This is a genomic window from Laspinema sp. D2d, assembly GCF_025370755.1.
Lineage (GTDB): Bacteria > Cyanobacteriota > Cyanobacteriia > Cyanobacteriales > Laspinemataceae > Laspinema.
Genome location: NZ_JAMXFC010000018.1, coordinates 71,218 through 127,148, shown reverse-complemented (window position 1 = coordinate 127,148; position 55,931 = coordinate 71,218). Strand labels below are relative to the sequence as shown.

At 48.3% G+C, this 55,931-nt stretch carries 39 protein-coding genes and 1 tRNA gene (1 of these 40 running past the window's edge); 15 read left to right on the top strand and 25 right to left on the bottom strand.

Annotation, left to right across the window (positions count from 1 at the left end):
• Positions 1 to 118 precede the first annotated feature (118 nt).
• On the top strand, positions 119 to 1,666 hold the full coding sequence (gene trpE, locus NG796_RS13980) for an anthranilate synthase component I (RefSeq protein ID WP_261207448.1): 1,548 nt from the start codon (positions 119 to 121) through the stop codon (positions 1,664 to 1,666).
• Between the two features lie 221 nt (positions 1,667 to 1,887).
• On the opposite strand, the gene NG796_RS13975 is transcribed toward trpE, so the two are convergent.
• Together NG796_RS13975 and NG796_RS13970 are read right to left on the bottom strand one after the other, a co-directional pair.
• Complete coding sequence (locus NG796_RS13975; protein ID WP_261207445.1) at positions 1,888 to 3,939, bottom strand: DICT sensory domain-containing protein; 2,052 nt, start codon at positions 3,937 to 3,939, stop codon at positions 1,888 to 1,890.
• Between the two features lie 757 nt (positions 3,940 to 4,696).
• On the bottom strand, positions 4,697 to 4,876 hold the full coding sequence (locus NG796_RS13970) for a ribbon-helix-helix domain-containing protein (RefSeq protein ID WP_261201220.1): 180 nt from the start codon (positions 4,874 to 4,876) through the stop codon (positions 4,697 to 4,699).
• A 380-nt stretch (positions 4,877 to 5,256) separates the two neighbouring features.
• Between NG796_RS13970 and NG796_RS13965 the strand changes: the two genes are divergently transcribed.
• The gene (locus NG796_RS13965) at positions 5,257 to 6,423 is read left to right on the top strand and encodes a hypothetical protein (protein ID WP_261207444.1); all 1,167 of its coding nucleotides are present in this window, start codon (positions 5,257 to 5,259) and stop codon (positions 6,421 to 6,423) included.
• Between the two features lie 114 nt (positions 6,424 to 6,537).
• Here NG796_RS13965 and NG796_RS13960 read toward each other — a convergent pair whose 3' ends face one another.
• The 3 genes from NG796_RS13960 to NG796_RS13950 form a co-directional block, all read right to left on the bottom strand.
• Positions 6,538 to 7,215 carry a HEAT repeat domain-containing protein gene (locus tag NG796_RS13960; protein ID WP_261207447.1) on the bottom strand — a complete coding sequence of 226 codons (678 nt, stop codon included), beginning with the start codon at positions 7,213 to 7,215 and terminating at the stop codon, positions 6,538 to 6,540.
• Between the two features lie 40 nt (positions 7,216 to 7,255).
• The gene (locus NG796_RS13955) at positions 7,256 to 7,426 is read right to left on the bottom strand and encodes a hypothetical protein (RefSeq protein WP_261207443.1); all 171 of its coding nucleotides are present in this window, start codon (positions 7,424 to 7,426) and stop codon (positions 7,256 to 7,258) included.
• 116 nt (positions 7,427 to 7,542) lie between these two features.
• Positions 7,543 to 8,976: an MFS transporter gene (locus NG796_RS13950; protein WP_261207442.1), complete on the bottom strand. Its 1,434-nt coding sequence runs from the start codon at positions 8,974 to 8,976 to the stop codon at positions 7,543 to 7,545.
• A gap of 198 nt (positions 8,977 to 9,174) precedes the next feature.
• Here NG796_RS13950 and NG796_RS13945 point away from each other — a divergent pair, with 198 nt between their 5' ends.
• Complete coding sequence (locus NG796_RS13945) at positions 9,175 to 9,696, top strand: phosphoribosyltransferase (RefSeq protein ID WP_261207441.1); 522 nt, start codon at positions 9,175 to 9,177, stop codon at positions 9,694 to 9,696.
• Positions 9,697 to 9,814: 118 nt separating this feature from the next.
• On the opposite strand, the gene NG796_RS13940 is transcribed toward NG796_RS13945, so the two are convergent.
• Positions 9,815 to 10,786 (bottom strand): AEC family transporter, encoded by a 972-nt coding sequence (locus NG796_RS13940; RefSeq protein ID WP_261207439.1) that lies wholly within the window; start codon positions 10,784 to 10,786, stop codon positions 9,815 to 9,817.
• Between the two features lie 475 nt (positions 10,787 to 11,261).
• Between NG796_RS13940 and NG796_RS13935 the strand changes: the two genes are divergently transcribed.
• The 3 genes from NG796_RS13935 (at position 11,262) to NG796_RS13925 (ending at position 13,508) form a co-directional block, all read left to right on the top strand.
• Positions 11,262 to 12,086, top strand: coding sequence for a D-alanyl-D-alanine carboxypeptidase family protein (locus tag NG796_RS13935; RefSeq protein WP_261207438.1), 825 nt, complete (start codon positions 11,262 to 11,264; stop codon positions 12,084 to 12,086).
• A gap of 63 nt (positions 12,087 to 12,149) precedes the next feature.
• Positions 12,150 to 12,857: an ATP-dependent Zn protease gene (locus NG796_RS13930; RefSeq protein ID WP_261207437.1), complete on the top strand. Its 708-nt coding sequence runs from the start codon at positions 12,150 to 12,152 to the stop codon at positions 12,855 to 12,857.
• A gap of 114 nt (positions 12,858 to 12,971) precedes the next feature.
• A complete protein-coding gene (locus tag NG796_RS13925; protein ID WP_261207436.1) occupies positions 12,972 to 13,508 on the top strand; it encodes a hypothetical protein in 537 nt (178 codons plus the stop codon).
• 94 nt (positions 13,509 to 13,602) lie between these two features.
• On the opposite strand, the gene NG796_RS13920 is transcribed toward NG796_RS13925, so the two are convergent.
• From NG796_RS13920 to psbA, 5 genes are all read right to left on the bottom strand, one after another.
• Entirely contained in the window at positions 13,603 to 15,618 is a 2,016-nt protein-coding gene (locus tag NG796_RS13920; RefSeq protein ID WP_261207435.1) for a M48 family metallopeptidase, read from the bottom strand.
• Between the two features lie 439 nt (positions 15,619 to 16,057).
• Positions 16,058 to 16,930: an MBL fold metallo-hydrolase gene (locus NG796_RS13915; RefSeq protein WP_261207434.1), complete on the bottom strand. Its 873-nt coding sequence runs from the start codon at positions 16,928 to 16,930 to the stop codon at positions 16,058 to 16,060.
• A gap of 130 nt (positions 16,931 to 17,060) precedes the next feature.
• Complete coding sequence (aroC, locus tag NG796_RS13910) at positions 17,061 to 18,173, bottom strand: chorismate synthase (protein WP_261207433.1); 1,113 nt, start codon at positions 18,171 to 18,173, stop codon at positions 17,061 to 17,063.
• Positions 18,174 to 18,394: 221 nt separating this feature from the next.
• A complete protein-coding gene (locus tag NG796_RS13905; protein ID WP_261207432.1) occupies positions 18,395 to 22,177 on the bottom strand; it encodes a PAS domain S-box protein in 3,783 nt (1,260 codons plus the stop codon).
• Between the two features lie 411 nt (positions 22,178 to 22,588).
• On the bottom strand, positions 22,589 to 23,671 hold the full coding sequence (gene psbA / locus NG796_RS13900; protein ID WP_015149763.1) for a photosystem II q(b) protein: 1,083 nt from the start codon (positions 23,669 to 23,671) through the stop codon (positions 22,589 to 22,591).
• 147 nt (positions 23,672 to 23,818) lie between these two features.
• Between psbA and cofG the strand changes: the two genes are divergently transcribed.
• On the top strand, positions 23,819 to 24,778 hold the full coding sequence (gene cofG / locus NG796_RS13895; RefSeq protein ID WP_261207431.1) for a 7,8-didemethyl-8-hydroxy-5-deazariboflavin synthase subunit CofG: 960 nt from the start codon (positions 23,819 to 23,821) through the stop codon (positions 24,776 to 24,778).
• A 355-nt stretch (positions 24,779 to 25,133) separates the two neighbouring features.
• On the opposite strand, the gene cpdA is transcribed toward cofG, so the two are convergent.
• Positions 25,134 to 25,931: a 3',5'-cyclic-AMP phosphodiesterase gene (cpdA, locus tag NG796_RS13890; RefSeq protein WP_261207430.1), complete on the bottom strand. Its 798-nt coding sequence runs from the start codon at positions 25,929 to 25,931 to the stop codon at positions 25,134 to 25,136.
• A 167-nt stretch (positions 25,932 to 26,098) separates the two neighbouring features.
• Between cpdA and NG796_RS13885 the strand changes: the two genes are divergently transcribed.
• Positions 26,099 to 26,169 (top strand) — tRNA-Cys (locus tag NG796_RS13885).
• Positions 26,170 to 26,257: 88 nt separating this feature from the next.
• Here NG796_RS13885 and NG796_RS13880 read toward each other — a convergent pair.
• Entirely contained in the window at positions 26,258 to 27,052 is a 795-nt protein-coding gene (locus tag NG796_RS13880; protein ID WP_261207429.1) for a hypothetical protein, read from the bottom strand.
• A gap of 2,021 nt (positions 27,053 to 29,073) precedes the next feature.
• On the opposite strand from NG796_RS13880, the gene NG796_RS13875 reads away from it, so the two are divergent.
• A complete protein-coding gene (locus NG796_RS13875; protein ID WP_261207428.1) occupies positions 29,074 to 29,613 on the top strand; it encodes a hypothetical protein in 540 nt (179 codons plus the stop codon).
• 373 nt (positions 29,614 to 29,986) lie between these two features.
• Here the strand turns inward: NG796_RS13875 and acsF are convergent, their stop codons facing one another.
• On the bottom strand, positions 29,987 to 31,063 hold the full coding sequence (acsF, locus tag NG796_RS13870) for a magnesium-protoporphyrin IX monomethyl ester (oxidative) cyclase (RefSeq protein WP_261207427.1): 1,077 nt from the start codon (positions 31,061 to 31,063) through the stop codon (positions 29,987 to 29,989).
• Positions 31,064 to 31,474: 411 nt separating this feature from the next.
• Here acsF and NG796_RS13865 point away from each other — a divergent pair, with 411 nt between their 5' ends.
• Entirely contained in the window at positions 31,475 to 32,923 is a 1,449-nt protein-coding gene (locus NG796_RS13865) for a protein kinase domain-containing protein (protein ID WP_261207426.1), read from the top strand.
• A 380-nt stretch (positions 32,924 to 33,303) separates the two neighbouring features.
• Here the strand turns inward: NG796_RS13865 and NG796_RS13860 are convergent, their stop codons facing one another.
• From NG796_RS13860 to NG796_RS13850, 3 genes are all read right to left on the bottom strand, one after another.
• Entirely contained in the window at positions 33,304 to 34,002 is a 699-nt protein-coding gene (locus NG796_RS13860; protein WP_261207425.1) for a DUF2996 domain-containing protein, read from the bottom strand.
• Between the two features lie 13 nt (positions 34,003 to 34,015).
• Positions 34,016 to 34,903 (bottom strand): hypothetical protein, encoded by an 888-nt coding sequence (locus NG796_RS13855; RefSeq protein ID WP_261207424.1) that lies wholly within the window; start codon positions 34,901 to 34,903, stop codon positions 34,016 to 34,018.
• A gap of 103 nt (positions 34,904 to 35,006) precedes the next feature.
• On the bottom strand, positions 35,007 to 35,516 hold the full coding sequence (locus NG796_RS13850; RefSeq protein ID WP_261207423.1) for a hypothetical protein: 510 nt from the start codon (positions 35,514 to 35,516) through the stop codon (positions 35,007 to 35,009).
• Between the two features lie 385 nt (positions 35,517 to 35,901).
• On the opposite strand from NG796_RS13850, the gene NG796_RS13845 reads away from it, so the two are divergent.
• Positions 35,902 to 36,435 carry a phycobiliprotein lyase gene (locus NG796_RS13845; RefSeq protein WP_261207422.1) on the top strand — a complete coding sequence of 178 codons (534 nt, stop codon included), beginning with the start codon at positions 35,902 to 35,904 and terminating at the stop codon, positions 36,433 to 36,435.
• A gap of 342 nt (positions 36,436 to 36,777) precedes the next feature.
• Here NG796_RS13845 and NG796_RS13840 read toward each other — a convergent pair whose 3' ends face one another.
• From NG796_RS13840 to NG796_RS13820, 5 genes are all read right to left on the bottom strand, one after another.
• Positions 36,778 to 37,701: a hypothetical protein gene (locus NG796_RS13840; RefSeq protein WP_261207421.1), complete on the bottom strand. Its 924-nt coding sequence runs from the start codon at positions 37,699 to 37,701 to the stop codon at positions 36,778 to 36,780.
• A gap of 251 nt (positions 37,702 to 37,952) precedes the next feature.
• Positions 37,953 to 41,108, bottom strand: a complete 3,156-nt coding sequence (locus tag NG796_RS13835; RefSeq protein ID WP_261207420.1) for a diguanylate cyclase — start codon at positions 41,106 to 41,108, stop codon at positions 37,953 to 37,955.
• 449 nt (positions 41,109 to 41,557) lie between these two features.
• Positions 41,558 to 44,002: a DUF3769 domain-containing protein gene (locus NG796_RS13830; RefSeq protein ID WP_261207419.1), complete on the bottom strand. Its 2,445-nt coding sequence runs from the start codon at positions 44,000 to 44,002 to the stop codon at positions 41,558 to 41,560.
• A 121-nt stretch (positions 44,003 to 44,123) separates the two neighbouring features.
• On the bottom strand, positions 44,124 to 44,240 hold the full coding sequence (locus NG796_RS13825) for a photosystem II reaction center protein I (protein ID WP_015151639.1): 117 nt from the start codon (positions 44,238 to 44,240) through the stop codon (positions 44,124 to 44,126).
• A 330-nt stretch (positions 44,241 to 44,570) separates the two neighbouring features.
• A complete protein-coding gene (locus NG796_RS13820) occupies positions 44,571 to 46,436 on the bottom strand; it encodes a hypothetical protein (protein WP_261207418.1) in 1,866 nt (621 codons plus the stop codon).
• A gap of 145 nt (positions 46,437 to 46,581) precedes the next feature.
• On the opposite strand from NG796_RS13820, the gene NG796_RS13815 reads away from it, so the two are divergent.
• Positions 46,582 to 49,698, top strand: coding sequence for an alpha-mannosidase (locus NG796_RS13815; protein ID WP_261207417.1), 3,117 nt, complete (start codon positions 46,582 to 46,584; stop codon positions 49,696 to 49,698).
• Positions 49,699 to 49,791: 93 nt separating this feature from the next.
• On the opposite strand, the gene NG796_RS13810 is transcribed toward NG796_RS13815, so the two are convergent.
• Both NG796_RS13810 and NG796_RS13805 read right to left on the bottom strand, forming a co-directional pair.
• Positions 49,792 to 50,340: a hypothetical protein gene (locus NG796_RS13810; protein WP_261207416.1), complete on the bottom strand. Its 549-nt coding sequence runs from the start codon at positions 50,338 to 50,340 to the stop codon at positions 49,792 to 49,794.
• Between the two features lie 266 nt (positions 50,341 to 50,606).
• Positions 50,607 to 51,206, bottom strand: a complete 600-nt coding sequence (locus tag NG796_RS13805) for a hypothetical protein (RefSeq protein ID WP_261207415.1) — start codon at positions 51,204 to 51,206, stop codon at positions 50,607 to 50,609.
• 252 nt (positions 51,207 to 51,458) lie between these two features.
• On the opposite strand from NG796_RS13805, the gene NG796_RS13800 reads away from it, so the two are divergent.
• The 3 genes from NG796_RS13800 (at position 51,459) to NG796_RS13790 (ending at position 54,752) form a co-directional block, all read left to right on the top strand.
• On the top strand, positions 51,459 to 52,430 hold the full coding sequence (locus NG796_RS13800) for a DUF2382 domain-containing protein (protein WP_261207414.1): 972 nt from the start codon (positions 51,459 to 51,461) through the stop codon (positions 52,428 to 52,430).
• Between the two features lie 317 nt (positions 52,431 to 52,747).
• Positions 52,748 to 53,740, top strand: coding sequence for an S-layer homology domain-containing protein (locus NG796_RS13795; protein ID WP_261207413.1), 993 nt, complete (start codon positions 52,748 to 52,750; stop codon positions 53,738 to 53,740).
• A 226-nt stretch (positions 53,741 to 53,966) separates the two neighbouring features.
• A complete protein-coding gene (locus NG796_RS13790; protein WP_261207412.1) occupies positions 53,967 to 54,752 on the top strand; it encodes a pentapeptide repeat-containing protein in 786 nt (261 codons plus the stop codon).
• Between the two features lie 279 nt (positions 54,753 to 55,031).
• On the opposite strand, the gene NG796_RS13785 is transcribed toward NG796_RS13790, so the two are convergent.
• A protein-coding gene (locus NG796_RS13785; protein ID WP_261207411.1) for a WD40 repeat domain-containing protein crosses the window boundary here: on the bottom strand, positions 55,032 to 55,931 show its end. 1,254 nt of this gene lie beyond the right edge of the window; the window shows 900 of its 2,154 coding nt (coding positions 1,255-2,154); the start codon falls outside the window, past its right edge — the gene reads right to left on this strand; it ends in the stop codon at positions 55,032 to 55,034.

Below are 55,931 nucleotides of genomic sequence, written 5' to 3'. Positions count from 1 at the left end.
CCCCCCCCCCCCCCCCCTCCTCCCCCTCCCCCCCATCCTCCCCATCCCCCCCATCCTCCCCATCTCCCCCATCTCCCCCATCCCCCCATCCCCCATCCTCCGGCAACATCAAGACCCTATGATATTTCCAGATTTTTCTCAATTTACTGAACTCGCCAAACAAGGTAATTTTGTCCCCGTCTACCAAGAATGGGTTGCGGATCTGGATACCCCTGTCTCAGCATGGTACAAAGTCTGCGCAGGACAACCCTATAGCTTTTTGTTGGAATCGGTCGAAGGGGGCGAAAACTTAGCCCGGTATAGTTTTCTGGGCTGTGACCCCCTGTGGATTTTGGAAGCCAAAGATAACCAAACCATTCAGAAACATCGCACGGGAGTGGTGGATGTGTTTGAGGGGGATCCGTTTGAGGCATTGGAAAACTGCCTGAAGTTGATTCAACCTGTGAAATTACCCGAATTGCCGCCGGGAGTGGGGGGTTTATTTGGGTTTTGGGGATATGAATTGATTCGGTGGATGGAACCCCGGGTGCCGATCCATCCTGCAACAGAAACCGATGTGCCAGATGGATTATGGATGCAGGCGGATAGTTTGCTGGTATTTGACCAAGTGAAGCGGAAGATTTGGGCGATCGCCTACGCAGATTTACGAACGTTGGATCCGCGATCGGCTTATGACCAAGCTTGCGATCGCGTGCGGGGTTTAGTCAAGCAACTCCAAGAACCCCTATTAAAAAAAGACACCCTCTTGGAATGGACCCCACCCTCCAGACCCTCAGATTCGTCTCCACGGAAAGAGTTGCACTATACGAGCAATACTTCCCCGGAAAAATACTGCAAAAACGTATTAAAGGCAAAAGACTATATCAAGGCGGGGGATATCTTTCAAGTTGTCATTTCCCAGCGCTTATCAGCGGAATATGAGGGCGACCCCTTTTCCCTCTATCGGTCCCTCCGCCTCATCAATCCCTCGCCTTATATGGCTTATTTCAATTTCGATGACTGGCAAATTATCGGATCCAGTCCGGAAGTGATGGTCAAGGCAGAACTGACTCCAGAAGGGTCCAGATTAGCCACCGTGCGCCCGATCGCCGGAACCCGACTACGCGGACAAACCCCCCAAGAAGATGCCGCCTTAGCCGAAGATTTACTCAATGACCCGAAAGAAGTGGCCGAGCACGTCATGTTAGTCGATTTGGGCCGCAATGACCTCGGGCGAGTTTGTGTGAAAGGAAGCGTCAGGGTGGATGAATTAATGGTGATTGAGCGCTATTCCCATGTGATGCATATCGTCAGTAATGTGCGGGGAGAATTGGACCCGGAAAAAACAGCATGGGATTTATTAAAAGCCTGTTTCCCCGCAGGAACCGTCAGCGGTGCCCCAAAAATTCGGGCGATGCAGATTGTGCACGAGTTAGAAGGCTGTCGCCGGGGTCCTTATTCTGGGGTGTATGGGTATTACGATTTTGAGGGCCAGTTAAATAGTGCGATCGCCATCAGAACAATGGTGGTCCGCAGCAATGGCAATGGCAAACATACGGTTTCTGTCCAAGCCGGTGCGGGTCTGGTGGCTGATTCGGTCCCTGAAAGTGAATATCAAGAGACCCTGAATAAAGCCCGAGGGTTACTAGAGGCGATCGGCTGTTTGGGAGGCTCTTCAGAAGGGTAAAGCTTGAGGAGATGGGGAGGATGGGGGAGATAGGGGAGATTTCTGGTGACTCGGTAGAGCCTCCAGCTTGCGTGACGTGCTTAAGCCATGTTATAAGGACCCCATCTTCCCCAATCCTTCCCCAATCCTTCCCCAATCCTTCCCCAATCCTTCCCCTATCCTCCCTATCCTCCCTATCCTCCCTATCTCCCCCATCCTCCCCATCTCCCCCATCCCCCTATCTACCGGATCGGTGTCCTGCGATTGCGGGAACTCCCGGAGGACCGATCGCCTTTTGATGATTTGCTTTTGCTGCGGGGACTCGGATTGGGGATGACTTCAGCGGCGTTGTCTATAGCAATGGGGATGGTGAAATGAAACTGACTGCCGCAATCTTTTCCGCCGGATTTGGCCCAAATTTGCCCTCCCCACCCGGTGACGATTTGCCGACAGATGGCTAATCCTAGGCCGGTGCCTCCGGTGGAACGACGCAATGCACCTTCTTCTTGGTAAAAGCGATCGAAGACGGTTTCAAGCCGATCGCTGCTAATGCCTCGTCCTGTATCCACAACTTTGACTTCTACTTCGCGATCGCCTCGGAGTTGGGCCAAAATGGTCACTTTTCCCCCGGAAGGCGTAAATTTACACGCATTATCAATCAGTTTGGAGAGCACCTCCACTAACCACTCCCCATCGGCACGCACTAAGGGCAAATCCTCGGGCACTTCTAGGGTCAAGCTAGGTAAGGCTCCCGTTTCAGTGTTCGCCCGGGTGTGAACACTACTGATGGCTAAGGACAGGCATTCATGTAAAGGTAGGGCTTCTGTATTCCATTCCACTCGTCCGCTTTCTAGGCGAGAGAGGGTCAGAAAATCTTGCACCAGGGTCCGCATTCTTTCGGCATCGGCTAGGGCGGTACTGAGCATGACTTGCCGCAGTTCTGGGGGCATATCGGGGTCAGAGGCGAGACTTTCTAGGCAGACTTGTATGGTGGATAAGGGGGTGCGCAGTTCATGTCCGGTAATGGCAATCAAGTTGCTGCGGGTGCGATCGAGGGCGGCGAGTTGTTCGTTCAAGTCTTCTAAGTTGGCGTAAGCTTCCGCTTGCAGGGTGGCTACTCCCACTTGGGTGGCGATCGCCTCAACCATTGCCAGTTCCTCTGCATCCCACTGTCTTTCTTCTCGTCCACAGTGATGCAATTCCACCATTCCTACCAGTTGGTTTTGATAGAGCACGGGCACCATTAACCAGGATTCAATCTGCCACTCTTGGACTAAGGCGACCAATCGCGTGGATCCAGTAATTCGAGGGTCGGTGAGGTTCTCCACAATGACTCGTTCCCCAGAGGCAACGACTTCCTGAAATAGGGGATTCTCCTGCAAGGGCCAAACTTCTCCGGTGAGGGACTTGACCGATCGCCCTAAAAATTCATACGCGATCGCCGCTTCTGGATCGGTGGCTTTGCATCGATAAATTAAACACCGACAAACATCTAACGCTCCGCCGAGTTCTCGCACGGCGACTTGGAAAATATCCGCCGGATTCAGGGATTGACGAATGGCGGTGGTAATGGAGTTGACTAACCGTTCCCGACGCTCTTGGGCGGCGATCGAGCGATAGGTTTTAACTAATTTATGTTGACTCACCTGCAAGTACGTTACCAAGCGTTGCACAAAGGGTCCTGGGTCTACATCCTGGAATCTCGCTGCTGCTTCCAGGGCTTTGTCTGGTTCGCTCAGTCCATAGGTGGCGATCGCTTGTTCGATCTTCTCCTCCAAATCCGGTCGATATACCCGGACTCGCTCCAACAATAACCGCGCCACGGTACAAGAAACCTGCCGATCAAAGGTCCAAATTCCCTCAAACCGTCTCGATTGATCCATCGATGGCAGATCCGATGCCTTCACCGGGGCTACCTCTTTTTCCCGACAAACCAAACAAGTGGAATAGTTCGGCGCAAGCACTACCAAGTGCCACTCTTTCGCTAATCCATCATCCGGTTCAAAGGCGATCGCCTCCTGGATCTGTGAACTATTTTGAAATTCCGTTTCCGGTGAGGCAAGTACATACACTTGATCAGTCTTGGTCCCGATCCGTCGATATCGGTGCGCCTCCTGACGATAAAATCGCTCTCGTTGGAAGCAGGCAATTACCAAAGCTTGCTCGGCCCCCGCCAGGACTTGATCTTCCATCGCATGGGACAGTGCGGTTAAAGAAGACTTGAAATAAATTTGAGTTCTCAGCAGGGGCAAGGCGTGCAGCAACTCTTCCAGCACCGAAGTAGGAATGCTCATTTATCTTGTCTTTATTTCCAGTGTAGGCAACAACGATTTGTAATCTGCACGGCAATGTTCAGGCGGTCCCGGTATTGCCGAAAGTGTAATGTTCTCCCTATAACCACGTTATCGCACCATGCGCCGACTCCTGCCAAACTGCTGCGAGATTCCCCAAAAAAAACACTGTATTTCAGATTATTGATTGAAAATTAAGAATTCACGTCCCTCAATTAGGTATAAATTCTCATTAATTTTCTCTCATCTCCCCCGAATTTAACCCAGAAAACCCGTCTAAACCCTTAACAAACTCAAGAGTAATGATTTCATATCTGCTTGGGTTTATAGTAATGACTTCAAGTTGTTTTTTTCTTAAATAGCCCGTTTAAATCAATTCAAAAATTATTAAAAATTTAGTGTAAATATTGGCTTTTTCAGGAGTTAAAAAAGAGAAAGCAGCACTTTTCAAAACTGAATTGTATGATAGAAATCATTAAATTCAGGCTTGATATTAATTATTAATATTTTACCCAAAATTTCAACCCTTAAGTTTTACCAAAATGCCAAGCTATTTTTTATTTAATAAATCCATTTAATTCGCTCAGACAATTAAGAAACGTAAACGGAAAACTAATGCAGACTCCCCCCATGATTCGAGGGAAAGTCAGAACGGGAGCGCCCTACTTTTAAACCCGATCGCGACTGGCTCATCAACCGCAACCGTGCAGGATTGAATCATCGTAATTCAATGTAATCCAATCCTGGCTCTGAATTGTTGCTAATTTTTAGCGGGGGATGAGGGGGGCGGCGGAATTTTCCCATCGTTATTGGCTCCTTCTACAGCTTTCTCAATAATAAATGCAGCTAAGTTAGCCACAGGCCGTCCTTGACTGTCAGCCCAGCGTTCGAGGGCATCATAGACGGCATCGGGAAGGGTTACATGGACTCGTTTACTCACGGGTTTGTCTCGATGTCAACAGTTTTTATGATACATCCTTGGAGCTACGATGGACGTTAGTTTGACAAATAGGGAACCAATCTGCTTCGGTAAGGTACCCAGTTGTGATAAACTAGCCATTAAGGAAAAACCGCGTTCTGTCTTGCCGGACAGAACGCGGAAATGTTAAGCCTAACCGCTTACTCAAGCCACGGATAGGGGATCAAAATCATTTGAAACTCTCAGGTCTAACGACACTGAGGTTCTTAACGCACAAGGACCATTCTCGTAAGCACAAGAATAGTTAAGGACAGTTAAGGACAATCCAGAACCGTTAAGGACTATCTAAGGACAACCCAGAACCGTTAAGGACTATTAAACTTAAACTATTAAGGTCAATTATGGCACAGACGACGGAAGGTATCAACCCATCTCCCTTAGATTATGGAAATTTACCCGCCAATGTAGTAGAAGAGGCGGAGGCGGTTGTGTCCCGGATCCGCGATCGCATCAAAACCGGGACGATTCAGCAGATTGAGAACGGCTGTGACTTGCTGGAAACGAAGCAACGATTAGGAAAAGTCTTATTTAAAGTCTGGGTCGATCGCTATTTTGACGGGTCGGAATATCTCGCCGGAAATTTAATCAAGGTGGCGGAACTGGTGCAGCGGATTCCCCACCGGATTGACCAAATGGCGGGATGGAGTATTTCTGCATTAGCGGCCCTCAGTGGCGGGTCCGATCGCCTCGCGGAAAAGATTTTAACCTCCGGCGATCGCCCCAGTGCCACGATGATTAGACAACGGGTGCGCACGGAACGCACCGGCAAACCGGCGATCGCTCGCAAACCATCCCCTAGAAGGTTTAGCCAAGAAGAGGTAGACCGAAAAATCGCGGAGGCGATCGCCAAAAAGGACCAAGAACTGGCAACCTTGCGAATTCAGTTAGAGAAAGAACTCCAGGACCGAATACAGGCCGAATTTCGCAAGGCGCGGGATGAGGGATTGTTGGCGGCGAAAACGGAAGTCGCCGCAGCGCAGCAAGTGCGCGAAGAACTCCTGGCGAAAAATGTTGAACTTGCCGCTGAATTGCAACAAAAACAGGCCGAACTAGACGGGATTGCTCAGTTGCATCAGGAGAATCAACTTAAGGATGAACGGATTGCGGATTTAGAGGCGGCATTGGAACGCTCTAAACAAGAAAGCTGGGAAAATACGTTTAATGAGGAAGCCGCCAAAGTGGTGAATGCAGACTTAGAAAAAGCCTATCAACCTTTGGTGGAAAAGTTGGACCGGATGACTCAAAAGGTGGCCCAACAAGAAGAGGAACTCCAGCGCTATCGTCAGGGGGAACCGAAGGTGCAGGCAGAGGAATCGGAAGTGGGTCAAGAAACCTGGGCGATCGCTTCCGATTTTGGTCAGTTAGCGGAAACCCTAGATTTGCCCGGATGGAGTGGACGCGGTTACCGCGCTTCCGATGGAATGCTTTACACCAATTTAGTCTCGGCTATCTCTCATTTTATTCAGGATTTTCAAGGGGATTCTTCCTCTAATTCTCGCCATTTTTAAGGGATTAGTTGTGGGTGGGAGCATCTTTCTCTACTTGAGCAGTAGGGAGCAAGATGCTCCCACTTCTCAATTCTAGGGTCCGAGTGCTAGAAAACCCAGGATTATCGCCCCTCATCAAAGAGCCGTGGCATCAGCGAGTCGTTTCAGAGAGAGGGTTGCGGCTTCAGAGACTTGAGGATTACTATCTTTTGCCATGTATTTGAGGGCGGAGATGCTTTGTTCACTGGGAAGATGTCCCAAAGCTTCGGCGAGGCGTTGACGCACCAGCCAATCCTTGGACTGGACGAACCGCAACAGGCGCTCAACGGCTTCAATACATTTAATTTCCCCAAGGGCGGCGATCGCCGCTTGTTGCAAAACGATTTCATCGCTATCCAAGGCACTGAGCAACACATCCTGGGCACGCAGGTCCTTGAGATTTCCGAGGGAGACTGCGGCACTGAAGCGAACCAGCCAATCGGTATCCTCATAGAAGGCACGAACCAGAGGTTCAAAGGCTCTTTCGTCTTCGAGATATCCCAATGCCCCTGCTGCACCGGCCCGAATGCTGTAATCCGATTCGCTTTCGAGGATTTTGACCAGAATGGGAAAGGATTGGGCGGTGACTTTAATGCCTAAAGCAAAAACGGCCATCGATCGCACTTGGAGGTTCTCATCATTGAGGAGTTTTTCGATATAGGGGAAGGCAACCGCAGCGGGGACGTTCCGCAAGGAAGCCAAGCCTACCATGCGATCGCCGGAATTTTCACTGTCTAGCTTGACGGCTATTTCTTCTAAACTTAACAGGGACATAGATTCAGGAAATTTACATAACTTTACATTCACTTTTTTATTATAGAGCGAGGACCGAAGGAACGGGAGAAAATCGGCCCTCTTCAGGGAGGGATTTCCGAACTGGCGATCGCCAAGTGTGGGGGGACCGGGGAAAACTGAGTTGATGCTTTGACAATCGCTGGAAATTCGCACTGGAGGAAAGGGCCATAAAACTCAGTCGCCGTCCCATTGATTAGATCTCTTGCAAAATTCTTTAAAGCCCCCCTTCTTAAAGAGGGGTTGGGGGGATCAATCTTTTTTTTGCAACAGGTCTATTGAATAGGGGAGCGATCGCCTCCGGATGGTTTAGTCTGCACCCTTGACCGAAGCCTGTTGCTTCCGTTCATAAAGCTGCAATAAAATCGCTGCATGAACTTCCCGGGTGAGGGGATAATAATAAGCCAAAATTAAACCCCCGATTAAAAACAGGGTTGGTAGAGGCCCGATCGCCATTCGGATGGCGAACAAAGCTGAGTTCGGTTGCTCGGGAATTGTGGTACTTCCAGCGGATTCTATGAAGCCCGACCATTGGAGAGTTTGTCCTACAAAGAAAATCCCCAAACCTAATCCCAGCTTTTGTAAAAAGACCATAAACGAATAGAAGATTCCTTCCCGACGTTGGCCGGTATTTAATTCATCTAAATCAATCACATCGGTGAGCATGGACCAAGGAACGAGATAAGCCGTTGCTACGCCTATACCGGCTAGAACGGCCAAGAAGAACATTAAATCCATGCGATCGCGCGGTAAAAAGAACAGTCCACCTTGAGCAATAATCCAAAACCCCATGCCCATAAAGTAAACCGCTTTCCGCCCCAAAGATTTGCTAATCGCACTCCAGACAAATAGCATAATAATCGCCACCACTTGCACAATTAAAGCCACCTCAAAGAATGAATCTCGCCGCATCCAACTCACGACAAAATAGGGAATAATTGTGGTGGTTAATTGCAGAGCTAACCAGGAAAAAAGATAAATCCCACTCACATACTGAAAGGGACGATTGCTCAAGGCAATTTTGAACTGAGCAATCAGGGATAAATTTGTGGGGTCTGCTTGGGTTTGATACCGTTCTCGGGTTCCGAAGACGCACCAATAGAGGGGAAATACCGATAGAATCGCACAAATGCCGCCTAGGGCGACATACATCTGTTTAAGGTCAGGCATCAATTGAGTCAAGACCACACCTAAAATGAGAGCTAAGATACTCCCACCAATGGAGAAGGCAAACCGAAAGCTGTTGAGACTGGTGCGCTCGTTGTAATCCTGAGTGAGTTCTGGCGTAAGGGCTGTATAAGGGAGATTAACTGCGGTATAAGCGGTTTGGAAAAAGATACTCACCACGATGTAATAGACGAACAGCCCCCACTGATTCACCTGGGGGTCTGAACTGAAGTGAGGGACTAACCAATGTAGGAAAAAAGACAGACCAAACGGGAGGGAACCAAAGAGCATCCACGATCGCCTCCGTCCCCAGCGAGACCGGGTGCGATCGCTCAACATCCCGATCATCGGGTCATTGATGGCATCCCACACCTTACCAATCATCAGGACTGTTCCTGCCAATCCGGGGTCTAAACCCGCTACCTCCGTTAAAAATATCAGGAGGCTAAACGAGATTAAAATGGTGGTGATCCCAGCCCCCATATCTCCAGCCCCATAAGCCAGTTTTGTGGAGAGGCTAAGTTTTTCGGACTGGGATGGGTCGGAAGCTGGATCGGAAGGAGACGAGTGATTCATGAACTTTGGTTTTTCCAGGGAAAGAGCGTGGCGGGATACCGCCATTGCTGGAGGAGGACAACAAGCGCCTGTGACGATACAAATTTCAGGGGCGCTTTTCTGTATTGTGGCATACGATATAGCCCGTAAATTCTATGCTATCGTGATCTATTACCTTTATTCGTGATTTCTGTTGCTACTGTTGGAAAAATTGCCCTCATGCGTGACCTTTATATTAGTTGGTCCGAGTACCACCAAAAAATAGAGCAGCTTGCGGTCCAAATTTATCAGTCAAATTGGCACTTTGACCAGATCGTTTGCATTGCCAAAGGGGGATTGCGGGTGGGAGATATCCTCGCCCGGATTTACGATCGCCCTTTAGGAATTTTATCGACCGCTTCTTATGGCGGTGCGAACGGTCAACACCGAGGCTCCTTGAAGATTTCCCGCCACTTAACGGCGATCGGCGATACCCTCGGCCCTCATGTTTTATTGGTAGATGACCTGGTAGATACGGGAATTTCTCTCCAAGAAACTCAACATTGGCTGAATTCCCATTATGAAAATCAGATCCAGGAGATCCGCACCGCCGTCCTCTGGTATAAAGCTTGTTCAGCGATTCAACCGAATTATTATGTGGATTATCTGACGGATAATCCCTGGATTCATCAACCGTTTGAAGGGTATGAACAAATCACCCCGGAGCAACTCGCTCAACGTTATCAAACCGTGGCAAGTTAATCATCTCTAATCACAAATATAGGGCGGAAATTTCCCAGGAATTCGGCTGAGGTATTCCTTTGAATTCTAGGGGTAATTCCTGTTTTTAGCTCTCCAGTTACGGAGGATTTGTTTTAGCTTAAACCGGGGGAATTCCAAACATTAAAACCCAAATGGGGAGGGTGACTAATAAACAAATAGAACCGAGTCCCAAGGCAGTGACGGCTAAATCGCGATCGAGATTGTAGGTTTCCGCCAGGACTAGAGTGGCAAAGGCTGGAGGCATTGCCGTTTGTAGCACTAGAATTAGCAATGCAGGGCGATCGAGTTCCCAGAACGATAGGATGATGCCCAGGAATAAGGGTACAATTAGCATTTTAATAACCAGACTGACCGAGGCGGGTTTGAGACTACTCCAGGAGTGTAATTGGCTCAGTCTCATGCCACAAAGAATCAGAGACAAGGCGATCGCACTCCAGGCAAACCGTTGTAAACTATTTTCTAATAGGGGGGGGAGGGGAATATCTCTCACCAATAACCCCAACCCTAAACTCCAGAGGGTAGGATTGTAGAGGATAGCATGGATAAACTGTTGGTAACTTTTCGACCCCTCACCAAACCGCGCCGCTAATACGGCACCTAAGCCATAAGCACCGATTACTGTACCTAACAAATCATAAAATAGTGCCCAGGCAAAATATTGTTCTCCTACTAATGCCAAAGCAACCGGATAGCCAATAAAGCCTGTATTACCCACCATTGTCGAAAGGACAAAACTGCCTTGGGTGGGGAGATGGAACCATTGGGATGATTCCTCCACCGCTAGGGAAGCAGAACCGGGATGGGTTTTAGCCCTCAGCCAGATCCAGCTCAGTCCGACTCCCAGTAGAATTGCCACCCAGGCGATCGCTGGGGCTAACCAGATGGAACCCGACAAATCCGATCGGCGCACGAAGGCAATCACCCCAATGGGAACGCCAATCCAAAACAAAAATTTACCGATATAGACGGGGATTTTAGGAGGCAACAGCCGACCTAAAATAAATCCCAATAACGCTAATCCCCCGAGTTGGAGGTAAAGTTTTAGGAGGTGAATTCCCAGGAGGAGCATAATAATTTAAGGGAGGATTAGTTTTCATTGAGTTGGAGGGTTATTCCCTCATTCAAACGAGTGTTTTAACTGCGTCTCAATGGGCGGGATAACAGTGCCGTAGCACGTTCCAATTCAAACGCGGCTGACCCACTCTCAACGGTGAAATCAAGAGCTAATCATGCAGCAATTTGGGATTAATATTGCCATAGAACCAAGGGGGATGTCCGTAACACTGGACGCTAAACAGGGGGATTTTGCTCAGGGGTCCCTGGTCCCTGGTCCCTTGAAAAATGACATCATGAGAAACAAGCAGCGACAAATGGTCCTTTGTCGGTCCCGATCTCCAAGGATTCGGTAGAATGCTTTTTTAACCCTGTAGGGGAGAGGGAAGCTCAACCCATGAAGGATCATGTCCACCGATCCCTCACCGCTTCCACAGCCGTTCATTATCATAGTTTAGGCAATCCGAGTCAATCTGTTAGGAGTCGAGTCATTGAATAAGGCAACTGTGTCGGGACAAGCGTCGAAAACCTCGACATTTATGGGGGAGGACATTCCTCAAGCGGTTAGAGATACCTCTGAGAAAGTCTCTACGGTTCAGGAGTCCAAATCAGTCAAATGGATTGTAATTGCCGTGATTGCCGGGACAGTTGCCCTCATTGCAGGGGTCCTTGTGGCATGGCAGGGGGGAATGTTGGGACTCCTGAATAACTCGGAGGTTGCTCAAACTGAGCAAACTGACTCCCCGGACCCGAATGCTACTGTGGACTCCAACGCCCCTAAAACCGAGACGTTACTAGGTCACTTTCCCTATAAAGAAGCCCCTCTCGAAGACCTTCAGCCGATTTCCAATGATGGGAGACTGCTCATGCGTCAAGCTGCGGCGAGAGCGTTTTTGGATATGAAAGAGGCGGCCCAATTGCAAGGGGTCTATCTAGTGCCGATTTCCGGATTTCGCAGCGAGGAAGACCAGAAATATCTCTTTTTTGAGGTGAAAGCGCAACGGGGACAGGTTACCACGGAACGGGCAGAAGTTAGCGCCCCTCCCGGGTACAGCGAACATCATACCGGCTATGCGGTTGATATTGGCGATGCCAATGTTCCGGCGACGGATTTGAGTCCGAGCTTTGAAAATACCCCCGCTTTCCAATGGATGAAAGAGAATGCGGCCTATTATAGTTTTGAGATATCCTTTCCCAAAGGAAATACTCAAGGGGTGAGTTATGAACCCTGGCATTGGAGATTTGTCGGCGATCGCGACAGTCTGGAAACCTTTTATAAAGCCCGAACCCAGGAAGTCGAAGAGACTCAACCCTAACGAACTTTTCCGTTGCTTTCATCCTCCTGAACCGTTGGTCCTCCCAATTTTGACCCCTAAATCATGAGTCAAACCGCGCTTAATCTGGTTGCAATTTCGGTTTTTTTGATGACCCTTTCCGTATTGCTCGGACCTATCTTAGAGCTATCTCCCCTAATTGGTGCGATCGCCACCGCCAGTCTCTTAGGATTTTTTACCCTAGATACCCTCGGTTGGCAAGGCAAAGGCGCGAACCTCATTGTTGATGTCTTTGCCGGAATGTCTGGAGACCATCGATCGCGCGTTGTGCGTCATGAAGCCGGTCATTTTTTAGTCGCCTACTTATTAGAAATTCCCATCACCAGCTATGCCTTAAATGCCTGGGAAGCCTTTAAACAAGGCCAATCTGCTGGCGGTGGGGTACAATTTGACGATCAAGAACTCCTCACCGAACTCCAAAAAGGCAGTCTCTCGGCCCAATTATTTGACCGTTACTGCATCGTCTGGATGGCAGGGATTGCCGCTGAAACCTTAACCGGCGATCGGGCCGAAGGCGGTGCAGAAGATAGAACCAAATTAAAAGCAATTTTGGCCCAAAACCGCAAATCTGCGATCGATGCTCAACTCAAAGAACGGTGGGCCATTTTGCAAGCAAAAACGCTCATAGAATCTCATTTAGATGCCTATCAAGCTTTAGTCACTGCAATGGAACAGCGACTACCCGTGAGTGAGTGTTATCAAATTTTATCCAGTCGAATTCCCATCAAGACTGAATCTAATAAAATAGTTTGATTCTAATTAACACGCATAAAAAATATCTATCAATCTGCTAGTATTTGTTGAGAAAGAGTTTCCAGCTTGGAACACCTATTGCTCGGCACAACCTTGACCATTTGAGGCAAAACCATGAAGAAATTTTGGAAAATTAGAACCTTACTAAACCCAGTGACACTGACTTCTGCACTGATGGCGATCGCGCCTTTGGGATTGGCTCAAGATTTTCCAATTACCAGTATATTTAGCATGGGTGTCGGGAGTGAATATCACGGCGGTTCTGCCGAGTTAATTGTCCCGGATACGGATACAAGCACTCCAGCCTATGGCAATGATAGCCGCTTGCGTCGATATGAACTCCACGTTGCCAAAATGTTTGAAGTGACCATCTGGGAGTGTAGAGGGTCGCGGGAAGGGTTCATGTTTTGGCAATACAAAGCAGGAAATGGTTCCCTAGATATGGGAGGATTTGAAATTACTTGTGCTTTGGCAGACGATATTCGGCAAGCTTACGGTTTGGGTAGAGCAGAACCTACAACAATTACCCGATTGGGACCTCGTTTAACGGGTAGAGTGACTAACACTGTACAAGTGCCAATTTTAAAAATAGAAGGAAATAAAATCGACAGTTGGCTAAATTTTGTAGAACGTTTTCAACCCGTTCCTTAATTTATAGCAATTCTCCCCATTGACTATAAACTTTCAGTTTCTTGATTCGTAGTAACGACTTCAATCGTTACTACGAATAGTGCAACATTTATCCTTATTCCTCGCCTGATTCTTCCTGATTATCAGAGTTTAACTCTTCCTCTTCCGGGTTTGCTTCATCCTCGTCAACGTTTAACTCTTCCTCTTCCCCTTCCGGGTTTGCTTCATCTTCATCAGAGTTTAACTCTTCCTCTTCCTCTTCCGGGTTTGCTTCATCCTCGTCAGAGTTTAACTCTTCCTCTTCAGTGTCTTCAGCTTCTTCAATTTCAGCCTCCTCCAATTCAATATCTAGCTTAACTAAATCTTCCTTGGACAGTTCTTCTCGGAGCAATTCTGCCACACGCTGACGCATTTCTTGATGTCGTTCTACCCCTTCATAAGCAAACCGATTATAACCTCCCCGTTCAATGAGGGTTTCGAGATCGCTAATTCGTTCTTTTGTCGGGGGGTGAGAAGACATGAATTTCCAAAAGGAACTTCCTTCTCCATATTGTTCCTTAAGTTTCACCATGAGATTGCGCAATCCATCGGCAGAATAACCGGCAGAAGTGAGTAATCTAGTCCCGAGTACGTCGGCTTGTTGTTCCATATCTCGGCTATAATCAAGCACTAAGAGATTGGCTAATGTGCCTCCAAAGGGGACATATCGTGCCATGTTGCTGATTAAATTGCCATGAGTGACCATTTGAAAGCCGTGAGATAGGACGGCATGAGCGAGTTCATGGGTGATTAATCCGGCTAATTCGGCTTCAGTATCACTGTGGAGAATGGCCCCGGCATTGACGAAAATTTTACCTCCCGGGAGGGCAAAAGCGTTGAGGTTTTTGTCTTTAATGACATAAAACTCATATTCAAAATCATCTCGTCCCGAGAGTTTAGAGAGTCTTTCTCCTAGTTCTTGAATGTAGGCGACAACTTCTTCATCCTCGACCATTTCTAACTGTTCGACGGCTTGATTGGCGATACTTCTGCCGATCGCCGATTCTCCTCGGGCTAACATGACTAAGGTTTCCACCGCAGACAATGCACCGAGTGGATTGCCGGTTAAGGCAACCCCGATCGCCCCGGTGACAACGTTACCGATCGCATTTCCCGCAATCTGTTTCCGAATGTATCCGCGAAATTTCCCGAAGTTATCTTCGGCTAAAGTGGCAAATTCTTCAGCATCAGGATGATCAGGGTTGAGAAGGGCAAATTGACGGGCGGCGATCGATGCTTCTAACCATTGTTCTGTTGCTGCGAGGGCAGCAATTTTCACCCGCAATAATTCGGGATTATTAGGATAAAACGTGGTTGCTCTTTCTAAGACTTCAACTGTTTTTTCCGGTTGTTCATAAGTGGTATAAGCTTCCGCGAGTAATAAATGTCCCGGTAGAAATTCCGGTGAAGCTTCAACAAGGAATTCTAGGGGAACAAAAATCCGCGATTCGAGTTTATTTTCCCATCCCGCTTGTGCTTCCCGCCAGTACACCCGGGAGGCGGGGGAGAGTTGTTCGGGATCCGTCAGGGGTTCGGGGAGAGTGGAAATTGCCGCTTGCTTCCCATCAGCAGAAAAGGGCGGTTTCACCTCCTGATAAATTGCCTCTGCTGCGGCAATATCCCCGGCGACATAGAGGCGATCAGCTTCTGTCAAGCGTTCTAAATGGCGGCGTCTTTCTGCTTGTTTTGCCGCTTCTTCTGGATCTAGCTTATATTCTTCTTCTGATGTCTCTTCTCCCTCATCTGAGGTTTCCTCATTAGGAGATTCGGGGTCCTCTTCCTCCGGTGGCAACTCCTCCGCTTCGTCAGTGGTTTCGGTATTAGGAGATTCCGGGTCCTCTTCCTCCGGTGGCAACTCCTCCGCCTCGTTAGTGGTTTCCTCGGTAGGGGATTCCAGGTCCTCTTCCGCTAGTGGGGGTTCCTCTGATGCGGTTTCAGGGTTCGGTTCGTTGGCAGGTAAGGTGGGTCGAGTTTCGGTGTTCCCCTGCGCTAATTGGGAAGGGGATGGAATGGGTAACTCCGCAAGTGCAGGTGTTGCAATGGGGACTACCAAGCTAAGGGTAACGAGCCAGGAATTCCAGATGAGTTTCATCTTAGCAACCTATGGTGGATTTTGAGGGAAGACTGTTGGAGGAAGGGTCGAGTTTCGCTCTGATACTGTTCCTATTGTAGAGATAAAATTTAGGAACGGGTACAAGGGTTATCAGTTTATTTTAAATTGCCTGAATTGAAACGAGAAATTAAGGGGAATAAAAAATAGATGAAACTCGATCTAATACGGAATTTGGTTGTGACAAGTCTATAAAAACTAGCCCTGAAATTTGTGTATTTGTAGGGTCGCAATGCTCGAAGCCCCATCCAATGTCGTTTAATAGTATTAAAAAAACTATAAAAACTGGCACTTTTCTAATAAAATTCCCTCGCTTAAGATAGAGAGGGAATTGTTGTCTAAATGCCCAATATGTGTTGTGAAGGAGGTCAGTGAGATTAGAGAAAAATCCCCTGGCTCATCTTCTAGCTAATGGGGGATTTTACACAGCAGCAAGAACCGATTCAAACACATCTAAAACCAACCCTTCCCGAGCGAGAACGGAGTTCGGAAATGCTGCTTTAACATCTCCATCTAATTTATCCAAAAATTCATCATTGTGAGTGGGGTCGTGATGGAAAATTACCAGTTTTTTCACCCCAGCGGCTTTGGCAACTTTGACGGCTTCCTGCCAGGTGGAATGTCCCCAACCATGTTTGGGGGATTTAGGATTATTATATTCATCATCACTGTACATCGCATCGTAAATTAATAAGTCTGCATTGCGTGCCATGTGGAGAACGGTTTCATCCATGCGATCGGGAAAATGTTCGGTATCCGTACAGTAAAATACCGTATGACCTTTATAGGTGACCCGATAGCCCATTGCACTATTGGGATGATTTAAGGGTCCGGTTTCAAAGTAGATATCATCCACATGAAAGGGTTCACCACAAACCATTTCTGAAAATTTCAAATTCGCCTGCATTCCTTCTAGGGGAACGGGGGAATTGGGATGGAGAATTCTTTCGACAAAATGCTGTTCCATTGATTCGGCATCTAGGGGAACCGATCCATGAATATGCAGGCTATTTCCGCGAATAAAGGCGGGAGTAAAAAAGGGAAAGCCCTGGATATGATCCCAGTGGTAGTGGGTGAAAAACATATAAGCTTCGATGGGCATTTCTTTTTGCAAGGTTTGTCCTAGAACTTGCAATCCTGTACCCGCATCAAAAATTAGGCGTTTTCCACCAATTCGCATTTCTACACAGGAGGTATTACCGCCATAGCGAACAGTGTCCTTTCCGGGGGTCGGAATACTGCCTCGAACGCCCCAGAATTGGACAACAAACTCAGAGGAAGGGTTCGTTTCCATACAGGCTCTTACGGTTTTGTATTTGAATAAGTGGAACTAACTTAACTGTGTCAACGATGGGACCGGGGAAACGGATGACGATCGCCCGATACCTCGATGTCTGAATCTAACCCGTTAATGAGGGCAAATATTACCCTGCTTGACCCAGTTTGGGTCTAAATGTGCCAGTTTGACCCTGATGGCGTAAAAGATGGTCACAAAGCACTAAAGCCATCATTGCTTCTACCATTGGGACGGCTCTGGGTAATACACAGGGGTCATGCCGTCCTTTAGCTGCTAAGATGGTTTCTTCGCCTAAGCTGTTTACGGTGCGCTGTTCTTTGCGAATTGTAGCAGTTGGTTTAAAGGCAACTCGAATAATAATATTTTCTCCGTTGGAAATTCCCCCTTGAATTCCGCCAGAACGATTGGTGCGGGTGCGAATTTCTCCCTGATCGTCGGTATAAAATTCGTCATTATGCTCGCTGCCTGTCATCAGGGTCCCGGCAAATCCGGACCCGATTTCAAATCCTTTACTGGCAGGCAGAGACATGACCCCTTTGGCAAGATCCGCTTCGAGTTTGTCAAATACGGGCATTCCCAACCCTTTGGGAACGTGACGCGCGACGCATTCGACGACGCCGCCGGTAGAATCCCCTTCCCTGCCAATGCGTTCGATGAGTTCAATCATGCGATCGGCACATTCTGAATCAGGACAACGGACGATATTGCTCTCCACTTGGTCTAGGGTAACTTGGTTGGGGTCGATGACGCCTTCTAAGTCTTTGATGCGCTTCACATAGCCGACAATTTCCACTCCGGCGACTTGGTGGAGGATTTTTTTGGCGATCGCACCGGCGGCAACTCTACCAATCGTCTCCCGCGCAGATGATCGCCCTCCCCCTTGCCAGTTCCGGATCCCATATTTGGCATCATAGGTGGCATCGGCATGAGAGGGACGGTAGGTATCCGTCATTTCGTTATAATCCTGGGACCGCACATCCTTGTTTCGCACCAAGATACTAATCGGTGTCCCTAAAGTTTTCCCCTCAAACACCCCAGAGACGATTTCGCAGGTGTCTAATTCTTTGCGCGGTGTGGTAATTTTACTCTGTCCCGGTCTTCTCCGGTCTAGTTCAACTTGAATTTCTGCTTCGCTAATATCGAGTTGGGGTGGGCATCCATCAATAACGACCCCTACACCCCCACCGTGGGATTCTCCAAATGTGGTGACTCGAAACAGATGCCCGAAAGTGTTTCCCATGATTGATGCTCAAACGGCGTTAGAACTTGTATTTTATCCGAAACTGCACCGTTTCGTCATCCCCACTGGCCCCCTGATCGGGATTCAGTACGGCGAATTAGGCTGAATTTAGCGCAATTCCCTGCACTCCAGGATGTTGGCAAGCGCTGAGTACCGACTTGTGTCTGACTAGGGCAAAAGGCGCTATGATTTTCAATCGTCCCGAACTGCGAGATCCGGTTTTATTCTCCCGATGGGTTTCCCCGATTCTGGTTCTGTTCCAGGGGAATTTCAATAATAAACTCGGTGCCTTTTCCGACTTCTGAAATACAGTCCATTGTCCCCCCGTGCTTCTCAACGATAATTTCATAGCTAATGGCTAATCCTAATCCGGTGCCTTTGCCAATGGGTTTGGTGGTATAAAAAGGGTCAAAAATTTTGCTAATTGCCTCGGGTTTCATGCCGATTCCATTATCAGCGATCGCAATTTGGACCCGGTTTCCCTCAACCTGAGTAGTGGTAATCCGAATTAACGGGTCTGGCAATTGTTCCATCGGTTGAATGGGAGCATCTGTCTCATTCTTCACCCCGTCATCCCCTTTCATTTCTACGGCATCGATCGCATTCCCCAAAACATTCATAAATACCTGATTAATCTGCCCTACATAACAGGTAATTTCTGGAATGGGTCCGTATTCCTTAATCACCTGGATCGACGGGCGATCGCTCTTGCCTTTCAGCCGATTTTGTAAAATCATCAAGGTACTATCAATATTTTCATGCAAATCCACGGCTTTCATGTCGGATTCATCTAACCGCGAAAAAGTCCGCAGAGATTTAACAATATCTCGAATGCGATTCGCCCCCAATTGCATAGAGGCGAGGATTTGGGGAAAATCTTCCACTAAATAATCCAAATCTATTCTTTCGATTTCTTCTTCAATTTCTTCATTTGGCTGGGGATAATGGGTTCGATAGAGTTCTACCAGCTTTAACAAATCTTGCATATAATCATCCGCATGGGTGAGATTTCCATAGATAAAATTCACTGGATTATTAATTTCATGAGCAACCCCGGCCACCAGTTGGCCTAATGATGACATTTTTTCGGTCTGAATTAATTGGCTTTGGGTGCGTTGGAGTTCCTGTAGAGTTTTTTGTAATTCGTGGCTTTTCCCTTCGGCAATTTGGGCCGATAGCCGAGCTTGAGTATAAAGTTCCGCCTGATTAATGGCGATCGCCAGTTGGTCACAGACGGCTGCTAACAGTTCCATATCCTCCGGCTTCCAAACTCTAGTGCCGGTGTGACAAGCACAGGAAATAACGCCAATTTTTCCCGATTCTGTTTCCATCGGCATTGCCAACATGGCCCGATATCCTAGGTTACTTAAAAACTCCTGAAAGATAGGATCACTCACTCCATGAATATCATCAAATTTGAGAGTTTCTCGGGTTAAAAGTAAATTGACCATTGGTCCGACTTGTTCAACATTATAACAGCCAATTAGGTTAATTAATCCAGGATTTCTAGCTTCGGTAACCACTTCCCAAACCGATTCTTTTTCATGGTTTAGATACCAGGCGAAGTGACAGCGGTCAATCTCCATTACCTGTTGGAGTTCCTGAACGACACTATCGAGAATGGTATCCAATTCTAAAGAATTTCTAATTTGGGTGGCAATCCGATTGAGTAATGCTTCCCGTTGAGCTAATTCGCGATATTGAGCTTCACTGTGTTGCAATGCGAGTTCAGCTTGTTTGCGAACACTAATATCAATGGTGGTGGCAATAATCCGATCAATACGATTTTCACTATCTTGCAAGGGACTCAGAGTCATCAGCCACCAAGTCTCGATTCCATCATCGGCCACAAAATACTCCTCAAAAGAGAGGGTTTTCCTCAACTGGACGCACTGAAGATAACGAGGATGCCAAAGGTCTAGCATCTCTGGGGACAAGACTTCACCCAAGGTTTTTCCAAGCATTTTTTCTACTGGAATTTGAGAAGTTTGGGCCATTTTTGGATTAATCCCACCAAAGCGAAATTCCCGTTCCTCTACAACTTCTACCATAAAAATACTGTAATCGACTCCTTCCCAGATCGCGCGCAAAAACTGCTCTCGTTCTTGTAACTCCTGCTCAATTTTTTTGCGGCTGGTAATGTCCAAAACAGTCCCAAATAGTCGAACCACTTTCCCTTGAGAATTATGCTCGACTTTGCCTTTGGCATGAACGTAGCGCAGAGACCCAGAACGGTGAAAAATTCGATGTTCTAGCTCATAAGGAATTCCCAAAGTGATTGCTGTTTCTACCCGATTTTTGAGGGCTTCGGCATCTTGCGGATCCAGTTTTTTGAAAACTTCGGGCAAGGGAGGCGCTTCCTGTTCCGGGTCAAAATCGTAAATCCGAAATAGTTCTTTAGACCAAATTGTCTTACTTGTAGCTACGTCAAATTCCCAGTTTCCCACATGAGCGATTTGTTGAGCTTCTTCTAATAATCGTTGGCTTTGTTGGAGACTGATTTGCGCTTGCTTGCGCTCCCTAATATCCTCAAAAACTGCCAGAAAATATTGGGGTTCACCCAAAGTATTCCTAATCATAGAAGCGGTCATATTCACCCACACGAGGGATCCATTTTTATGCAGATACCGCTTTTCTAAGGTAACCGTATTGATGGCTGGGTCGTACAATTGGGCTTGGGCTTCTACATCCAAACTCGCATCATCAACATAGGTAATATCTTGATAAGTGAGATTAGACAACTCTTCGCGACTGTATCCCAAGATATCCGAGAATTTTTGATTAACCTCTAGCCAATTTCCGTCTAATCCCACATGAGCAATCCCGACTGCCGCTTGCTCAAAAGCCGCCCGGAATTTGGCTTCACTTTCGCGTAATAAGGCTTCGGCTTCAATGCGATCGCTGATATCCGTAAAGGTACAGACTGCGGCATACAGTTCGGTTTCATTGGGGCGAAACAACGTTTGGGTATTGACCAAAATCCAGGTTAAACTCCCATCAGGTTTATGAATTCCCATGATGCGATCGCGGAAAGCCTCCCCAGTCCGTAAAGTAACCGCAAGGGGATAGTCTTCTGGGAGAAATGGCGAACCATCTTCTCTGACTGCCCGCCAGCGCGGATCGAGGGCGGTCCATCCCATCATCTGTTCCAGGCTCAAGCCGAGAATTCGTCTAGCACTTTGATTGTAAGTATAAATAATTCCATTGGTATCTTGCATGACTACGCCTTCACTCATCGCACTTAGTACGGAACGATACCGGCCCTCGCTCTCTTGTACAGAGGTCAATAAGTGTTGTCGTTCCTCCTCCATCTGTTTGTGAGCGCTGATGTCCCGGGCTACTGCATAGATCACATCCCCTTGTATAGTAGAGGAAGTCCAAGCCATCCATTTATAGGAACCATCTTGGCAACGATAGCGATTTTCAAAATAAATGCTGTTTTTGCTTTCGGAGAGTTTCTCGACTTCTGCTAGGGTTGAGGCGACATCATCGGGATGTATTAACTCTAAAAATGAAATAGAGAGCAATTCCTCCATGCTATATCCTAATGTGGTTTCCCACATCGGATTTAATTGCTTAAAATAACCATCAGTCCCCGCAATACAGAGTAAATCCAGGGATAAATTGAACCATTGTGCGATCGCGCTGTCCAAATTTTCCGGGGGGCGACGTTGATTGATGGTTCCTTCAATCCGAATCGGCGTCCCCTCATCATCGGCGATTGCCCAAAATTTACTGGACAGGTCCCGGTGTTGCCCATCAATCCCGACAATGGAATAGTGTACTTCCACCGTCTCGGTTTCCCAAATTTGCACTAAAGCATTTCCGACCTGCGATCGCCATTGCGGTGCAATTCCCTGAGTCCAAAACTCTGGCTGATTCTCAAACCCCGCCACTGTTCCCCCAAACAGTTCGGCTGCCGCCCGGTTCAAATAATCCAGGCGATCGCCCCCGGCATTAATGAATACAATTCCCTCTTGAACTTCATCGAAAATCCGACTCATGCAACACACTCCCTCACCAGGCTTTGACGTTTCTCTAACTCTTCATCTTGTGAACACTCCCCTGATTTCCTGAGCAGGTTCCGGCCCCTTTTTTTAACAAGAACTCCCGCAAATGACAGGAAGTCCTCCCATACCTAGGGACAGTACAGGAACGGCTCATCTCTCTTGACTTCCGGTGATGCGTCAGTATAACAACCTCTGAATCATTCCTGTAAGGGTGATGCCCTAAAATCGCCCTCCATTTTCAGCAACTCCGCCGATCACCGGCGATCGCACCCCTCTACTTCCCTCAATATAAACCGCCCTCATTATTTTTAGCCAATAAAAAAGCGCCCCTGTATAGGGACGCTTTTTATGTTACAGACTGACTATATGTCGCGTATAGAGTCCGTCTGAATCTTCAGTTAAAACTTAACCGTTGATCGAAGGAGCAGTCAAAGCAACCGGAGTTGCTTCACCAGCAGCCAAATCAAGGGGGAAGTTGTGAGCATTACGCTCGTGCATCACTTCCATACCCAGGTTAGCGCGGTTGATCACATCAGCCCAGGTATTCACAACACGACCCGTCGAGTCAATGATGGACTGGTTGAAGTTAAATCCGTTCAAGTTGAAAGCCATCGTGGACACACCCAAAGCGGTGAACCAGATCCCCACAACCGGCCAAGCAGCTAAGAAAAAGTGCAAAGAACGGCTGTTGTTGAACGAAGCATATTGGAAGATTAAACGACCAAAGTAACCGTGAGCGGCGACAATGTTGTAGGTTTCTTCTTCTTGACCGAACTTGTAACCGTAGTTTTGAGATTCGGTTTCAGAGGTCTCACGAACTAAGCTGGAGGTCACCAAAGATCCGTGCATAGCACTGAACAAGGAACCACCGAACACACCGGCAACACCCAACATATGGAAGGGGTGCATCAGGATATTGTGCTCAGCTTGGAACACTAACATGAAGTTAAAGGTTCCAGAGATACCCAAAGGCATACCATCAGAGAAAGAACCTTGACCGATGGGGTAGATCAAGAACACGGCGCTTGCTGCTGCAACAGGTGCAGAGTAAGCAACGCAGATCCAAGGACGCATCCCTAAGCGGTAAGAGAGTTCCCACTCACGACCCATGTAGCAGAAGATGCCGATGAGGAAGTGGAAAATCACGAGCTGGTAAGGGCCACCATTATAGAGCCACTCATCCAAGCTGGCTGCTTCCCAGATGGGGTAGAAGTGAAGACCGATTGCGTTAGAGGAAGGAACAACCGCACCAGAGATGATGTTGTTTCCGTACAGCAAAGAACCGGCAACAGGTTCGCGGATTCCATCGATGTCCACGGGGGGAGCGGCGATGAAGGCGATGATGTAGCAAACGGTAGCGCTTAAGAGGGTGGGGATCATCAACACACCGAACCAGCCAATGTAGAGGCGGTTTTCGGTAGAAGCGACCCACTCGCAGAAGCGGTCCCACAGATTGGCGCTCTCGCGCTGCTGTAAGGTTGTCGTCATGTTTTTATGATTGCTATTGGTTTGTCGAGGTAGTCGGTAGAGGTTTCTCTACCTTGCTTACTACCTTACACAACTTGTTAAGCTTTGTAAAGGGTTTTCATAAAAATTTTTCCTGATTATTGCTATTAAGTTTTCTTATCATTTGCTATGCTGACTGCTTCTGCCTCCCGCCTGATCACCTACAGTCCCGCCTACACCTTGGTTCCAACCTACGAATGCTTTAACCGCTGTGGCTATTGCAACTTTCGCAAAGACCCGGGAAAAAGCCCCTGGTTAGAATTACCCGAGGCGGAACGAATCCTGAAATCTCTGATGGGGACTGGGATTAAGGAAATTTTAATCCTCAGCGGCGAAGTGCATCCGAATTCTGAGAAACGTTCCGACTGGTGCGATCGCCTTTATGAGTTAGGGGAATTGGCCCTGGGACTGGGATTTCTGCCCCATACCAATGCCGGTCCTCTCAGTTTTGAGGAAATGGCAAAGCTGAAAACCGTTAATGTTTCGATGGGATTAATGGTGGAACAGGTGACCCCGAGTTTAGGGGAAACCGTACATCGTCATGCACCCAGCAAAGTGCCATCGGTGCGACTGCAACAATTAACATGGGCCGGAGAACTGAAAATTCCCTTTACGACGGGGTTATTACTGGGAATTGGCGAGACCCCAGCCGATCGCGAAGCTACCTTAGTGGCGATCGCGCAGATTCACCAGCGCTGGGGCCATATCCAAGAAGTGATTATCCAACCCTATCGCCTGGGAACGCACCAAAGCGGGGAGGCCCCCGGATTCGACTTGAGGGAATTACCCGCAGAGGTTGCTAGAGCTAGAGCGATTTTACCCGAGGCAGTCGCCTTGCAAGTCCCGCCCAATTTAATTGAGGAACCGGAGATTTTATTAGCTTGCTTAGAGGCGGGATGCCGAGATTTAGGCGGAATCGGACCCACGGATGAAGTCAATCCGGACTATCCCCATCTCCAGGTTGACCGACTTAAAGGCATCTTAGAACCGGCGGGTTGGGAATTAGTCGAGCGATCGCCAGTTTATCCCCAATATCATGCTGGGTTAAGTCCCAGATTGCGATCGCACCTGATTCAGGCTGGATATTAGACTTTAATTTTTGTACCTTCCAGGGGATTTGCCTCACATTTAACTCTACCTCCGGTCCCCTCCCCTTACCAAGGGGAGGGTTAGGGTGGGGTCCTCCTGACGTGGCGCAAGCCACGTCAGGAAGAATGAGTTGATAGAGAGTCCTTCTGATATAGCTTTGCCAGGTCCCGAAGAAAGAGGTTTCCCCAGCCTCCATATAGGCGCGGTAAGCGGAGCTATCCCGTAGGGAATCGCCTCCTTATGAGTGCATGAAGTGGCGATCGCACCCGAAGAACCCCACCCTAACCCTCCCCAAGACACAGGGGAGGGGACCGGAGGTGCTGTTAATCTCAGCTAAATCACCATGAGCGGTTTATTAATATCCCAGGGCAGTTAAATCGGGTTGGGCTGCGATCGCAACTCGTTCCACCTTCGTTTCCCAAGTGCCATCGGGATAGAGATTAAACAATCTAAACCCCGGTGCTGCATCATCCAAGGCAAACTCAATACTTTTCGGCTGAAACTGGACACAAGTCGAAGGGGTGGCAAAATAAGCCACATTTTCCCGATAAAACAGTAAATTTTGGTGAACATGACCGCAAGCCACCAATTTCACATTCCGATAACGGTCTAAAATGGCAAAAAATGCCTCCGCATTTTCCAGCTTAATTTGGTCTAACCATTCGGAGTTAACGGGAAACGGAGGATGATGGAGAGCAATGAAAGTTGGCTGGTTTCCAGCTTTATATAATTCCCAGTCCAACCACTCCAAACTCGTCCTTGAGAGTCGTCCCCCATCGGTCCCTGGGATCTGAGAGTTGAGCAAGACAAAGCGCCAATTGCCCATTTCAAAGGATTTGTCTGCACAAAAAGGAGACTCGGTTAAAACTGACTCCATCACGGCGAGATTGTCATGATTGCCGGGAACCCAGTAGGTGGGAACTTGCAACGGACGGATTAAATCCCGGAGAACTTGATAAGATTCTGGGGTTTCATCTTGAGAAAGGTCCCCGGTGAGTAAGAGGAGATCCCGAGCATAATTGAGGGAGAGCAATCCCCTTAAAACGGCTTCAAAGGATGACAGGGTGGGGACCCCAAGCAATTTGCGATCGGGGCGGGCAAATAAATGAAGATCCGTAATTTGAGCTAATCGCAAGGGAGAGGCTGGGATCATTGCTAGGCAAACAAACGGGCAACTCCATTAATCATACAGGTACTATGTCAATCCCGATGAATAGAATGCCCCAACCCACAGCGGCGATCGCCTGGACTAAGATTTTTGTTCACTGCTCTTGCGTCCTCGCCAAACTCTGCTACAATAGAAATTCATGACACAAAAGCGGCGGCATCGCCAAGTGGTAAGGCAGAGGTCTGCAAAACCTTTACCCCCGGTTCGAATCCGGGTGCCGCCTTTGTAAAATCAAAGCATTTCGCAGTCGCCTTCCGGGGCGATTTTTGGTTTCTGGGTCAAATCCCTCCCGCTACCGCTCCATTTTGCGATTAAAGTCGCGGCATCCATTCGATCGCAATCCCAAAGCGAGTATCATTTTCCCCATCCGCATCCTGACGCCGAAGATCTGTCGAAAGGCGAAATTCAGGAGTGACTGCATACCCGACTACCAAAGTCCCTAACCCCACAGTCTGCTCCCCACCCACTCCCACTACGCTATATCCTAACGACAAATCTGCTCCACCTGTGCGCGAAAGCACCAACATAGCGCGTCCCCCCAATTCCACCCCACTGGTGGAGTAGGACTCTCCCTCAATCTGCCGATATCCAACCACAGGTGCCAGATTGAAATATCCCCCCAAAGGCAGGACATAATAACGCAACTGAGCACCACCACCGGAAAATCCCCCACTTCCGGCAAAATAATCTCCACTGACGGTTAATCTGGTGTCACCAATAAACAAGTCCTCCACCCCAACATTCACCCCACTGCCCTCATCATCGGAGGAGGTGACTTGGGCATATCCGACCCGCACACGGGTCCGAAAACTGGGGTCATTGTGAATCTCTTCCAACACATTCGGCACTTCTTGTAACCACCGTTGGAGGACCGGACTGCCTTCGATGATTTCCGGACTCAAGTCCACAGACTCCGAGTTCAAGGGTTCCGAATCCAGGGGTGAGTCATCCACCTGGGTTAAGAGGGGTCTCGCCGAAGCGACAGAAACCCCGCCCCAATTCAAGGTTAGATGTAGGGCGAGATAAATCAGACCGATACTACACTTGAGGCTATAACCCGCCAGTCCTCTGGGGAAAAAGGCACTGAGGGATTTAAACAATGGCACAGACTCAGAAATTCTCCGGCTGCCGTTGGTTCTGTGCATTACCGAGATTGTAAATGGAGAGGAGACAGGAGGCGATACGAGGAGGGAACTCCGATGGGTTGGATTAAGCATAGTCTTGAACTGGCATGAATGAGCAACGGCATGGTTAGTATGACATGAACAACTAGACAACCTGGAAAGGTTGAGTCTGTAAGTCTGTTCCGTTTTAGCTAAATTGGGTTAAACCGGGTTTAAACTCGGCCTAGGTATCGAATTGCGATTATAACTCGGGATGAAGGGCGATCGCCCGTCGAGTTCCATAGGGCGTTGAAGGGCAATAGTCATCCCCGCTCTGACAACACCCCTCAATTATTATACAATTGCTTAACAGATGCTTGAAAGTAATCTCACATTTGTTGTTTGAGTTCCCGATGATTCCACAGCCTGTTCTTTCTCACTTCTGTGCGATACGGGTTTAGGCCGGATTTACTAGACTGGAGATTAGGAAATGAGTTAAGTTTGGAGCGATCGGCTCTCTCTATATTTGGATTACCACAAAAATATACTTTGCCCCTCATCCCCTAATCTCCCGAAATTAAACGATCTACACCCTGAACGTTAAAGTTGAACTCACGCTGTAAAATAAAAATAAAACCCATGACCGGAGTCAAACCGACAGATTCTATCCTGTTTTTAGCGCGAACCCCAAGCGGTAGAAATCAAAGGTGAAAAACTAGAGCCGAAAATCCTTGACCGATCAGGCTTTGAACACTATTTACGCGGCCTGCGGGTTCGCGCAAATGCTGAAACCTATATGAGGGAGATGTTTTGAAGAAAAAATGAACCCAACCTATTTACAGGTTGACTTCTGTAATGGTATTTTTAATCTAGGTCCGCGCAAATTCACCTTGAAAACTTCATATACCAAGGGTTTCAACTACCGGCCCCTAAATCCCTTTCAGGGATTGAAACTACCGCATATAAACGGAATAAAAGCGTTTTTATCAATCATCCTAACCCTAAATCCCTTTCAGGGATTGAAACTACCGCATATGCTTCAATCGTCTCTAAGGACACTAAACAGGCTACCCTAAATCCCTTTCAGGGATTGAAACTACCGCATATAGTAGATGATTATTTCCTAAAGCGCAACATCTCAATGGACCTAAATCCCTTTCAGGGATTGAAACGCAGACCAACTGCTTCACTGGGTCTGCATCCCGTCAAATCTCAATGGCCCTAAATCCCTTTCAGGGATTGAAACGGTAAAACCTTTACCGCCGTTTTGAAGTTGGGGCCAGGTTGAGAAACTCAAAGATGGAGACCGATCGCCTTTCAACAGGATTTTGTATTCAGGGCCACACACCTCCCTATTTTTCATATAACAAATTAACAATACCTAAAAAGTGATAAGTCAAAACTGATCGCCCTCTAGGGTAAAGTCTGCTGGGCCCAGAGCGATCGCCTCACCGAGACTGCCTGGTTTCTATCTCGGTGCGATCGGCACCTGATAACCCTAAATATTTCAATAGTCTGCTCACTGACATTTTTGTAAAAACCAAGTAATTATACGGATTGACAAAACTGCTGTAATTCACATTTGTCCAAGAGGCAAAAAAATACTTCGATCTTGATTAAGTTATACGTTATGCAAACACCAACAAAAACAGGAGTGAGGTTTACTGGATCTTAGAACAGTTATTTCTATCTCTGGGACCACTGGTTACCCCCTGGAAGACCCAGGATATACACAACAGGTCAAATCAAAATGTGTAACCGGCAATATTTTCCACCGACTCTGAGGGTTATGTTTCTTTATACAAATCGAACTCCACAGGTCATTCAGAATTTAATGTATGGCATCATCTCCCGTCTTACAAATCTGAGAGCTATAATCATTTAGTTGAAAGTTTCAATCGCGCTGTTGATGAGGTGCAAACTTTAGATGAAAATGATACTTCTAACCAACTATTGTCCTTAAAAAAAATAATAACCAAGGAATTCTCCATAGAAGAAATGATAATAATCAGACGGAGTTTTTGATGGTAACCTGGACCAATCAGAGATATTATGAAAGTTGGAGAGGAGGAGAAAAGCCGGTAAAATTAGAGCGAACTGTTTGGGTAACAGCAAAACCGGAAGTGTACAATTTTTGTAATGCTACTGCTGGGATTGGAACTCATTTGAACTTGAGTCGTAAGATGATGCTGGATTTGAGATTAACTCAATATTTGGGATTGAAGCCTGAGCCAACATCCTTGGATAAAAGCAAGGATGCTTTTGTGGAAATCTGGGTCAAAGCAGAACATATCAAGCGACCCTGTAGCGATGGAACTATTGACCGAAATAATTGTCAAATGGAACGTTCAAAAATAGAAGAAGTGATGAAGAATTTGAGAATTTCTCAAAGTGAATATCCTTTTACAGGGTTAGGTTATGCCTATGACTGGGGGAAACCCTCTCCGGTGGGACCGAGTGAGTTTGTGATAGAAGCCAGTCAGGAGAAGCCTGTAGAAGTTAAAGTTTCTTTAGTTAAAAATACTGAGGACTACTGCAATAATCAGGTGATACCAAATCCCTAAAGGCAATCTCCCCATTTAACTTTTTGTCTGTATATCCCTCTGCGGTTACACGGGGAAAACCATTGTCTTGACTGAATTTTAAAACTCTTCTAGGATCAGCGAGGAGGAGGGTTTTTCCGAATAGCAACTCAAAAATACAGTCAGATCCGCCTAGGTTTCTCTTGATAAGGGATACGGCGATCGCCCTCTTCGATTTGTTGGCGATCGCAATCGTCCTTTTACATGGCCCCTCACCCCAGAATCCACCCCTTAGACGGCTTGCTTTCATAGAGTAGAAATCCCCACCGCCACCGATCCTATAACCAATAAAAACGGCTCTGCGGTGAGCAGAGCCGAAAGACGAAACAACAGAGGAGCGAAACCGGAAAACTATCTAGTGAGCAACCCCTTGTTCTGCGGTTTTATCAATAGGCTTCAACAAATAAAGCCGCACGATTTGCCAGACAGTTGAGATGTAAAGGGGTAGCTTCTGGAAAAACTGCACGATCTTAGGCTGGTTAGAACCTGCGATTTCTGCTATTTTAGCATTATTTTGCGTGCAAGTATCCAATCGGGCAAAGAACTCTGGATGATCCACATCCAAAATTACCGGGAAAACCCGTCCTGCATTTTCATTGGTCTTGCGGATGACGTGAATATCATACTCACGCGCATCGAGACCCAGAACCGCGTAGAATCCGGAACGCTGAATATCATTCAAAAACATCGTAGCAAAAACCGAGAGCAAAAAGAAACGGCTCCACAGTTTGGCTTTCCAATCGTTTAAAATGTCAGGTTGGGCCTTCATCAAGGCATCAAAGAAATCGCCGTGGCGGTTTTCATCCTGACACCAGTTCTCAAAGAACCGGAAAATCGGATAAATCCGATGTTCAGGATGCGCTTCCAAGTGCCGATAAATCGTGATATAGCGCCAATACCCAATTTTTTCCGATAAATAGGTCGCGTAGAAGATGAATTTCGGCTTAAAAAAGGTGTATTTTTTACTTTTGGTCAAAAATCCCAAATCCAGGGAGAGCTTAAAGTCACTCATCGCTTTGTTTAGGAATCCGGCGTGACGCGCTTCATCCCGAGACATCAGCAAAAAGCACTCGGCTAGAACTGGATTTTTGTCTTTGAGCTTGCGTGCTAGTTCTTTGTAAAGAAGAAACCCAGAAAACTCAGCAGTGCAAGAGCGTTCCAGAAATTCGATGAACAGTTGACGAGTTTCCCCATCAATCCCATCCCAAGATTGGTTGAACTCTTCATCCCGAACGAAGTGATGCCGGTTGTAGTCGGCGCGGAACTCTTCGAGAATGGCTTGGAGTTCGTCTTCGTTGGGGGAGATGTCCATGCGCGCCATCTCATCAAAGTCTGTGGTGTAGAAGCGCGGCGTCAGGATGGTGTCCTTGGCGGGAGCTTTAACCCCCGGGCGGATTTCTTCAAACGCTGGTTTCTTTAGGGAATCTACCATAGGTGTAGGTGAGGGTGGTGTTATAGCTGATTTGCTTCAGGCGAGGTGGAGACCGACTCAGAAGCTGCACGAATGGCGCGACTTCTTTCAATGCGGATCGCTCGGCATTTTTATGAATGATGCCTGGTTACGAACTCCAGTCTACCAGGGTATGAGACTTTCGGAACAGCCCAAAGCGTTAAAATTCACAAAACCACGTCAATTTTTGTAAAGCTTGGGGTGAAAATTCTCAAAGGAGAATGAGTCACAGGGGAGAAAGGGGTTAAGGGGAGGGAAGTTGGAGTATCCCCATCGATCAGGAAGCGGTTCAGTCAGGCATCCGGGAGGAGGAAGGATTCCCCAGGAGGACAAGCACCTTGATGGGGAGTTGTGCCAACATGAAAGCACAGGCATCACTATCGCTTATTGTTTATGAGTTTCTGCCTAAATCCTCAGTGTCAGAAGCCCCAGAACCAGGATGGGGCGCAATATTGTGCCAATTGTGGCGCGAGGTTAAGGTTGGGCGATCGCTACCGTGCCATCCAACCGATCGCGGCGGGTGGTTTTGGCAGAACCTTCCTGGCGATCGACGAATACAAACCTTCCAAACCTCGTTGCGTCATCAAACAATTCCATCCCGACGCCCAGATCAACAGCAATTCCCCCAAAGCTTCCCAACTTTTTCGCCAAGAAGCCATCCAACTCGAACAACTCGGACAACATCCCCAAATCCCCGACTTGCTGGCAACCTTTGAACAGGAGGGACGGCAATACTTAGTCCAAGAATTCATCGATGGACAACATCTCGCGGACGAACTGGCCCTATCGGGTCCGTTCACCGAGGCTCAGATTCGTCAACTGTTAAATAACTTACTTCCCGTCCTGCAATATGTCCACGATCGCCAGGTCATTCACCGGGATATCAAACCTGAAAACATCATTCGTCGCCGCAGTGACGGACAGCTTGTCTTAGTAGACTTTGGTTCCGCCAAAGCCGTCACCGGCACCAGTTTAGGCCGAAGCGGTACTGTCATTGGCAGTGCCGGATATGCAGCCCCTGAACAGGCGATCGGGAAACCCACCTTTGCCAGTGATCTCTACAGTTTAGGAATCACCTGCATTCATTTGATGACCCAAATCGACCCCTTTGAACTCTTCGACTCCCGAGAAGGGGCCTGGGTCTGGCCCGATTACCTCGTCGATAATCCCGTCAGTGATACCTTAAGGTGGGTTCTGGACAAAATGCTGCAACAGCCTCTATCTCGGCGCTATAGTTCCGTCACCCAGGTCCTTGCCGATTTAAACCGAACCGGAACCCCCCCGAAACCTGCCCTCACCCCCCCAAAAAATGCCTTGTCATCCGTAGAGGAGTTAGGGGAGCAAATGTCCCGTTTGCAGCAAGAAAAATCCGTCAGACTCGGTGTCAGTTACCTGTTATGGATGGCAGGCTTTTTTGGAGTGGGGGGCCTGCATCGGTTTTATAACGGCAAATATGTCACCGGAGTCCTGTGGTTTTGTACCTGGAACTTATTCTTTTTAGGTCAAATTGTGGATGGGTTTATTCTGCCGGGGATGGTGGATAAATACCAAGACAAAATGAGAAAAAAACTCGGAATATCAGCAACGGGAGTTCCCTTAGCCCCTCAAAATTCCATTAGTCAAACCGTCAGCCTGCAAACCCAAGATCAACTGATGATCGCCCTCGTCAGAGCCGCCCAAGCCCGGGGGGGTCACCTTTCCGTCACCCAAGCTGTCATGGACACCAACCGGGGCTTTACCGAAGTCGAACAAGCCCTCACCCAGATGGTGTCCGCCGGTTATGTCAGCGTAGAAAACGACCCCGTTACCGGAGTCGTCATCTATCGATTCAACGAATTGTGATCCCTAGACTTCTTGCAAAGTTCTCTTAAGCCCCCCGATAAATAAACATTTATTCCTCGGGCCTCCCCCGATAAATAAACATTTATTCCTCTGGCTTCCCCCGATAAATAAACATTTATTCCTCTGGCTTCCCCCTTCTTAAGGGGGACGGGAGCGGGATCTAAGGGCTTACAAGGGTAGGTTTTTTACGGTCATGGTGATTCGCCACCGGCGACACTCTCCACCCAACCATTCCTCCTGACGTGGCGATCCCCACATCAGGAGGACCCCACCCTAACCCTCCCCTTGCCAAGGGGAGGGGACCGGAAGTAAAAAACCTACTCTTGTAAGGGATCTAAGGGGGTTGGGGGGGATCTATCCATAATTTTGCAAGAGGTCTACTAATTGCGAGTTACCCACTTTTGAGCCGTCAGTCTTTGGACGACATAAAAGACCAACCCATCCAGGTCAATCTTGCGTTCATCAATCAAGAAGGGTTCTAAGGTACTGGGTTGGCTCACCCGCTCAAAGCAGGAAAACGCTCTCGGTCCTTTGATATCCTCCGTCGGGAAATAAACCCGGAAGTGACGCTCGCCGCCCAACCAGTCCCCCTTAACCTGTGCCCAGCTTTCCTCGGAGGTAAAACCGGGCATGGTCACTTTTTGCTTAGACCAGGCGATTTGTAAGTCCTCAATCCCCTTTTGGGCAAGGGCTGTTTTCAAGGCGGGGATATAATCCTGTTCGATGAACTCAGCAAAGGGCTTATCTTCGACTGCCGGAGCCTTGGCCTTTTTCGCTCCAGCCGCTTCCGGTTCGGCATCCCCTGCTTTAGCTGCCTTTCCTGGGGGTTTAGCAGCACCGGCTTTGGCTGCCGGTTTTTTGGCTTTGGGTTCCGCCGCCGCATTCGGGTTTTCTTCCGGGTTCGCACTCGCCGGATCGGGGGTGTTCGCCGTTGGCATATCCGTTGCTTCGGGTTCGTCGATACTCGGGGCCTGCTCTTTAGAGGCAGCAGGAGTAACCGATTCTCCCGCAGTTGGATTCGCCGGTGGAGTCGGCGGATTGTTCGATGCTTCCTCGGGCTTAGGTTTGTCTGGTGACATGGTTTATCCTCAATTAAATCTCGGCAACGGCTCGTTCGATCAACCGATGAGCGAGGGTTTGAATCCCTGTATGCTCATAGTAATTGGTGGACATATCCAAGAATGCCGCTAAATAGTCCAACTTATCATCGGATACTTCGATAAATTGCTGAAGGCTGTTGGCAACTTTTTGGGGGGTTAATCCGCGAGAGGCAACGAAGTTATTCATCCAGCCGGAGGTAGAGGCGAAACTTTGCCCAATAAAGCCCAGTTGACCCGCCGCATTTCCTCCCGGAATCATGCTGCTGAGGCTTTTAAACATGGCATTTTCTTGCAAATCGCCAGGGTTCAATCCACTGATTACGGATTGAGCTTTCATGACAAAGTTGGGACCTAGGGGAATCAGACCATCGAAGCACACGAGGGCCGTCATCCGCATCAGGGATTCACCGCTGTAGTTGCCGAGGGAGTTGACAAAATCGCCGATGCTGTCTCCGGGGATGCCGTTGATTTGGCAAAAGGCAATTAATTCGGCGACGACTTTTAAGGAAAGGTCGATGGTTTGTGCTTTGTCTGCTCGGGGGGTAATTTTGTTAAGGAAGCCGAGTAGGCCGATTTTTTCTCCGACTTTGTTGGCGAGGGCGGCAGCACCGAGGGTTCCACCAAAACTATCGACAGTTTGGTAGATCCAGAGGGCGCGTTGATAGCCTTGGGATTTGTCGTTGTAGAGTTGGATGGCCCGATCGCCAATTTGTTGGATGACGGCTTGATCGGTTACCCCGGTGACGCTTTTAATGGTGTTTTCAAACCCCACGAGGTTAGTCCACTGACCGGGAACAACAAAATCGAGGGCACGCAGGGAGTGAACGGTTAGGTTATTGGTGGGGAGGTCGTCAACCAACTGGAAGATAGTTTTACTCACAGGAATCTCCTTGATGTAGGGGGAATTAGGTGAAATGGTAATTTTTTGGGCGGGTAAGAGTCGGTTTTTTGGTATGGGTTAACCTTTGAACGGGGAATTTTTATTATTTCAGTTGCTTGAGTCCGTTGAGATTGAATCGCTGCAACCAGGTTTCGCGATCGCTGGCGGTAAAGGCAGGATTTCGAGATTGGATTTTCACTTGGAAGCGATCGCCCACTAAAATCGCGGTATCGTTCGGCGTCAGGGAGGAAGACGGATATCCCCCTACTCGCGTACTACTCTGCTGGAATTTCTGGACTGCACTGGGATTGCTGACGGTATCAGAAATGGATAACATCGCCATATCTTGGTTCCCCTGTTGCAATTTCGCCTCAGCAAACCCCGCTTTTTCTTGGGTATAAACGAGACTATATCCGCCACTGGCTGACGGAAATAGGCGGTTAAAGGAACTGCCGGGGACGGGTTGACCCGATGCGCTATTGACTTCTGTGCTTTGTTGCTGGGCTCCATCCCACCGTGAAGGTTCTTGGACTTCACCGCAAGCACTCACCAGGAGTAACAACCCCAAGCAAGATGAGAGTAAAATCTGACGCAGACGAGGTAATTTCATCATTTTCTCTTCGTGTTCTGTTGTGAACCGCAGGTAATATCTGCCATTTTACTGGGGATTTCCCCGGGATACCGGAGTAGGCTGGACGATCGCCGTTGGGAGGCCCACACTCATGCAGGGTGGGGCTATACTACACAGAGCCTCTCCTGCGCTGGCTACTCCATAAAAACTTTTCATACCCGGATTTGGTATCAGCGTTCTGTCAGCCAGATGCGCGACCAGAATCTGAAAGTCACAAAGGCACGATTCAGCATAGGATATTAAAAAGCGGACTTACGGGATTGGCTGTGATGCACCCCAGGCTAGGGGTGGACAGTTTTGAGCTGAACCAATTGGGTACAACCGTAAGTCCATCTCAAGTCAATTCCTTCGTATTCCTACGTCGTTGATGGATATTATCGAGTTTTTCCAACACAGTGCCGGGAAGTGGTTTTCCCAACGAACCTGTCAAGATCTCGCTGCGGTCAAATCTATCGCAGGCACAACCGACCTTTGGCTGGATGCCTTGTCATCGGAGGACCCCGAGGCGATCGCCCTTTGCCAAGAGTATCGCATCGATCCGGCAGAAGCATTAGGCGGGGTCCGGATTCGCTGGGAAAATAAACCCATCGACCCTGAACCCAAACAATCCGGTTCAACGCTCTTGGTGGCGATCTCCAATGGTTCACAGCCGACTGAAGGCCGTTTGCTTCGGAAATCTACGAATTCTGATGAATTAGCGACTCAGAGTCGTTACATCATTGGTAGTGATGATGTGGTGACGTTCATTGCTGAATCTGAACATCTCTACGAGGAAGAACGCATCTGGTATGCCAGTGATAATTTGCGCCTAAGAACCCATGTGGTTAAGCGCTCAAATGGCTTTAGTCGAGCTTCTTTCTACAGTGAAATTCGCATGGGCGGCAAGCCTGCACAATCTTAATTCCATTCCACCCCCAGTTATGATCTGCTGAAGTCGTTCTCAATATTTGTAGTAACGACTTCAGTTGTTTCTGGAGGTTCTTAGTAACAACTTCATAAAGAATCGGCTACAGGGACGAAGCCTGCCCGGGCGGGCTAAGAGAGAAAACCGACTTTTGGCAATCGGAGTGGGTATCAGTCGTTGCTTATCTCAATTATTAATCCCTTAAAATTTATAATCATGAAGACAAATTAATTGATAAAACCTCCCTGGATTACTTTTGGGGATTGAATAATCAACCTGAAGAAACGACTGAATTTGTTACTAGGAACGGTGAGTTTTTCAGGAGAAGAACCGGAGGATTCAGGGGGGAGATTGGGGTTGTTTTTGGGAGACTGCTTTGAGCTTGGAATAGAAATCTGAAGAGGTTTCTTGCGGGGTGAATTGATGGATGGGACTGTTGTTGAAGAGTGACTCGGATGATTCCTCCGTCTGGGGTTCCTCGATCGCGCAGGAAGCCTCAGAGGAGGGTTTTAAGTCGGTGAATGTGGCTTTCGGGTTACGAATGGGTTGAACTTGAGGGCGATCGAGCCAGAGGTCCCCAAGTAAATCATCGTTGTTGGGTGCGATCGCCTCGGGTATTCCTGTCGTTTCCGTCTCTGTTGTCCCTGGGTTCAGGGTCTCGGGAGATGAGGGGGATCTACTTTGGGACTCTCCGGGTTCAATGCCTAAGAGTTCCAGGGATAAGGGATCCGACTCCTCATGACCGGGCGGCGCGGGGATGGGGGCTTCGGCGTCCGATGAGGGAGAATTCTCCGGTTCCGTGGCGATCGCAGCGGGTTCCGATGTCCCACTCTCCGGGAGAGGATGACGAGATATTTGTCGTTCCCACTGGCGGACATCTGAACTAGGAATCGCTCTGGGGAATACCCCCGTTTGGGATAATTCGGTCAACCCTTCTGTTGATGCCAGTTTTTCTGCTGTGTCTGTGCTCCCTTTCCACCCTTTCGGCAGTTGACTAGACACTAACCGTTCAAATTCATGATTGAAATGATAGAGGGCCTGATTACGGCGTTTCCAACAGGCTAAAATATGGGTGACAGAAACGGCTTTATACCGTCCCTGATATAACGCCTCAATGGTAGCTAGACGCACCCAAGCTGCCGGATACTCTAGGAGCCATGCAGCAATCAAGTCCCCGGTGCTGTTGCCACCGAGATCGAAACTATAGTGAGTTAGCAGTGCCGCTGCACTCTCCGATGCAGTATCGTGGGCCGCTTTGTTCATTGTTGATTGCCTACCGGGTATCCCCAATCTTCTCTACCATGCGCGAGTTTGACCACGGGTGATTGTCTCTCAATCCTACATCTGCGATCGCCCCTAGCAACAGCGTTTGATGTCCGAATCCCGGAAATCCTCCCGATGCTCTCGCCAAAGAATTCTCTGGGTCAAATCACTGGGATGACTTCTCCCTTTAGGGGTTGCGTCTATTTCTTCACCCCTTGAATCTGAGAGTCCCTGGGAGTCCCACCATGCCCTCAAGGGGAGGCCACGACGGTGCGATCGCGTCCCTCTTTTTTGGCCCGATACAGGGCGGCATCAGCGGCTTTAATCACGTCATTTCCCTCGGTTCCGCAATCGGGACAAGCGGAAACACCCATCGAAATTGTAATCTGATCCAGGGTTTGACCTCGATGAGTGATTTTCAACTCCTTAATCCCTTGGCGGAGGGCCTCAGCTCGGTGGGCAGCATCTTCTAAGTCGGCATCGGGTAGAATCAGGGTTAACTCTTCCCCTCCATAGCGACAGGCAATGTCAGAGGTGCGGACATTGGTTTGTAAAAAGGTTCCGAGTTCTCGCAATACGGCATCCCCGGCATCATGACCGAAGGTATCATTAAATTGCTTAAATCGATCGACATCAATCATGACAATTGCCAGCGATCGCTTTGTTCGTAAGGCGCGATGAATCTCCCGATTCAACGATTCTTCCAAATATCTTCGGTTAAATAACCCCGTTAGGGGGTCCCGAATACTCTGCTGGTGCAGGGTTTCGCGCAGTTTTAAGTTGGCGAGGGCCAAAGACACCTGTTCAGAAACGGTCCGCGCTAATTGGCGCTTCCCTGGGGTCAACGATCGCTCGTCTTCACTGGCTAAGTACAACATTCCCAAGGTGTCTCCTTGAGCAATCATCTGCACGCATAAAGACTGGGCGGGGTTATGATTCGACTGAATATGTTTGCAGGCTAATCCGGCATTGGTGCGATCGATCCAATGCAGGCGACCTCTGCGCAATGCCCAACAGTCACTCGGGGAAAACAGGGTATGGGTAGGCAGATCATCCCCCCATTTTGCCATTGCCTCTACCAAATTTTTGGATTCATTCATCATGAAGACAGCACCAGAGGTCCCGGGAAATAAGGGTTGCAGGAGGGTATCCAGGGCTTTGTAGGCTTCGTCTACGCTCAAGCAGGCTTGTAGAAATTCGTTCATCTGCCCCAGCATATCCATTTCTTGATTCCGGAGTTCCAGTTCGCTGACCCATCCTTTCAGTTTGACATTGGCTTGTTGCAACTCCTCTTCGGCGCGTTTACGAGAGGTGATATCTGTCGCAGTCCCTAGAATTTGATGGGGTAAGCCTTCGGCATTTCTGGAAAAGACCATATCTCGGCTGATGAACCACCGCCAGCGATCGTGGGCATCTTTAAGCCGATATTCCATTTCTAGGATTTCTTCCTCTTTGAGGAGGGTGCGTTGTTGGAAATGTTCAGTAACTTGGCCTACATCGTCGGGATGCAAAATTTCTTGAAAAATGTTTTCCCCCATTTCCTCAATCTGTTCTGGGGTATAGTCTAAAATTTCCCCAATGGATCGATTTTTATAAACATCTTTCTCCTGTACGAGGTCATAAATATACAGAATATTTGGCGTAGTTTCAGCGATTCTTTGGATGAATCGTTGACTCGATAGCAACTCAGTTTCCGCCTGTTTTCGCTCTTGAATTTCCCGTTGTAATTGCTCATTGGCTGCCTTCAATTCGGCGGTGCGCTCTTGCACTTTGATTTCTAATTCATCTTTGGCTTGTTGTAATTCGGCTTCGGCTCGAATGGCGCGGGCGAGCTCGGTTTGGGCTTGTTGAAAGAGGGTGGATTGATTGATGGCGATCGCCACCTGAGTTGCCAATTTTTCTAAAAAATCAATTTCTGAGGGGTTCCATTTTCTGCGATCGAGACAGTGATGGGCAATCAACAATCCCCATAAGTCCTCCCCTTGCAAAATCGGCACCACTAAGTTAGCCCGAACCTGAAACTGTTCTAAGGACTGAATATGGCCGGGGGTTAAGTTGGCGGTGTAAATATCATCGATCGCTCGGGTATTTCCTTGTTGATACCAGCTCATTGCCATTTCTTCAAAGCAAGTATCTTGACTCGTTCTCCCCAAAATCGAAAGGTGTTTATCCCGCACGGATTCAACTTCTACCTTTCCACTCCAATCCGGGCCAAATTGATAAATAATCACCCGGTCCGTTTTTAAAAGCTGTCTAACTTGAGATACTGTCGTATTCAGAATCTCATGAAGATTCAAGGATTCCCGAATTCTTAGGGCAATTTTATTCAGCAGTCGTTCTCTCGATGCCTGTTCATGCAGCTTCGCTGTGCGAAGGTTAACTTCTCTTTCCAGTTGAATATTACGACTGTGCAACAATTCGACTTTTTCGGCTTGCAGTTTCCAGACTTTTTGTTCTAATCCATGAATCACCCCATACAGTTGGTTGGGGTCAAGGGTTTGCATTAAAATTACTTGGGTAATGATTCCCAAAAGTTCCCCTTGATTTCCACAAATAATCAAGCGTTCCACCTGTCGTCGCTGCATTTGTTGATGAGCGGTCCAGACGGATTCCTGATGGTTTAAACACAACAGGGGTTCGCTCATCACATCTCCTACTCGGACCTGCTCTAGGTCAAGTTCTAAAGCCATAAAATGCAAAATATCTCGCTCGGTAATCACCCCTACCGGCAAAGAAAATGAGGTAGAATTGCCCTCGGTTTCCTCTGGGGCAGGTTCTATATTTTCGGTGACAATAATCGAGGCAACTCGGTACTCTGACATCAAATGAGCCGCTTGCAAGACAGAGGTTTTGGGAGGGACATGAATGACATCAGTTGCCATCACTTCTTCCACCCGTTTTCCTTTGAGTAAATCGGCGGGTTTTAAGACTTTACGAATACTATCGAGAGTGACAATTCCTCGGACATTTCCCATGTCATTTAACAGAGGAAGATGCCGAATTTTATATTTTCTAAATATCTTTAAAACGGTAAAAATATCACTAAATTCTGTTTCTTTAATCGTGACAATATTTTGAATCATCACCTCCTGAACAGTCATCTCTTTTAAATCGGCTTTTTCTGCCCCTAGTCTGACAAAATCCCATTCCGTTAATAGTCCTACAAGTTGCTCATTTTCAATGACCAACAAACAGAGTGGCCCGATCTCTTCTCGGGGTTTTGAGTCTTCCAAAAGTCCAGTCGGCAAGGGACAGGCTGTTTTTTCGGGCAGCATCAACCCCAGGGCCTCGTCTAAGGGGGTGTCTGGGGAAAGAGTTACCACTTTTCGCTCGATCGCTGTTTCGGGGGATAAAGAGGAAATGGGTAAATCTTTAAGCTGCATAGCAATTTGTTTTAAAGTAGACATATAAAATCAATAAATTAGTGTTTTAAATACCCGAAATTTTTGCTAAATCTCCCATAGGGATGCTAAACTAATTATACCCATGCTACCCTTAAATTTTCAGGCATCATCGATAAATCTTAATTATTCTCTAGGACCCTAAAAAACGACATCCCTCCTCAGAGGGAAGTTTCAAGAGAAATATTGCCCGCCAACCCAAAGGAGGATGACCGCCTGGAAGCCCGATCGCAATTGGATCAATCCTTTAGGACGCCTCTACCGAATTAAATAGGCAGAACCCGTGAGGATCTCGTCGGGATTTATTGCTCATTATGAACAGTTTGGTTAGACCATCGAGTTTCTCACCTGTTCGGTGTCAATCCGTTAGGGTCGGCAGGTTAGCCCCTCTCCAACCCTAACGGATCACCTGAAAATACGAACTCGTTATGACTCCTTTTAAGGGATGAATTGAGTTAGCGATCGCCCACGGGGGAGAACTGATTGCCACTCCCAAACCAACTAAAATTATTCAGTTGCAAACTCACGGATCCAACTTGCCGTTCTGGACTAAACCGCAGATTCACCGCATAAGTGCGCCGACTATATTCCATCGATAAATCGGTACTAATTCGTTCCCCTGTATCCAAATTAAATGAACTTTGTACCCCCACTCTAAACGGTCCATAGACTTGTTGAGTGAGTCCGGCTGTCAGTACCTTAGAATCTGCAATTCGGTCGAATAAAAAGGGTGAGTCTCCATCTTTCCAAATGCGCGATAAACTCACATTAAACCCAGTATAATCCAGCCAGCGCCGGGAAAAATGCCCAAACTGTCCTTGAATCCCAATGCTTCCGGTGAGGGCATTTTGAGTATCATCAGAACCATAAATACTGGCGACGCCTGTTAATCCGCCAAAGAGTCGAACGTAGGGAACAACGGGGGCGGGAGTATAACGCAATCCTTCCGTCCTTGTCCGGGGTAAGGCTTTCCCTTGCCACAGCAAAAAGCCCCTAGAAAGCGCAGCAGAGGCTTGAAATCGGCTAGAGTCAATGCGATTGTTAGTCCGGACGAGGGGGAGAAGGTCGATGCGATCGCTATCCGCATTGATATATTGTGCACTGGCTTGATAGCTCAAATTGATGCCAGTTGCGCCGAGGTTAATCACCGGAGAAGTGACGACTACTCCGACATTTTGATGCACCGTTTGATATCCCAATGACCCATTAAACAGGCGATCGCGATAATTATATTCTCCGGATACGGCGTGAGTTCCCACCATTTGCCGAACCCGCAATGTGCCTCGCAAATTCTCTTCTTCATCATTAAAATCAAAATCTGTAAACCTGGCTTCTCCCACAATGGAAGTCGTTGGAGTTGGATTCGCCCCAAACCGCGCTTTTAGTCCAAATAAGCGGGAGGGATTACCAATGCCATCGGTCAAGGTTCGTTGAATATAATATTGCGGAATTAAATTAATTTGAACGGGTCCGCTGCCGCCCAGCGGAATTACGGTGGTTTCGGCATAGACTCCGCCTCGATCTTCTTGATCGTAGCCGAAGCGAATTAAGGACGGGTCTTGATCGCTGCGATCAAGAATGACTCGTTCTCTTAATAACGGAATCGAGATGCGATCGTCAAAGACTAAACGCGGACTTTTGGCAAAAATTTCATCTTGTAATGGAGAGATGGGGCGAAAGGTGGCCCGGGGCGATCGCAATTCCAACTCTGGAGGAGAAAACGGATCGTTGGTCATCCGGACATTGGTCCCTTCCCATCCCAAATCATTGAAATTCAGGCGATCGGCTTCAAAGCGAAAGCGATCAATGGTTCCGCCTGCGGTGGGAAGGCTTCCGCGACCCCCGCCAAAGGTAACCGCCCCAGCGGGAGTGATTCGCCTGGGGGGTTCTCCAGCCCGGAGTCGGTCCATGATATCCTGTTGTTGCAGCGCGGCGGCTGAGACATCCGTTGGGAGGGTGGGGGAAAAGTCTTCTGCGGTGGTGGGGGTAAAAATATCCCCTTTGGCCCCATCAATGCCGCCGCGATTCTGCACGAGGTCATATTCAATGCGATCGCCTTGGAGGACTTGCTGTCCTTTGGCATAGACTGCATCTCCCTCGGCGATCGCCACCTGGGATTCTAAATTAACTTGCAGGCGTTCTGCGTCGATGGCGGCCCCGCGCCCTCTCATCCGGGCATTGCCTTCCCCGGTAACAATTTGCCGTTCGTTATCGAACTCCTGGCGATCGGCTTTTATTTCCAGGGTATCCGCTGGGGCGATCGTTGGTGGGGTGGCATTTTGCCCAGCAGGTTGAGGAACTTGCACCACAATCTCAGGCGCTTCTGGGTCTGTTTCCTGCGCCGTTGTCACCGGGGGTTCTACGGTTTCCTGGGTTTCCCCGTCCGGGGTCACCGGGCGTTTTACGGTTTCTGCTTCGTCGGGATACAAATCCCGAGTCTGGGGTTCAGGTTCCGTCACCGATGCCGATTCCCCAGGGGATGCGGGTTCTTGGAAGGCAGCGGTGTTACGCAGGGTCCATCGCAAGCCAATTGATAAAGTCTTGCTTGCCTCAGACTCAGGGGTTTTTTCCCCCGGTGATTCCAGATTGGGGAGTTGCTTCGTCTCCGGTGGAGTTATGGGGGTTTCAGAGTGTTCTAATTCTTTGGTAGCTGCATTGACCGGGGCTTCCACCCGTTTCAGCGGTGAGGAGATTTCTAACGGTGGACCTAAAAGCGCAGCGGAACTGACGCCATACTCGGGTTCAGTGATCAGGGTTTCCGGTGGGGTGGGCTGAATTTGTCCCGATAAGTTGGCTGCGGAATCATCCACTGAAGCGGCGATCGCCTCTGAGTTGATAGATTCGGGGGAAACAGGTGTAACTATAGCAGGCGGTGAGGGAGGCAGAACCGGGTAAGGCATATTTACAGGATTAGACTTAACAATCAATAGCCCAAACGCGAACCCTTTACCCCGGTTCGCGATGCTTGGGCGACCCAAAGGCCGCCCCTGCGATCGCCATCAAGGTCTGAAAATTCCTTGATTATTCGAGGTCGCGCCGTTTTGGGTTACGGGCCGGGTCTCCGTTCAGAAAGCCAAAGACAAATAAGGCCACAAAGAACGAGACAACAACATAAACTACGATTTTAAGGGTCACCATACAGATATCTCCAGTGTTTGGAAAAGCTGTGAGAGTTTACCATCCAGACTCTCCAGTTTTTTTATCATATCGGAAGGCTGTCCCGTTTTATTAAGAAATATTTTTGTCTCGTTCCCGAGTTGAGATGGGCCAATGGATTTTGGTTTCCTGCACCCTGCGCTGGGGGACGTCTGTTGGCGATCGCTCGTTCCCCAACTTCCCACGAATACCCAATCCGGCTATCAAAAATCGTTTTTTATAGAGTAGCCCGCCCAGGCAGTTGCTGAACAACCGTCTAGGCGGGCTAATCGAGATAAACTAACTAGAGACAACCGGATTGGGTGTCAGCCGTTAACTAAACAGTTGTTGCCGCGCCCATTGCCACCCTTGAATCAGTTTTTCTTCCAGCCAGAAGAGGACCTGATCAAACCACTTCAAAGCTTGCTCTAAGGGGTGCATAATGTATTCAAATTCGGCAATTTCCACATCGATCCAGTCGCTTTTTGGTGGGGTTTCGACCTGGGGTGGCAATTGCACAGGAGAGTCAACAACGGGACTGGGACGGCTAACCCGTGAGGTGGTTTCAACGGTGACCGTCGCGGTGGGTTGGACTGCGGTCCGGGGAACCGATCGCTGGGGTTGGACTCGGCGGGGATTTCCTTTGCTGGATTTGCTGCGGGAGGACTTGCTGACGGGTTGGGGCTGCCCAATTCGTCGGCTGGTCGGATAGGGTGGGTTCAGAAATTGTTCCACCGCCTCAACTCCCCAAACGGAGTCCGGCAACGGGTCTAATTCCGGGTTACTGGACAATTGCCCAGTCGCCGCCTCAGAATTTCCAGCTAAAGGCTTGACATTCTCAAACGTTTGTGCTAAATCTTTCGCCGAAACTTCAACCTGAGTCAACGGGCGATCGCTGCTTCCCGTTAAAGCCTGATCGGAAGTCCCAAAGAAATAATCCACTGCCGATTGAATCAACCGTTGCATTTGCAGGGATAGGGATTGCTGTTCAGGGGAGAGTTCAGAATCCGTGGTGTCCTGCTGAGGGTCTGTGACGAGGGCGATCGCCAGGTGTTGAATCCCCTTCAGCAGAGACTCGCCGCGATCGGCAACGGTTTCGCTGAGGGTTCCTCCCTGGGGTAATGGCATCCCTTCCCATCTCGCTACTGCCGCATCCATCTTTAACAAGACGGCTTCTATTTTAGGTTGACGCTGATGGCGAGGAGATACCTTCCCCTGGGGTTGAGGAACTTCCCCGACTCCATCCGGTTGCAAAACCAGGGCGGAGGGTTGCAACAAATCCCCAACTTTGGCTAAACTCCGGTCTAATAAGTTGCCCAGAGGAACGGGTTGAACTCCGGCAATCAGTTGACGCAAGCGACGCAATCGCTTAACGGGCGGTAACTGTTTTTGGGAGGGCGAACCCGTGAGGACCGAATGGGTTGCTTGGGATGGCAAGCTTTTCGGTTCGAGGTGGTACGCTGCTGCTGCCAGTTCCCCATCAATTCTGGCTTGCAATTGTTGCTGTTGGACAGGGGTGAGAATATCTAAAATTTGGTTGCGATCGCTGATTAGAACTAAACTCCGGGTTTCCAGCAAGGTAGCAATCCCTTGAATCACCGGACGAGAAGTGGCGATCGCCGAGGCGGGAGTTGCCACCGTTAAGGATTGTTCCATTGATGCGACCGGGACCAGAGTTCCCGGGCGATCGCCCTTGACGCCAAACCGGGCTAGAATTTTCTCCGGAATCCAGTTCAGTACCCGTTCTCGCAACCCAGTCCGTCCCGAGGGTAACGCCAGAACCTCCTGGGGTTGGGGTGAGTTGTCCTCTTTTGTGACCACAACTTGCCAGGATTCCCCGGCATCCGCTGTTGAGGCAGCAACTGCCACCAGTTCCACCCCACTCAAGACTCGGGCGATCGGGCGATCGCCTTCTGGGGTTTCCGAGAGTCGGTCAGATTCTCTCGTCCCTGGATTCGCCTCAGCATTTCCCAGGGTTTTGGTGGAGTCCTCCGACGGGTTAGCGGTTCCCGCCAACTGCTTTCCCACAAACCGCGTGGCCTGATACACTGCATAGACCGGAATCAGTAAATAATGGCCCCCAGTTTGGGCGATCCAGCGGATCTGCTGTCCGGCCTTTTCTAACTGGGTCGCCAGTTTCCGAGACCCCGCTTGCAGAAAATTGAATAATTTACTTTGATATCGACCGGAAGAGGACATAATTTTTAAGTTAAGCAGTTTGTTAGGGGGCGGATTTCATATTGACTATCCGCAATATGAACCTCTGTAACGGGTTTTTTTTATAAAGAATGCCTGGAGAATCTCAAACCCGTCATTTAATCATATCGAAAATTTGAGCAATTTTATGCCAGATCCAAACAGTGAAATAACCGGATCAATTGAGAAACTGCGACAACTGACTCGGGTGAATGCGATCGGTAGTTGGCGATACCGAATTGCCGATTTATCCGTGGAGGAAGGGACAGCCGCAGACACCTGGGACCAGTGGCAGCAGGCGGAACTCAATGAGAAAGGACATATCCCCTGGACTCAAGGGCAGCAGACGATCTGGTTAGGATTGCGGTATCAGGTTCCGGACCAGTTGCAGGGGTATCCCCTGGCAGGATTAACCTTGCGTTTGGCCCTAACTTGGTGGGCGGATGAGGCCCAAATTTTTGTGAATGGGGAGTTAGTCCAAGAGGGGGATTTATTTGATTGTGTGACCCGGGTGATGATTGAGGAAGAAGTAGTACCGGGTCAGGGGATTGATATTGCTTTACGATTAGTCAGTCCCGGACATGACTGCGGGGCATTAGTGCGATCGCTGTGGATTTATGAAAAAAGCTATGAAGAGAGTTATGAAAGTTGTATTGATCCGGGGTTTATTGCGGACGAATTAGCGGTGATTTCCAAATATTGGGGAATCTCATCGGACGCTGAGACGAAATTGCAACAATTACAGACTCAAATTGAGGCGATCGCCTGGAATAGTTTACCCGATAATGTTTCTCAATTTGAGCAGTCCCTGGCTGAATTGCGAACCACTTTGAAACAAGAGTTTCAACAAACCAATAAAGTATTTTTACTTGGTCATGCCCATTTAGACTTAGCTTGGTTATGGCCGATTGCTGAAACCTGGGATGTGGCAGAATGTACCTTTGCCTCCGTTCTTGATTTAATGGCAGGATTTCCTCACCTCACCTTTGGTCATTCCACCGCTGCCCTGTATGCTTGGATTGAAGACAACTGTCCCGATTTATTTGCAGAAATTCAAGCCGAAGTTAAGGCGGGACGCTGGGAAATTTTAGCCGGATTGTGGGTGGAACCGGAATTAAATATTATTAGTGGGGAGTCGATTTCCAGACAACTGTTATATGGACAACAGTATTGTTTAGAAAAATTTGGCAAACTCTCTCCCGTGGCATGGCTACCCGATACCTTTGGATTCTGTGGACAATTGCCGCAATTGTTAAAACAAGGGGGAATCGAATATTTCGTCACCCAAAAATTGCGATGGAATGATACAACGGAATTCCCCTATCCCGTTTTTTGGTGGGAATCCCCCGATGGAACGCGAATTTTTAGTTTAATGTCAGCCCCCATTGGAACGGGAATTGAACCTGTGCAGATGGCGGATTATGCCTGTGATTGGGAACAGAAAACGGGACTAAAAGAGAGTTTATGGTTACCGGGAGTAGGAGATCATGGCGGGGGTCCGACTCGCGATATGTTAGAAGTTGGCGATCGCTGGCGGCAGTCTCCCTTTTTCCCCGCGATGGAATTTACCACGGTTGAGGACTATTTGCGCCAGTTGCAACAGCAGGGAGAGTTTCCAGTTTGGAGTGATGAATTATATCTGGAATTTCATCGCGGCTGTTATACTACTCATGGTGACCAAAAACAATGGAATCGCCGCTGTGAGGGGTTATTATATGAAGCAGAATTGTGGGCAGCAATCGCCACCCGAGAAACAGGAATAGAGTATCCCAAAGCGCAAATTGAAGCCGCTTGGAAAGCGGTATTATTCAATCAATTTCACGATATTTTACCCGGTTCCTCAATTCCTGAAGTGTATCTGGATGCCAATATGGGTTGGCAGGAAGCGGAAGAAAATGGACGGGAAGTGTTAGAACAAGCATTCGCGGCGATCGCCTCACAAGTTGCCGGAGTTCCTCCTGTATCCATGCCATCCGCCCAACCGATTATCGTGTTTAATTCCCTCAATTGGCAGCGATCGCAAATCGTTTCCCTAGAGTTACCGGAATCCGCTGCAACGGGGATGGAATGGCAAGTGTATGATAGTCAGGGAAATCGAATGCGATCGCAACTCACCGCCACTCATCTCCTGTTTGAATGCCAGGATATCCCCTCTATTGGCTATCACGTTTTTTGGTTAGGGCAATCCGAACTTAATCCTACTTCTCCCTCCCCACAGCCCCAGGATAAATTTATCTTAGAAACTGACCAATTGCGCGTTATTATTGACCCCAAAACGGGTAATCTGAGCAGCATTTATGATAAAATAAATAATTGGGAAATTCTCAAAGAACCGGGCAATCAACTCCAAGCCTTTACAGATAAGGGACAATATTGGGATGCTTGGAATATTGACCCCAATTATAACCAACATCCGCTTCCCCCTGCGACTCTGAAACAGATTCAATGGATAGAACAGGGGGAACTCGAACAACGAGTGCAAGTCATTCGCCAATTGGGACAATCGGACTTTATTCAAGAGTATATCCTCCAAGCCGACTCCCCCTGGGTAAAAATTGCCACAATGGTGAACTGGCAAGACCGAAATGTGATGGTAAAAGCGGCATTTCCCCTCACGGTTGAGGCGGATTTTGTCACCTATGAAACCCCTTGTAGTGCAGTGAAACGAACCACAAAACCCCAAACCCCTATAGAACAAGCAAAATGGGAAGTTCCTGCTTTAAAATGGGCTGATTTGAGTGAAGAACAAAGGGGAGTCAGTCTTCTTAATGATTGTAAATATGGGTACGATGCCACCCCCAACCAACTGCGCTTAACCCTCCTACGGGGTTCCAATTGGCCGGACCCAGAGGCCGATTTAGGGTGGCATCAATTCACTTATTGCCTTTATCCGCATGGGGGAAATTGGCAGTCCGCAAAAACAGTCCGACAGGGGTATGAATTGAATTTACCCTTGCAGGTTCGCCTCCTGGAATCAGTCTCGGAACAGGGGGAAAAAACCCTAGGTTTACAGGAGAGTTTTTTACAGGTTTCGGGAGATAGTTTGGTTTTGATGGCATTCAAACAGTCAGAAATCGATGCTAAAAAATGGATCATTCGATGTTATGAATCGGAAGGGAAACCGACAGGATTAGTGGTTCAGGAGGAATGGCAAAGTTTGCAAGGGGTAGATTTATTAGAGGACAATTTAGCTCAAGTTTGGGTTAAGGGGGAGATTGTACCCATTTCACCTTGGAAAGTGGTGAGTTTTCAATTAGGGAATTGAGGAGTGATGACTTAGTATAATGATCCGGAAACGACTGACCTTGTTTCCGGATTTAACGTTTAGATAAACCTTGAATTAACCTAGACTCAATATTTATTTGGGGGATTTAAATTTCTGCCATTTAGCCTTTATCCAAACCCATAAGGTTTTGCCTAAGAAAATGGAGAGGCGGCGAAAGATATTCCAATTAACCGTAAGTTTCACCAATGGACTATTATCAGCAGAGTAAGCCTGCCGTTCTTCTTCAATGATGTTCCAAGCCGTTTCCACCGTAGAGACACGCTGGGGGGACTGTTTAATCCACTGAATGACGGCGCGAATTACTTTTTGCTGACGAGTCAGCCTTTGTCCGATGAGAATCTCGGAACCAAGGGAGGGGTAACGGCGATCAAGATCGGCTAAAGTGCGATCGCCCCAATCACGGATTTCAGGACTGGTACTTTCGCTAAGTTCTTGACAGAGTTTCCACGCTTGACGTAGTTTCCCATCGCCTTCGTAAGCTTCAACTAAGGCTTTTTTTGCTTTAAACAGAGTACCCGGATGGAGTTCATTGACTAAAACCGCTTCTAATTGGGCGATCGCCTCGGCATAATCCCCCGCTTTCAGTTGAGCTAATCCCGCTTGTAAATTTCGATTTGCCATAGCATCATAGGGATAAGATTGGATATGCTGCTCTTTTAGAATACCCCTGTTCAACCCTCCAAATATCATTCTTCAATTCAGTATATTTTTATTTACCAAACCGCTCGTTTTTATCTAGCTTATACAAAAACTAAAAATAGCTTTTGCATAAATTTTATATCATACAAAATATAAAATCCAGCTAGACTGGGCGTTGAATAACGGGCCGTAACTAGCTGGAAAAATAGAGATTGAAATCAAAGAGATTGAAAGGCTAGACGCTCTTGTTATACAACCGTTCGAGGACTCCGAGCACCGAGGGTCGCACCAATCAACGATGCCACTAACCCTAACAAAGAACCAAATAAAAATGACCAACCGGCACGGGCCACACCGTCAGCGATATTACGGGCCTCATTCGGTGTGAGATTGGCTGCTCCCGGGTCTACGTTCACGCGATCGGCAATTTCCCCCGCATTTGCCATCACAATTCCGAAGGTTCCGGATACACCGCTTGCCAGTAACCATGAACTCAGGGCTAAAGTGGTGGCCCACAAAATTGCTCCGTTTAATAGGGCTGTGTTTTTATTCATAGGTCCACAGGTGCGAGCCATGATCCAAGACCCCAACATTAGGGCAATAAACAAACTAATAATAGACCAAATTCCCACTCCCAAACCAATAGAATTCGGGTCGGATTGGGCATCTGCACCAACGCTCATCCCGATCGCCACTCCCAGAGCACTTAATACCAATTGGGTACTCAGTGCGATGACGATTCCTGCAAAAATTGGACCCCACCGGACGCGATCGTGATAATCAACCACAGGGGTTGGCATCATGGCTGGTTCTGCAATATTGACTCCACTGCGATTTCCATAAGTCATGGTTATTATCTCCCTTACCCTACTTCCGTTAATTTTTTTTAAAGCCCAATGCAGACACTGCGGAGAATGTTTGCATCAATTATGGATTACTGTAAGGCGGATTGGCAGTTTTATCTATCTATCTAGGGATATAAGTTAACCCCATTAGACCCGACCAAAACTCAATCGTCAGGTAGAGGGGACAACCTATTATTTTTTCTAATATAGAGACATAGAAGATAAATGTAACAAAATTTTAAGGAGATGACAAGGATGCTTTACAAACTTGAGGATTTTTATCCCAACTACCGAAACGATTTATTTGAGGGGGATGATATTAAAGGCTATGACGTTTATGCGGCCAACAACGATGAAAAAATTGGTCATGTTGATGATGCCCTAGTTGATGAATCTGGTTATTTTCGCTATCTCGTTATCGATACCGGATTTTGGGTGTTTGGAAAACGGGTCTTGATTCCGATCGGGCGTTGCCGAGTCGATAACGATCACCGCCGGATCTATGCGATGGGTCTGGAAACCAAAGCACAAGCGGAACAACTGCCGGAATACCGTGAAGATACCGTCGTCGATCGCCATTATGAGCAAAATGTGCGATCGATTTATGGCGTTCCCAGTGTGGAAAATTCCGCCGCAGTCGAAGACAGTCCTCCGGTAGAAGGGGCCGGTGTAGCAGCAACGGCTACGGGTCGTCAAGTAATGCCTCCGACCCTTCCCCAGACTCCAAACCCTGCGATGACTACCCCGGAAAGCGATCGCCTCGTGGCTCGTGACGATGACTATTATAGTTACGATCGCGAACCTTCTCTCTACAATACAACGGATTTAGATCATAAAAAACTCAAGCTTTATGAAGAACGCCTCGTCGCGAACAAACACCGCGAAAAAACTGGGGAAGTTTTAGTCAGCAAACGAGTCGTAACCGAACGGGCAAAGACGGCAATTCCTGTGGAAAATGAAAAAGTTGTTGTGGAAATCCGCGAAGCGATCGGAACTGAACAGGCTCTGACTGCGGGTGAAACCGCTTTTAAAGATACAGAAATTGCTCGGGTTGAAGTCTATCAAGAAAACGCAGACATTCACAAAGAAGCATTTGTCCGAGAGGAAGTTAAAATTCACAAAGAAGTTGAACGCAATACAGTTGAAGCGGAAGAAACTCTACGCCGGGAAGAGTTAGAAGTCAAGCGCGAAGGAAATCCGATTGTTGAAGAGAAAAAGCGCCGCTAAACCCATTCCCAATTGATTCACGCTTCGGAATCAATCTATCCCGGTGAGATCAGTTCCGAGCGGTGTCGTTAGTAAACCCGAGACTCACCTCGGATGTCCTGAATGGGAGAATTATGAAAGGAGTGGGACCATCCCACTCCTTGCTACAACAGCAAGAGCGTGAGAGTATCCCACTCCTTAATTGTAATTCTCATCAGGAGTGAGATTTTCTATACAATACAATAATCCACCCGACTAAATCCTTTCCTTCTCTCACAACTATTAAATCACTTATTGATTCCCCCTTTGAGCCGCCAGCAGTCAGGAGCATATTAATTATGGTTTTTTCATTGAAATGGCCCATCGCCATCCTTAGTTCTATTGTTCTCGGCGTGACTGCCGGGGTTACCGTTCCGGATTTGTGGAACTTAGAAACAGCTTCAGCCCAGGGTCAACAACCCCAAAAACCCCAAAAAACGCAACAAAAAAGCGCATTCCCGGATGTCAAATCCAATTATTGGGCCAGTCCGTTTATTGAAGGGTTAGCACAAGAAGAGATTATAGTAGGATATCCCGACGGAACCTTTCGACCCAATCAACATATCGAGCGGGATGAGTTTGCCGCCCTCATCCGTCAAGCCTTTGATGTAACGGAAAAACGCCAAATTTCCAGTGGCAGTGCGTTTAATGATGTTCCTGAAAATCATTGGGCAGTTCCGGCGATCGAGGAAGCCTATCAAGGCGGTTTTATGGATGCCTTTTCTAATAATAAATTATTCTATCCCCAGCGAGAAATGACCAGAGCTGAGGCGATTACGTCCTTAGCACAAGGTTTACAATTGGTCCAAGTTCGTCCAACGGCTACGGCGGCTCAAGCGGGCGATCGCACTTCCCCCTCATCTCGTGGGAAACGCCCGGTTGCCAAACGACAACTGGCATTTCCCCTGGCGTTTACAGCCATGATGCAACCGTTATGGTTAATTCAGCGAGCCAACGCACAACCGGCAGCACAACCGGGACCTTCTGTGGAAGAACCCACACCACAATCCTTTGTTACCAAACAACCGACCCCAAATTTAACCGCCTATTATACAGATGCCGATCGCATCCCTTCTGAGGCGACTGACCCGATCCTAGCGGCAACCGAAGCAAATATCGTGGTCAATCATCCCGATCCCTCAGTGCTCCAACCCAACGAACAGTTAAGTCGGGGTTCCGCTGCTGCCTTGATTTATCAAAGCTTAGTCCATGCTGGACGCATGGAAGCCCTACCGGAAAATTCCCCCGCCAATCAATACATTGTCGAACCCCCTGCCGAGAAGGAACCCTAAATGGACTCGGGGCAACTCTCCAATTGCCCCTAGAAACGCAGAGGGAATGGAGCAGTGCATAAGGGGCGATCGCCATGATCATCAACCTAGGTGAGAGCAGCAAAAAGTCCGGATGCAGCCCGATTTTCGCGCAAGTTGGAGGGGTGGTTTTTGCCAATTCATGCCCTTGGGTGGTGGATGAATTTGTGCAGCCCCCCTGTAAGCGCAACCAGAGTAAGGGCAACCTATGAAACGAATGAGTGCTGAGGACCTGCTGAATCATTATGAAGCCGGACAACGTGACTTTTTGCTGTTGGATCTCAGTGGTTTAGATCTGCGTGGGGCTTCCTTACCCCATATTAATCTCATGGGCGTTGATCTCGTCGGGGCTGATCTGAGCGGTGCCGATTTGAGCAATGCAGACCTCAGCGGTGCCGATCTCACTCGGGCGAACCTTTCCTATTCCAATCTGAGTGGGATTGAACTGTCTCACGCGATCGCGGGTGAAGCCAACTTTACCGGCGTCAACCTCGCCGGGGCCATCCTCAATGGTCTAATTTTAGGCCGGGAAGATGCCCGGGGACCGAATTTCAGTGAAGCCAATTTAACCGGGGCTAGGTTAGTCGAGGTCCAGTTACCGAAGGCAAATTTCACGGGGGCTAATCTCACTGCAGCGGACTTGGCCTATTCTCATCTCACAAAGGCCAATTTTTCCGAGACCTTTTTGCTGGGAACGTTCCTCAAACAAGCCAATCTAGCCGGAGCTAATTTCAGACGTGCTCAGTTGTTCGGCACTTTTTTTGTAGAAGCCTGTTTAAGTGAGGCTTGTTTTGACAATGCCTCTCTCAACAGTGTGAATTTCTATCATGCCGATTTAAACCAGGTTAACTTCGACCTCACTACCGATTACAAACGCCTCGTCATGCCAACTGGCTACCGAGGCGATCGCTCTAACTTCCGCCAGTTAAGGGAAAATCGCCAAGAGAATGTAGCCGTTAAACCCCCGGTTCAGGCGCATTCCGTTCATTGGTGATGGGGATGGGGGATGGGGGAGATGGGGGAGATGGGGAGGATGGGGGAGATGGGGTAGATGGGGGAGATGGGGGAGATGGGGGAGATGGGGGAGATGGGGAGGATGGGGGAGATCCGGGAGAGATGTTCAACGTTACAACGCCCGTCCTTGTTTCTCCCCAATCCTCCCCATCCTCCCCATCCTCCCCATCCTCCCTATCCCCCCCATCCTCCCTATCCCCCCCATCCTCCCTATCCCCCCCATCCTCCCTATCCCCCCCATCCTCCCCATCCTCCCCAATCACTCCACTCCCCAAACTTTAACCGTTCCATCAGCGCTGCCACTGACGATAAAATGAGAAGTGGAGGGACTGAAGGCGACGGCATTGACCCAGTTAGAATGGCCGGAAAACATCCGGAATTCTTTCCCAGTGCGCAAATGCCAGATTTTGAGGGTACTGTCTGCACTCCCACTCGCCAATTGATAGCCATCGCGACTGAAGGCGACGGAATTAACGGGTTCTGAATGAGCGGAAAGGGTACCGCGTTCCTCACAGGTGAGCAAGTTCCAGAGTTTGATGGTGCCATCTTCACAGCCACTGGCGATGGTTTTGCCGCTGGGACTGAAGCTGATGGAGTTAACGGCATCGGTATGACCCTCTAGGGTGCCGAGTTCTTCAAAGGTATTCCAGTTCCAGAGTTTGATGGTGCCATCCATGCTGCTACTGGCTAACGTTTCTCCATCAGGACTGAACAGGACCGAGGATACGGCGTCGGAATGGCCTTCTAAGGTGTTAATTTCTACTCCGGTGTCGAGGTTCCAGAGTTTGATGGTTTCATCAGCAGACCCACTGGCTAAAATGGGAAGCTTCGGATGGATGGCGACGGCATCGACGCGATAGGAATGTCCGCGTAGGGTGCGAATTTCTTTGCCGGTTTGTAGGTTCCAGATTTTGATGGTTTCATCACCACTACCGGAGGCGAGGAGTTTGCTATCGGGACTGAAGGTGACGGACCAGACGCCTTCGGTATGTCCGGAGAGGAGGATAGCGAGAACGCCACTGTTGAGACTCCAGATTTTGACGAGTCCATCTTCACTGCCACTGGCGACGCGAGTGCCGTCGGGACTGACGGCGATATCTTCGACCCAGCTAGAAATACCACTGAGCGATCGCAATTCTTCGCCACTGTGCAGGTTCCA

Excerpts from the sequence above, each read along its gene's own strand:
- NG796_RS13835 (WP_261207420.1), bottom strand. The coding sequence starts at position 41,108 with ATGTCTACTTTAAAACAAATTGCTATGCAGCTTAAAGATTTACCCATT.
- cofG (WP_261207431.1), top strand. The coding sequence starts at position 23,819 with ATGCTGACTGCTTCTGCCTCCCGCCTGATCACCTACAGTCCCGCCTAC.
- NG796_RS13860 (WP_261207425.1), bottom strand. The coding sequence starts at position 34,002 with ATGTCACCAGACAAACCTAAGCCCGAGGAAGCATCGAACAATCCGCCG.
- cpdA (WP_261207430.1), bottom strand. The coding sequence starts at position 25,931 with ATGATCCCAGCCTCTCCCTTGCGATTAGCTCAAATTACGGATCTTCAT.
- NG796_RS13950 (WP_261207442.1), bottom strand. The coding sequence starts at position 8,976 with ATGAATCACTCGTCTCCTTCCGATCCAGCTTCCGACCCATCCCAGTCC.
- NG796_RS13810 (WP_261207416.1), bottom strand. The coding sequence starts at position 50,340 with ATGGCAAATCGAAATTTACAAGCGGGATTAGCTCAACTGAAAGCGGGG.
- NG796_RS13790 (WP_261207412.1), top strand. The coding sequence starts at position 53,967 with ATGAAACGAATGAGTGCTGAGGACCTGCTGAATCATTATGAAGCCGGA.
- NG796_RS13960 (WP_261207447.1), bottom strand. The coding sequence starts at position 7,215 with ATGTCCCTGTTAAGTTTAGAAGAAATAGCCGTCAAGCTAGACAGTGAA.
- NG796_RS13795 (WP_261207413.1), top strand. The coding sequence starts at position 52,748 with ATGGTTTTTTCATTGAAATGGCCCATCGCCATCCTTAGTTCTATTGTT.
- NG796_RS13930 (WP_261207437.1), top strand. The coding sequence starts at position 12,150 with ATGAGTCAAACCGCGCTTAATCTGGTTGCAATTTCGGTTTTTTTGATG.
- NG796_RS13905 (WP_261207432.1), bottom strand. The coding sequence starts at position 22,177 with ATGAGTCGGATTTTCGATGAAGTTCAAGAGGGAATTGTATTCATTAAT.
- NG796_RS13940 (WP_261207439.1), bottom strand. The coding sequence starts at position 10,786 with ATGCTCCTCCTGGGAATTCACCTCCTAAAACTTTACCTCCAACTCGGG.
- NG796_RS13975 (WP_261207445.1), bottom strand. The coding sequence starts at position 3,939 with ATGAGCATTCCTACTTCGGTGCTGGAAGAGTTGCTGCACGCCTTGCCC.
- NG796_RS13920 (WP_261207435.1), bottom strand. The coding sequence starts at position 15,618 with ATGAAACTCATCTGGAATTCCTGGCTCGTTACCCTTAGCTTGGTAGTC.
- trpE (WP_261207448.1), top strand. The coding sequence starts at position 119 with ATGATATTTCCAGATTTTTCTCAATTTACTGAACTCGCCAAACAAGGT.
- NG796_RS13955 (WP_261207443.1), bottom strand. The coding sequence starts at position 7,426 with ATGGGACGGCGACTGAGTTTTATGGCCCTTTCCTCCAGTGCGAATTTC.
- NG796_RS13820 (WP_261207418.1), bottom strand. The coding sequence starts at position 46,436 with ATGTCCTCTTCCGGTCGATATCAAAGTAAATTATTCAATTTTCTGCAA.
- NG796_RS13845 (WP_261207422.1), top strand. The coding sequence starts at position 35,902 with ATGGATATTATCGAGTTTTTCCAACACAGTGCCGGGAAGTGGTTTTCC.
- NG796_RS13965 (WP_261207444.1), top strand. The coding sequence starts at position 5,257 with ATGGCACAGACGACGGAAGGTATCAACCCATCTCCCTTAGATTATGGA.
- NG796_RS13865 (WP_261207426.1), top strand. The coding sequence starts at position 31,475 with ATGAGTTTCTGCCTAAATCCTCAGTGTCAGAAGCCCCAGAACCAGGAT.
- NG796_RS13850 (WP_261207423.1), bottom strand. The coding sequence starts at position 35,516 with ATGATGAAATTACCTCGTCTGCGTCAGATTTTACTCTCATCTTGCTTG.
- NG796_RS13805 (WP_261207415.1), bottom strand. The coding sequence starts at position 51,206 with ATGACTTATGGAAATCGCAGTGGAGTCAATATTGCAGAACCAGCCATG.
- NG796_RS13875 (WP_261207428.1), top strand. The coding sequence starts at position 29,074 with ATGGTAACCTGGACCAATCAGAGATATTATGAAAGTTGGAGAGGAGGA.
- NG796_RS13830 (WP_261207419.1), bottom strand. The coding sequence starts at position 44,002 with ATGCCTTACCCGGTTCTGCCTCCCTCACCGCCTGCTATAGTTACACCT.
- acsF (WP_261207427.1), bottom strand. The coding sequence starts at position 31,063 with ATGGTAGATTCCCTAAAGAAACCAGCGTTTGAAGAAATCCGCCCGGGG.
- NG796_RS13815 (WP_261207417.1), top strand. The coding sequence starts at position 46,582 with ATGCCAGATCCAAACAGTGAAATAACCGGATCAATTGAGAAACTGCGA.
- NG796_RS13915 (WP_261207434.1), bottom strand. The coding sequence starts at position 16,930 with ATGGAAACGAACCCTTCCTCTGAGTTTGTTGTCCAATTCTGGGGCGTT.
- NG796_RS13840 (WP_261207421.1), bottom strand. The coding sequence starts at position 37,701 with ATGAACAAAGCGGCCCACGATACTGCATCGGAGAGTGCAGCGGCACTG.
- NG796_RS13945 (WP_261207441.1), top strand. The coding sequence starts at position 9,175 with ATGCGTGACCTTTATATTAGTTGGTCCGAGTACCACCAAAAAATAGAG.
- NG796_RS13925 (WP_261207436.1), top strand. The coding sequence starts at position 12,972 with ATGAAGAAATTTTGGAAAATTAGAACCTTACTAAACCCAGTGACACTG.
- NG796_RS13825 (WP_015151639.1), bottom strand. The coding sequence starts at position 44,240 with ATGGTGACCCTTAAAATCGTAGTTTATGTTGTTGTCTCGTTCTTTGTG.
- aroC (WP_261207433.1), bottom strand. The coding sequence starts at position 18,173 with ATGGGAAACACTTTCGGGCATCTGTTTCGAGTCACCACATTTGGAGAA.
- psbA (WP_015149763.1), bottom strand. The coding sequence starts at position 23,671 with ATGACGACAACCTTACAGCAGCGCGAGAGCGCCAATCTGTGGGACCGC.
- NG796_RS13800 (WP_261207414.1), top strand. The coding sequence starts at position 51,459 with ATGCTTTACAAACTTGAGGATTTTTATCCCAACTACCGAAACGATTTA.